This is a genomic window from Pseudomonas uvaldensis (genome assembly GCF_021271205.1).
Classification (GTDB): Bacteria; Pseudomonadota; Gammaproteobacteria; order Pseudomonadales; family Pseudomonadaceae; genus Aquipseudomonas; species Aquipseudomonas uvaldensis.
The window spans coordinates 286755-343403 of record NZ_JAIWKS010000002.1 but is presented as its reverse complement, the minus strand read 5'-3'; the positions used below and the strand labels follow the sequence as shown (position 1 = coordinate 343403).

The window sequence follows — 56649 nt, the reverse complement described above, 5'->3', positions numbered from 1 at the left end:
CTCGACGCCGACCGCCGCCAGCTCCGGCAGCAAATCCAGGGTGTCCAGGCTGGTGGGCTCTTCCAGTGCATGGAAACGCTTGCCACCCACCAGGAAACGGCCCTTGCACAAGGTCGGGTAGCCGGCCGGTTCTTCAGGGGTGTAACGGTCGATCAGCACTTCGCTCAAGCGTGCACTCAACCCTTGGGCGTCTTCGCTCCAGCGCACCGCCTTGGCAGGTGAGCAGACGCCGCACAGGTTCGGCGACTCCCCTGTGATGTAGGAAGACAAGTGACAGCGTCCCTCGGCCATGATGCACAGGCTGCCGAAACCGAAGACTTCGATGGGCACGGGGCTATTCGCCGCCACCTGGCGCACCTGGGCCAGGGACAGCACCCGAGGCAGCACGGCACGGCGAATGTCATAGCGCTGGGCGTAAAAGGACAGCGCCGCCGCGTGGGTCGCCGAGCCCTGAACCGACAGATGCAGCGCCAGGTGTGGATGGCGCTGACTGGCGTAGCCGAGCACGCCGGGGTCGGCGGCGATCAGAGCGTCCACGCCGAAATCGGCGGCGCGATCCACCGCCCTCTGCCAGCGCTCCCAGCCCTTGGGTTGCGGGTAGGTGTTGACCGCCACGTACAGCTTGCGTTGGTGCTGGCGGATATGCGCGACAGCGGCATCGAATTGCTTATCGTCCATGTTCAGCCCGGCGAAATGCCGGGCATTGGTGTCGTCGCGAAAGCCGACATAGACGGCATCGGCGCCTTGGCGCACGGCCGCTTTGAGGGCAGGCAGATTCCCTGCCGGGCAAACCAGTTGCATGGGGCATCCTCATGGAAGAACTAACAGCGCCGCCCAGTCTAGCCAGCCCCCGGGCGGGCACCTTGACGGCAATCAATTGCCGTCAATGCATCAATGCGGTGAACGGCACATACATCACCCGGTCGTGCTTGTGCACCAGGGTGTCCCGCTCCACCACCGCCAGCCCATCCGCCCAACACGCGGCACTCAACATCGCCGAACTCTGCTGGGGATGCACCTCCACGCACAAATGACCATTGGCATCCGGGACGAGTCTGGCGCGCAGGTATTGCCGACGCCTGTTGCGCCGCAGCCAATCGAAACCCGCCGGCAACGACAGCGGCACGGGCAGCACATCGACCATGCCCTGAGCCCGGAGCAGAAACGGCCGCACCACGACCAGCGCCGTCACCAGCGCCGCCGACGGATTGCCCGGCAAACCGATCCAGGGCTTGCCCATCACATCACCGAACGCCAGGGGTTTGCCCGGTTGGATCGCCAGGCGCCAGAGGTCGATATTGCCCAAGGCTTCGATGGCTTGCTTGAGGTGGTCTTCCTCGCCCACCGACACACCGCCCGAGGTCAGCAGCAGGTCACACTCGCCAGCGGCCAGGCCCAACGCTTGCCGGCTGGCCTGCAACCGATCGGGCATGACGCCGAAATCATGCACCTCGACACCCCAGCCACGCAGCAGCGCGGCGAGACTCTGGCGGTTGCTGTTGTAGATCTGCCCGGGTGCCAGCGGCTCACCCGGTTCGCGCAACTCATCGCCGCTGCTGAGCAGCCCCACCCGCAACGGACGATACGCCTCCACGCACGCTATCCCGGCACCGGCGAGCAACCCCAACTCCTGGGCACGCAGGCGCGTTCCGGCCCTCAGCAGGCGCGCGCCCTGGCGCAGTTCTTCACCTTCCTTGCGTACGTGGTCACCCGGCTGAATCGACGCTACCCACACGCGCTCGCCTTCTACCCGACAGCTTTCCTGGGGCACCACCGTGTCAGCGCCCGGCGGCAGTGGCGCGCCAGTGAAAATCCGCACCGCCTGCCCCTCTTGCAGCGAAGCACTGGGGCCGTCGCCCGCGGCGATTCGTCCACTCACCGTCAAGAAGCCGCCGACGCTCGGCACGTCGGCGGCGCGCAGGGCGTAACCATCCATGGCGCTGTTATCCCAGGCCGGCAGATTCATGGGGCAGATCACGTCGGCGGCCAACACCCGGCCCAGGGCCTTGCCCAGGGCAACCGACTGTACGAACGGTGGCGGCGGCGCCTGGTCGAGCAGATGACGAATCGCCTCGTCCACGGGCATCAGCACACCGCTGTCACAGGCCGAACCGCACCCACGGCTGCTCATGACCGCGTCTCGCAAGCAACCGGGACGACGCCCGCCTGCGGCTTGAGATGGGGAGTGAAGTTACAGGGGCCGGTACGACTGTCCAACTGCGAGGCCAGGATCTGCTCCCAACCGGTCCGGCACGCGCCGGGCGAACCCGGCAGGCAGCACACCAACACGCCATTGCTCATGCCGGCCAACGCTCGGGACTGCAGGCTGGACATGCCGATTTCCGCCAGTGAGACCTGGCGGAACAGCTCACCAAAACCGTCCACTTGCTTATCCAGCAAGGGCAGGACCGCTTGTGGCGTATTGTCCCGTGGCGTGAAGCCGGTACCGCCGGTCATCAGCACCACTTGCACGTCCGGCGCGGCGATCCACTGCGAAACCTGGGCGCGGATCTGATAGATGTCGTCCTTTACCAGCCCGCGGTCGACCAGCACATGACCGGCCGTTTGCAGTAAGTCGATGAGCGTCTGCCCGGAGCTGTCGGTGTCGAAACGGCGGGTATCGCTGATGGTCAGCACCGCAATGTTCAGCGGTTGGAAGAGGCGTTGCGTCAGATGGGCCATGGTCTCAGCCGTCCTGTCAGAAAAGATGGCCCAGCCTGAACTGCAATCCTCCCCCGGCCTATTCCTCCATGGAGGTACCTCCCCTGGCGCTCAGGGCGCCAGACGACTGCGCTGCCAGATACCCGCCCGCAAGCGGTAGTCGAGGCGATCATGCAGACGGTCGGCGCGGCCCTGCCAGAACTCCAGCCGCTCGGGGCACAGGCAGTAGCCACCCCAATGCTCGGGACGCGGCACCGGTTGGTCCGGGAAACGCTGTTGGACTTGCGCCAGCGACACCTCCAGCGCAGCCCGTCCTTCTACCGGAGAACTTTGCGGCGACGCCCAGGCACCGAGGCGACTGGCCACGGGACGGGAGTTGAAATAGGCGTCCGACAGCGCTGGGTCGAGTCGGTGGACCTGCCCTTCGATGCGCACCTGCCGCTCCAGTCCCGGCCAGAAAAACGTCATGGCCGCCCAGGAATTGACTGCCAGATCCCGCCCCTTGGCGCTGTCATAGTTGCCGAAAAATACAAAGCCGTCCTTGCCGAAGCCTTTGAGCAATAGCACCCGGGCATGGGGCCGGCCCTGTGGATCGACCGTCGCCAGAACCATGCTGTTGGCTTCCACCGGCGGGCTCTCGGTGTCGCGGGCCTGTTGCATCCAGCGTTCGAACAAGGCCAATGGCTCGTCCGGCGCCTGGGCTTCATCGAGGCCATCGCGGGTGTATTGGCGGCGCATATCGGCCAGGGATAGGGGCATGGCAATGAGCTCCACGTTGGATTTGGCCCAGTGTGGATTTTGTGGCGTGGAGAGGCCTTGATCGCTGTCAATGCCGGCTTATTTGATGAATGTGCCGGCCTCTTCGCGAGCAAGCCCGCTCCCACAGTAGTCGCTACCGATCCTGTGTGGGAGCGAGCTTGCTCGCGAAGGCCGCACCGCGGTTGCACAGGATTACTTGAGCCCCAACCGCCGCGCCAGTTTGTGCAGGTTGCTCGGATCGACCTCCAGCAACCGCGCCGCGCCGGCCCAGTTCTGCCCGCAACGCTCCAGGGCCTTGAGAATCGCCTGGCGCTGGCAGGCGTCGACGGTTTCATTCAGAGACAGCAACGGTGCATCTCCTGGCGCCACAGGCGTGTCCTGCAGCGCTTGCACCGCGTTGGCATTGACGTCCAGGTCAAGCACCTGGGGTTCAAGGGTCATGATCAGGCTGCGGCTGGCGCCCCGGCTCAATTGCTTCAACGCGGCGCGGCTGATGACATGCTCCAGCTCCCGCACATTCCCCGGCCAACGGTAGGCCAACAGGGCCTGCTCGGCCGCCGGCGACAGGCGCAGCCCGCGCAAGCCCAACCGGGTGCGGTTCAATTCGAGGAAATGCCCCGCCAGCATCAGCACATCATGGCCTCGCTCGCGCAGCGGTGGAATCGGCACCGGATAGACCGAGAGCCGGTGATACAGGTCGGCGCGAAACAACCCGTCGCGAATGCTGTCAGGCAGGTGCCGATTGGTCGCGGCAATGATGCGCACGTCCACGTGCAGCGGCTTGTCCGCCCCCAGGCGCTGGATTTCGCCATTTTGCAGGGTGCGCAGCAGTTTGGCCTGTACGCTCAACGGCAGCTCCCCCACTTCATCGAGGAACAGCGTGCCGCCATTGGCCGCGTCGAAGCGTCCGGCGCGATCCGTCGTCGCCCCGGAGAACGCCCCCTTGACGTGACCGAACAGCTCGCTTTCGGCCAGGGACTCCGGCAATGCAGCGCAGTTGACCTGGATCAGCGGCTTGTGGCCCCGCCGGGACAAGCGATGCAGACGCCGGGCGAACAGTTCCTTGCCCACGCCGGTTTCACCCAGCAACAACACCGGCAGTTCGGAGTCGGCCAGCACGTCCAGTTCGTTGAGCAGTTGTTGCAGGCCCTCGCTGCGTCCGAGGATCTCCCCCTCTTCGACCGGCACGCGCAAGTCCGACGGGTCGCTGCGCGACGCCCGCAGGCTGCGGTTCTCCTGTTCGAGCCGGGTCACCCGCACCGCGGCCTCGATCTGCAGCGTGCAGCGCTTGAGTTCCTCGCGGGCCCGACTGTCAAAGGTCCCTGCGTGCAACGCGTCCAAGGTAATCGCGCCCCAGAGGCGACCCTCCACGTACAGGCTCACGCCCATGCAGTCGTGCACCGGCAGCGGTTCACCGACATGGTGATCGAGCAGGCCGTCGTAGGGGTCCGGCAGGCGGCTGTCGGGCTCGAACCAGGTGGGTTCACGCGAGGCCATGATCGCCGCCAGACGAGGGTGTTGGGCGATCACGAAGCGCCTGCCCAACGCCTCATGGACCAACCCCACGGTCGCCACGGGCCTCAGGCTGTCGTCGTCCAGGCGCAGCAGGCCCACGGCGCCACTGTTGAAGTATTCGCGCAGGGTCTGCACCAGACGCTGCAACCGTACGGCATTGGGCAGCTCGACGATCAGGTCGGCGGCCAGGCTTTCACGCAGCATGGTAATGAGTACCCTCCAGGGTTCGTTTGACCCCTTCCGGCCGGGGTAGGAATCACCCCGACATAAAAATATTCGTTGTTTTTCAATCGGTTGACTTTGGCATGCCGGCTGCAGAGCCCGCTTATCCGTCCCACCCGGGATTCAACCCAAGGAACCACGATGAGCCTCGATCTGCTGGAACAAAGCCTCGGCCAGTTGGCCTGCGACATTCCCGGTGCCACCCGTACCTTCCATCATTACAACCTCGACTTCTGTTGCGGCGGGCAAAAGACCCTGCGCGAAGCGGCGCTGAACAAAGGGCTTAACCCACTGCTGATCGCCGAAGCCCTCGGTACGCTGCAAGCCACCGGGGAACCGGGCCATGACTGGCGCAACGAACCCCAGGGACGGTTGATCGCCCACATCCTGGAACGCTACCACGCACGCCACCGCGAACAACTGCCGGAACTGATCCGCCTGGCCCGTCGCGTCGAGTATGTACATGGCGCGCGAGCCAGTTGCCCCAACGGCCTGGCCAACCATCTGGAGGACATGTACCAGGAGCTCGAGGGCCACATGCTCAAGGAAGAACAAGTCCTGTTCCCGATGCTGCAACACGGCCTGGGTGAACGCGCCTCGGCGCCGATCCAGGTGCTGCGCTACGAACACGACCAGCACGGCGAAGCCCTGGAAATCATGCTCACCCTGACTAACCAGATCACCCCGCCGGCCGATGCCTGCAATACCTGGCGCGCCCTGTACCGCGGTCTTGCGGAGCTGCGTGACGACCTGATGGAGCATATTCACCTGGAAAACAATGTGCTGTTCGTCAATGCGATGAAGGCGGCTCACTGACCGACATCCCCACACAACACTTGTGGGAGCAAAGCTTGCTCGCGATGGCTGATCCACCGCTATCGCGAGCAAGCTATGCTCCCACAGTGTTTCATCCCCACAGTGCTATACCCCCACAGCGTTTTGCTCCCACAGGATCAGCGGTTAAAACTGCCAATAGAACATCCCCTTCGCCAACACCACGATCAGCACCATGTGCCCAAGAATGCTGCGCCGCAGCCAGCAGGCCCGCCCCGGACTCAACCGACCTTGGGTCAGCCAGTAAGCCAGCAACAGATAGTGCCCGATGATGCTCAACGCCAGCAGTATCTTCAGGCTCAGCAGCAGGCCGAAGCTGTTGCTCAACGGCTGGCTCAACGCACCGCGATGCTGCCAGGCCAGACCGATCCCGGCGCTGTACAGCACCAGCACCACGCCATGCAGCACATGCCGCGACCGCTTGGCGATGGCCTGGTCGGCAGCCTCCCGGGCGTCCTGAGCCAACGACCTGCGGGCGGCATGCCAGATAAACACTTCGAAAAACAGCGTACCGATGAAGGCAATCGCCGCCAACAGATGCGTGACCAGCACAATCCCGTACATCATCGATCACCTGCGCGCAGTCGGTTCATCCCGGATGTCCATCCACCCGTGACCTCACCAGCATCGGACCGTATCGCCAGGCATAGAGCCCGAACGCCAGCGTCCAGCACAACCCTGCCAGCCACAACGCGGCCAGCGGGAAGAACGTCACCAGCAATACGCGACTCAGGCAGGCCAGGTTGAGCAGGATGAACGCCAGGGTCATGCCCGCCGGCGGTTCCAGCGGTCGCCCGGTGTGGCCCAGGCTGACGCGGGCGATCATCGCCAGGATCAGGCCGGCCATGGCGCCGATGGTCAAGCTGTGCACGGCCAGGCTCGGGTTCAACGGCGCGCCGAAATGCCAGAGCGCCATGCCCAGACAAGCCAGCACCAACCATGCATAGGCCAGGTGCAGCGACCACAGCAAAGGCACCCGCCACAAGTCCCGGTCATGCCAACGCACCAGCCGGATCCCATGCCCAAGCGCCAGTGCAGCGAACAGCAGGCCGCATCCAAGGTTGGCGGTCAACGCCGGCCCGAACGCATACAGCAGCGCTACCGCCGCCGAACCCGCCAGCAACAGCCGGTCGAGCCATGGCCAAGGGGCAACGCCCTCTACCCGACCGAGTCCACGTTGGGTGAAGAACGGGATCACCCGGCCGCCGATCAGTCCCATCATCGCCGCCACCAGCCACAGGCCCGTCAACACGCTCTGGCGCTGCAAGCCTTCGTCGTGCTGCACCAGCCCGTAGACGGACAATCCATCCGCCGCGGCCAACAACAGCAAAACCAGCACAATCGGATAATTGCGCTTCTGCCGCACACGCCACAACGTGACACCCATCGCCACCGCGACCGCCACGGCGAAACCCAACTCCAACACCATCAGCAACGCCCACGGCGCATTGACCAACCAGGCCAGCCGCGCCCCCAGCCACAACAGCGCCAACGCCGCCAGGCGCCTGCCACTGAGCCCCGGCGTGCCGGTCCAGGTCTGCACGGCCGTCAACAGGAACCCGGCGATGATCGCCAGACCGAAGCCGAACAACAATTCATGACGGTGCCAGGCCAGCCAGCCTCCCGCCGGTTGCCAGGCAGACAGTTGACCACCGAACACCGCCAGCCACAGCGGTATGACCGACACGGCAAGCACACAGCCAGCCAGGAAAAACGGCCGGAACGCCAGGCGCCACAGCGGCGGAATGGCCATGGCCTTGCGACGATCGAGCACTTGCATACCTCACTCCTTTACCGCTTCGCGGTGCCGTCCTGTTGATGAAGATCAACAGGGTCCGAATGATCGGCTATCGACACGAACAGACCTTGTCTCAGATCAAACAAGCCCATCGGCGAATCGCCTTGCATCGGGCCTTGCAAGGGGCTTGCCGAAATGCGTCGCGGAACATCCGGCCCTTACCCCTGTAGGAGCAAAGCTTGCTCGCGATAGCGCCGGCACGCTCAGCATCGATGGAAATGTCCCACCGCCATCGCGAGCAAGCTTTGCTCCCACAGGCCCTACACACAGAGGCATTGGGGTATTTATCACCCTTTCAGGGTGATTATGACCCTGTCTTGCCAGGGTCATAATCACCCTGATCGGCCGCAGGCGCCCAAACATAAGGGCCACAGCCATGGCCCATCTCTTGCTCTGGCAGGAGAACACGATTCTTTCCCACGGGGTTGCCATGAAAGTTGCCATGAAACACGTCGTCTTGCCGCTTACCTGGTTCGTCCTGCTGTCCTGCGTTGTGGCGCTCGCCAGCGGCTTGTCCCTGAGCCTCGTCTGAACCCTTTTCCCTTTGCCCAAACAAGGATCCACGCCATGGTGCTCCACCGCGTCCATCACCAGATTCTGCGCAGCCATCACTTGTTCGAACCGCTCAACGAAGAACAGCTCGACGAACTGATGGGTACCAGCCAACTGCTGAACATCGACAAGGGCGACCCGCTGTTCCGCCAGGGCGAACCGGCCCAGGCGTTTTACTTCGTGATCGCCGGGGCGGTGAAGATCTACCGGCTGACGCCGGACGGCCAGGAGAAAGTGTTCGAAGTGATCGGCGAGCGCCAGACCTTCGCCGAAGCCATGATGCTGATGGACACGCCCAACTACGTGGCGTCGGCTGAAGCCGTCGGCCCGACCCAGTTATATCGCTTGTCCAATGCCACTTACCTGCGCCTCTTGCAGAGCAACAGCCGGCTGACCTTCGCCCTGCTCGGCAAGCTGTGCGTGCGCCTGCACCAGCGGGTCAACGAGATCGAAACCCTGTCGCTGAAGAACGCCACCCACCGCGTGGTACGCTACCTGCTGACGCAATTGGTGCGCCTGCACCCCGTGGAAAGCCAATTCGAACTGCCGATGGCCAAACAGTTGATCGCCGGGCACCTGTCCATCCAGCCGGAAACCTTTTCGCGGATCATCCGGCGCCTGATCGACGAGAAAATCATCACCCAGGACGGTCGCCACATCGCCATTCTCGATCGCCCGCGCCTGGAGCAGTTCGAATGAGTCCGCAGCCCACCTGCCTGTACTGCCAGCAGGCCAATCCCGTGAATGAAACCGAATGCCGCCAGTGCGGCATGCCCCTGCCGACCGAAGCGGCACTGGCGCAAGAACGCCGGTTGCGACGCTTCACCTGGTTCTGTGTGGGGCTGACGGTCTTTTGCGTTGCGATGTTTTTCTGGTTGCCGCGCAACATGGTCTGAACACCTCAGTCCTGGGTCAGTTGCCGGTACAACTGCGGCAACCGCAGCGGTAATTGCTCGGGCTGACGGATCAAGGTGTAACCGTTGGCCCCGAACATGTAAGGCAGATAATCCCCCGCTTCGCGGTCGATGGTGATGCAGAACGGCGTCAGCCCCTGGCGTCGGGCTTCCAACACCGCCTGGCGGGTGTCCTCCACGCCGTAGCGCCCTTCATAGCGATCCAGGTCGTTGGGCTTGCCGTCACTGAGCAGCAGCAACAACTTGCGCCGTCGCTTGCAGCTCGCCAACTGCTGCGTGGCCTGGCGGATTGCCGCGCCCATGCGCGTGTAGTAACCGGGCTTGAGCCCCTGGATGCGGCCGCGGGTGTGGTCGTCATAACGCTGCTTGAACGCCTTGAGTTCATGCAGGCGCACCTGCTGGCGCCGCAAGGACGAAAACCCGTACAAGGCGAAATCGTCCCCAAGTACCGACAGTGTTTCGGCGAACAGCAACAGGCTGTCGCGGATCACGTCGATCACTCGGTGTTCGTCGTTGAGGTGGGCGTCGGTGGACATCGACAGGTCCGCCAACAGCAGGCAGGCCAGGTCGCGACGGGTCTGGCGCTGCTCCATGAACAGGCCCCGCTCGCTGCAGGGGCCTTGCTGGCGTTCGACATGAAAGTCCAGCCAGGCTTGCAGATCCAGTTCCGAACCCTGGGTTTGCTGACGCAGCCACTGGCGATCGTTGCGCAGGTGCTCGAACTGGCGACGCAACCGCTGGGCTGGAGCACGCAGGCGTGGCGGCAGGGGCTGAGGTTCGCAGTCCCGGGGAATGAAGGCCTGCAAACTGACGAAATCCGCCTGGAGGCGTTGCTTTCGGTAGTCCCATTCCGGCAACAAGATGCCCTCGCCCAATGGGATGTCATCCACGTCGGCGGGCGGCAGGTCCAGGTGCAGTTTCAACCCGCCGCCCTTGCGCAACCGGGTGCGCGACAGGGTCAATTGGTCCAGGTCTTCAGCCACCCGGGCGGCGTCCGGATCTTCGCTATCGTCCGACCAGCGATCCAGATCCACGTGTTCGGTCCAACTGAACAGGTTCTCCAGGCGAACGATGAGCAACCCACCGTCACGGGTGGTTTCGTCGATACGCTCGGCGCGCTTGCGACCACCCTGCTGCTCGCCCGGTGGCGTCGCGAGGTATTGCTCGGAATCCTCCAGGCTGGCGGCCTGGGGGTTGCTCAAGTGACGAGGCGGATACAGCCATAGCGGCAACGGCCAGGCGGCTCGCTCGCTACGGGGAAAATGCTCGACACTGCCCGGCTCGCGCAGGGCCTGGCACAGCGCTCGCTCCAACGCGGCTTCGGCCGAACTCAATGAATCCGAGTCGGGACGAAGGGACAAATGCGCCTCCACCAGGCGCCGATAACGCGGGCGCAGCGCCGGGTAGCGCCGCAACAGCGCCAGGGTCCAACGCTGGTTATCACGGCCCCAGTGCTTCATGGGCCCCGATTGCGCCGCCAGCAAGGCGAGCCAGCGATAAAGCTCCTCGTTCAGCCCGACGTCGGGAAACGCCGCCAGGCTCGCCGGCAATCGCAGATTGTCGCCATCGCACCAGGCCAGCGGCATCTGCTTGCAGGTACCGGCGATCTGCTGCAACAGGTTACGGCGCAGCAAAAGCTCACGATCACTGACCGCTTCCACACCCAGGTGCCGGGCACCGCCGGTGGCGCGAAACAGCACTTGCAAGGCGCGTTGCCGGGGGATCAGCTCCACCCGCGCCTCAGGAAAATCCGCGCTGGCGCGCCGGGTGATGAAACGGTGCCAGACACTGCCGACCCATTCTTCCAGCTCCAGGGTGAATGCCATGCTTGTCCTCCTGTTCGAACGAAACCTGTGTGGCGAAGGGATTGCGCCCCTCGCCACTGTTCATTCAACGGCCAGTGCTCACGACGACACCACTGCCACCGGAACACGTTGTGTTGCGCGACCACGCTGCCTGAAGCTCAGGAGGTAGCAGAGCAACCCCAGCAGGAACCCGACACCGCTGAGCAAACGTGCCCAGAACAACGGTTTCAAGTGATCCATGGTCGCCATGAAGGGCATGGCACTGCCATCCGCCATCCAACGCTGCAGCCATACCTGGACCACACCGGCCGCGGTGAGGAACAACGTGATCATCACCATCGACAGGGTCATCAGCCAGAAGCCCCAGATCTCCAACCGCTGGGAACGCTCGTCCGCCGCCTCGCCCAGACCGCGCAAACGCGGCATGGCGTAGCTGATGAGCGTCATCACGATCATCGCGTAGGCGCCATAGAACGCCAGGTGGCCGTGGGCCGCCGTCAGTTGCGAGCCGTGGGTGTAGTAGTTGACCGGTGCCAGGGTATGCAGGAAACCCCAGACGCCCGCGCCGAAGAACGCAGTGACCGTGGTGCCCTTGGCCCACAGCGTGGCGGCACGGTTGGGGTGTTGCCGACGACGGTTCTTCACCATGCTGAAGGCGAATACCACCATCGCCAGGAACGGCAGCGGTTCCATCGCCGAGAAGATCGAGCCAACCCACAACCAGATCTCGGGCGCGCCGATCCAGAAGAAGTGGTGACCGGTACCGACGATCCCGGTAATCAGCGCCATGGCGATGATGACGTACAACCATTTCTCCACCACTTCACGGTCCACGCCGGTGACCTTGATCAGCACGAAGGCCAGCATCGCGCCCATGATCAACTCCCAGACGCCTTCGACCCAAAGATGCACCACCCACCACCAGTAGTACTTGTCGCGAGCGAGGTTTTCCGGGTTGTAGAAAGAGAACAGGAAGAACACCGCCAGGCCGATCAAGCCGGTCATCATGACCATGCTGACGGTGGTCTTGCGGCCCTTGAGCAGGGTCATGCCGATGTTGTAGAGAAAGCCCAGGCACACCACCACGATGCCCATTTTGGTAATCGTCGGCTGCTCCAGGAACTCGCGCCCCATGGTCGGCAGCAAATCGTTGCCGGTGACTTTCGCCAGCGTGGCATAGGGCACCGAGAGGTAGCCCAGGATGGTCATCACCCCGGCCGCCGCGAATACCCAGAACAACAGCAGCGCCAGTTTCGGGCTGTGCAGTTCGCGGTCCGCCTCCTCCGGCACCAAGTAGTACGCCGCGCCCATGAAGCCGAACAGCAGCCAGACGATCAACAGGTTGGTGTGGACCATGCGGGCCACGTTGAAGGGAATCAGCGGGAAGAGGAAATCGCCCACCACGTATTGCAGCCCCATGATCAAGCCGAACAACACCTGCCCCAGGAACAGCATCAGGGCGAATACGAAGTACGGTTTGGCGACGGCTTGCGAGGCGAATTTCAGATGCGGGTTAGCCATGCTCATCTCTCAGCCCTCCTTGTTTGGCGGCCAGCCATTGGTGTTGATTTTCGAGCTCCACTTGAGGAACTCGGCAATGTCGTCGACCTCTTGCTCGCTCAGGTTGAATTGCGGCATGGCCCGCCGTCCCGGAACGCCCAGGGGCTGCATTTTCATCCAGGCCTGGAGGAAAGGCTTGAAGGCTTCCTCGCCGCCGCGACGGTTGACCACGTTGCCCAGCTCCGGCGCAAAGTAAGCGCCCTCGCCCAGCAGCGTATGGCAGCCGATGCAGTTGTTGCGCTCCCAGACGCCCTTGCCGCGAATCACCGATTCGGTCAATTGCGCCTGGTTGCTACGGTCTGGAAAGGTCTGTTCCGTGTGGTAGGTCAGGGCCAGGAATATCAGGAAAAAGAACACGCTTCCCCCGAAATAAATATTCCTGGCCATGCCTTTGGTGAAGGTATCTGACATGGTCACTTCCTCATTGCTTGGCGTGTTCATTCTAGGAAGCGAGGGGTCTGGAACCGCTTGATGGCGATCAAGAATTTCCGATGGTTTTGGTGGGGTATCAGGGTGAATTTGCCTTATGGCAATGTTGCGCCGATCACGACTGCCAGCATCACTGCCCAACTCAGCACCAGCCACCGCCACAAGCGTGGCGCACGGCGAAGTTCCATGAAGCCGTCGGCGATCAGCCAGGCCTTGGCCACGGCGACCGTCAACAAGGCGAAGGTGGCCCATCCGGTGGCGTTGGCTTGCCCCAACGCCACGGTGCCGGCGCTGAGCATTGCCAGGGCCATCCAGCAAGCGATCAGGAGACGGGAAGTCGACATGTTGAACTCACTCAATCGAGGATATAGACCAGCGGAAACAGCACCACCCACACCAGGTCCACCATGTGCCAGTACAACACGCCGGACTCCAATCCACTGCAGCGCTGGGGCCTGTAGCGATGTCGACGGCAGCCTTCGGCCAGCCAGCCGAGGATCACCATGCCCAGCAGCACGTGCAAGAAATGGAACGCCGTGAGAATCCAGTACAAGGTGAAGAAGGTGCTGTGTTCCAGGCCCAGGCCGCTGGCCGAGAGGTGGGCATATTCCGTGAGTTTGATGGCGACATAGCCGCTGGCCGACAGCAGCGCCAGGCACAAGTACAACGCGCCCCGGCGGGGTCGGTCGAGACGGACCTGTTCCTGGGCCAGCGCCGCGAACAACCCGGCGGTCAGCAGGCTGAGGGTCATCGCCAGGCCAGTGGAGCGGTCCAGCCACTGCCGGCCTTCGCTGAAGGTCTGCGGATACAATGCCTGGGCAACCGTGAATGCCAGCATCAGCAAGGCGAACACCGACAGCTCGGCGAGGATGAAAAACCACATCGCCAGGTCACCCGGCAGATGTCGCCGGGTGTCGATCGTGGTGTCAGCCGAAGTGGACATCGACCACATCCATCAGCGCTGCAACCGTCTGCGGATCGTCGCTCAAGGGCTCGGCCAGGCATGCCAGGCAGGCCTGACGCGGATCCATGCCGGCACCGATCATGCGCGCCGCGAAGATCAGCAAGCGAGTGGAAGCGACTTCCTCCAGGTCATGCTGATCGAGCCGACGCAGCGCCTGTCCGAGCCGTACCACCTGGGCCGCCAGGACCATGTCCACGTTGGCTTCGCGAGCCACGATACGCTCTTCATCGGCCTGCGCCGGATAGTCGAAGCGCATCGCCACGAAACGTTGGCGGGTGCTGGGTTTCATGCCCTTGAGCAGGTTCTGATAACCGGGGTTATAGGACACCACCAACATGAAGGACGGCGGCGCCTGGAGCACTTCGCCGGTGCGCTCCAGATACAGCTGACGACGGTCGTCCGCCAGCGGGTGCAATACCACCGCTGTGTCCTGACGCGCTTCGACCACCTCATCCAGATAACAGATACCGCCCTCGCGCACCGCACGGGTCAGTGGCCCGTCCTGCCACCAGGTGCCCTGGGCACCGATCAGGTGCCGACCGACCAGATCGGCGGCGCTCAGGTCATCGTGGCACGCCACCGTGTACAGCGGCAGCTTCAGGCGGTGAGCCATGTGTTGGACGAAACGGGTTTTCCCACAGCCTGTCGGGCCTTTGATCAGCACCGGCATGCCGTGGCGCCAGGCCTGTTCGAACAACGCCGGCTCGTTGTCCCGGGACTGGTAGAAGGGTTCGTCCGGCTGCTGGAGAGAGAGACTTGGGTTCATTGAATGACCTTCGCGAGCAATACGATTGCCGCTCACGCTACGGTGCCCTGCGACAACCTGGCAAGGCGCTCGGCGGGCAAACTTGATCGACGTCAAGCGGGTTACCAGCGGCCAGGGAATAGCCTTGCATCGCACCCGGAACCTGCGCGCCGAACCTCCATTACAGCGCAGCGCGGGTCATGCCTGAGGAGAAATGGAATGCTGATCAGCCACAAAAAATCGTGGATCTTGAGTGTCACGGCGCTGTGTACCGCGCTGGCTGCACCCCACGCCTTCGCCGACCAACCCGCCGCCCCGGAACAGCCCCGCATGGTCAAGACCGAAGGCGCGCCGGACCTGAGCCAGGCCGATTTCGACGCGGCCAAGGAAATCTACTTCCAGCGCTGCGCCGGTTGCCACGGCGTGCTGCGCAAGGGCGCAACCGGCAAGCCATTGACGCCGGACATCACTCAGGCGCGCGGCCAGGCCTATCTGGAAGCGCTGATCACCTACGGCTCGGCCGCCGGCATGCCGAACTGGGGCACCTCCAATGCCCTGACCAAGGACCAGATCACGGTCATGGCCAAGTTCATCCAGCACACCCCGCCGACGCCGCCGGAATGGGGCATGGCCGAAACCCTCAAGACCTGGAAAGTGCTGGTCAAGCCGCAGGACCGGCCGAGCAAGCAACTCAACTCCCTGAACCTGCAAAACCTGTTCTCGGTGACGCTGCGCGACGACGGCAAGATTGCCCTGATCGACGGCGACAGCAAGAAGATCGTCAAGCTGATCGACACCGGTTATGCGGTGCACATTTCCCGTATTTCCGCCTCGGGACGCTACCTGCTGGTCATCGGTCGCGACGCCAAGATCGACATGATCGACCTGTGGCCGAAAGAACCGACCAAGGTCGCGGAGATCAAGGTGGGCATCGAAGCCCGCTCGGTGGAGACCTCCAAGTTCAAGGGCTATGAAGACAAGTACGCCATTGCCGGCTCCTACTGGCCGCCGCAGTTCACCATCATGGATGGCGAGACCCTGGAGCCCAAGCAGATCGTGTCCACCCGCGGCATGACCGTCGACACCCAGCAGTACCACCCCGAACCGCGGGTCGCCGCCATCATCGCGTCCCACGAATGGCCGGAGTTCATCGTCAACGTCAAGGAAACCGGCAAGGTAATGCTGGTCAATTACCAGGACATCAAGAACCTCACCATCACCAGTATCGACGCGGCGCCGTTCCTCCATGACGGCGGTTGGGACAGCAGCCACCGCTACTTCATGACGGCGGCCAACAACTCCAACAAGGTCGCGGTGATCGACTCCAAGGAGCGCAAGCTCACCGCCCTGGTGGATGTCGGCAAGACCCCGCATCCGGGACGCGGCGCCAACTTCAATCACCCACTCTACGGACCGGTCTGGGCCACCAGCCACTTGGGTGACGCCGGGGTTTCGCTGATTGGCACCGACCCGGTCAAGCACCCGCAATACGCCTGGAAACAGGTGGGTTCGCTCCAGGGCCAGGGCGGCGGTTCGCTGTTCATCAAGACCCATCCGCAGTCACGCCACCTGTACGTCGACACCACCCTCAGCCCCGATGCCAAGCTCAGCCAATCGGTGGCGGTGTTCAACATCGACAAGCTCGACGCCGGCTACACCGTGCTGCCGATTGCCGAGTATGCGGGCATCAAGAAAGGCGCGCTGCGCGTGGTGCAGCCGGAGTACAACAAGGCCGGCGATGAGGTCTGGTTCTCGGTCTGGAGCGGTCAGGAAGACGAGTCGGCGCTGGTGGTGATCGACGACAAGACCCTCAAGGTCAAGGACGTGATCAAGGACAAGCGCCTGATCACCCCGACCGGCAAATTCAACGTCTACAACACCCAACATGACATCTATTGAGCTCCATCAATAAGAGGAAAAACCATGAAGCCTATTCTGATCGCACTGGCCTTGAGCGCTGTCTCCAGCCTGCAACCGGCCCTGGCCGAAGACGGCCCGACGCTGTTCAAGAGCAAGCCCTGCGCGGCCTGCCACTCCATTGACACCAAGGTGGTGGGTCCGGCGCTCAAGGATGTCGCGGCAAAAAACGCCAACGTCCCCGGGGCACAGGACGTGCTTGCCAAGCACATCAAGGAGGGCACCCAAGGTAACTGGGGCCCGATGCCGATGCCGGCCAACCCGGTGACGGAAGAGGAAGCCAAGGTACTGGCGGCGTGGGTGTTGAGTCTCAAATAGCCCAGGCACGGAACCCGGTGGCGCGGGGATAAATTCCCTCGCCACTGATAACTCCATTTCACTGATAAAGCTTCTTTCTGGAGAGGCGCGAAAATTTCGATCAGGAGGCGTCATGGAACGACACAGCTCTGCACACCGGATGGGCGCCTTCCTCCTGCTCTTCTGCACCTCGGTACTGGCCGCGCCCGACAGCCAGCGCCAGGCTCAACTCCAGCATTTGCTGGACCAGGACTGCGGCGCCTGCCACGGTCTGTACCTGACCGGCGGCCTCGGCCCGTCGCTGACACCGCAGGCACTGGCCGGCAAATCCCGCGACAGTCTCATCGCCACCGTCACCCAGGGACGCCCCGGCAGCGCCATGCCCGGCTGGGCAGCCCTGTTGGGACCCGACGATATCCGCTGGCTGGTGGACCGGCTTCTGCAAGGAAAACCTGCCTCATGATCCGCATCCGCGCCTTACTGACCTCGACCGCCATCGCCCTGTTGCTCTACGGCTGCACCCAGACCCCGCTGCGCGGCACCGGCGACCTGGGCGTGGTGGTGGAGCGCGCCACCGGCAGCGTGCAAATCATCGAGAGCGACACCCGCACCGCCCTTGCCCGCGTCGACGGACTGGGGGATCTGTCCCACGCTTCGGTGGTGTTCTCCCGCGACCAACGCTACGCCTATGTGTTCGGCCGCGATGGCGGGTTGAGCAAGGTCGACCTGCTGACTGCGCGGATCGAGCGCCGGATCATCCAGGGTGGCAACAGCATCGGCGGCGCGATCAGCCAGGATGGCAAGCTGATCGCCGTTTCCAACTACGAACCCGGCGGCGTCAAGGTGTTCGATGCCCGGACCCTGGAGCCAATCGCCGATATTCCCGCCACCCCCTTGCCTGACGGTCACAAGCGTTCTCGGGTGGTGGGTCTGGTGGACGCGCCGGGACAACGCTTCGTGTTCAGCCTGTTCGACACCGGCGAAATCTGGATCGCCGATTTCAGCCAGGGCCCAGCACCGCGCATCGAGCGTTTCACCGCCATCGGCCAACAACCCTATGACGCACTGATCACCCCGGACGGCCGCTATTACATGGCCGGGCTGTTCGGTGAGGACGGCATGGCGCAACTCGATCTCTGGCATCCTGAACGGGGCGTGAAACGCGTGCTCGGGCATTACGGACGTGGCGAGGCCCGGCTGCCGGTGTACAAGATGCCTCACCTGGAAGGTTGGGCCCTGGCCGACCAGCAAGCATTCGTCCCCGCCGTCGGTCATCACCAGGTGTTGGTGATGAATGCCCGCAACTGGCAGCCGGTCGACGCCATTGCCGTCGCCGGCCAACCGGTGTTTGTCACGGCCAGGCCGGATGGCCGTCAGGTGTGGGTCAACTTCGCCTACCCGGACAATGACCGCGTCCAGGTTATCGACACCCAGACCCACGCCATCGTCGCCGACCTGAAACCAGGGCCCGCGGTGCTGCACATGGAGTTCACCGCACGGGGCGACCAGGTGTGGCTGTCGGTCCGGGATGGTGGCGAGGTACAGGTATGGGATCCGTACCGGGTCGAGCGCCTGGGCGCCCTGCCCGCCCTCAGCCCCAGCGGCATTTTCTTCAGCAGCCGTGCGCATAAACCGGGGTATTGATATGTCCAGTACCTCGCTCGCCCGCCGCCTGATCGATCGCTTCCAGCATGGCCTGTCATTGTGCGCCGAACCTTACCGGGCCATGGCCGACGCCCTGGGTTGCACCGAGGCTCAAGTGCTCGAATGCCTGCAACACCTGCAACTGGCCGGCAGCCTGTCGAGGGTGGGCCCGGTGTTCGAACACACCCGGGCCGGGGCCAGCACCCTGGCGGCCCTGGCGGTGCCCGTCGATCGTTTGCATCACGTGGCACACCGTGTCAGCCAGTACCCCGAGGTCAATCACAACTATGCACGGGAACATCGCTACAACCTGTGGTTCGTGCTGACCGGTCCCAACCGCGCGCACCTGGACAACATCCTACAAGAGCTGGAAAAAGACACCGGCCTCACGCCCCTGGACCTGCCCATGCTGAGCGCCTACCGCATTGATCTGGGTTTCCCACTGGAGGCTCCCCATGAATAACGCCTTGAATGAGCAACAAGCCCTGGCCCTGCGCCGCCTGCTGGAGACGGGCCTACCCCTGACGCCGCGCCCGTTCCACGACCTGGCCGGGCAAATCGATGCGAGCGAACAGCAGGTGCTCGACCAGGTGCAGCAATGGCATGAACAAGGTCTGTTCCGTCGCGTCGGCCTGGTGGTCAACCACCGGGCCCTGGGTTTCGCTGCCAACGCCATGCTGGTACTGGACGTGCCGGACGCCTTGGTCGATGAAGTGGGACGACGTCTGGGGCAAGCGCCGGGGATCAGCCTTTGCTACCAGCGACCACGACGCCTGCCCCAATGGCAGTACAACCTGTTCTGCATGATTCATGGCCGTCAGCGCGATCGCGTGGAAGCCCAGGTGCAGGCCCTGCTCGAACACCATCTACTGGACGACCTGCCCCACGAGCTGCTGTTCAGCTCCCATCTGTTCAAGCAATGCGGCGGACGCTTCGCCCCACCGGCTGGAGCCGTTCTCCATGGATGAGCTGGACCGCCAACTGATCAACCGCCTGCAACTGGGCCTGCCGCTGGTGCGTCATCCCTGGCGGGCATTGGCCCATGAGCTGGGTAGCAGCAGTACCGAGTTGCTCGACCGCCTGCACGAGCTGCTCAACGACGGCGTGCTCACCCGTTTCGGCCCGATGTTTGATATCGATCGCCTGGGCGGCGCGTTCACCCTGGCGGCGCTGGCAGTGCCCGAACCGCGCTTCGACACCATCGCCGAGCTGCTCGCGGGCATGCCCGAAGTGGCCCACAACTACCGTCGCGAACACACCTGGAACATGTGGTTCGTGCTCGCCTGCACCAGCGAACAGGCGATCACCGACACCCTGCTGCGCATCGAACGCCTCACCGGCCTGGTGCCGCTGAACCTGCCCAAGGAGGAGACCTACCATGTCGGCCTGTATTTTCCGGTCTGATGCTTCGCTGCAAACGTCCACACGGCTGGACGAAACACCCGCGGCGCGGCGACTGGTAGCGCTGACCCAGGCCGGCCTGCCCCTGGTGGAAGACCCCTGGGCCTGGCTCGCGGAGCAATTGGGGATGGACGTGGACGCGACCCTCGAGCTGCTCAAGCAGTTGCAGGCCGAAGGCGCCATTCGCCGCATCGCCGCCGTCCCCAACCATTACCGCCTGGGCTTTCGCCACAACGGCATGACGGTCTGGGATGTATCCGACGCTGACATGCCGCGCCTCGGCGCACTGCTGGGGGCGCAACCCTTTGTCAGCCACTGCTATCGCCGCCCGCGTCGGCCCGGCTGGCGCTACAACCTGTTCGCCATGGTGCACGGCCGCAGCCGCGAAGAAATCGACCGCTACCGCGACCATTTGCGTTACCTGCTGGGCGGCGCTTGCGAAGCCGACGACATGCTGGTGAGCAGTCGCATCCTGAAAAAGACCGGCCTGCGCCTGCCACCCGGCGTGCGCTAATCCCATGAGGACAAGGAGTGTTTATGTTGAGGATCAGCCACTACCTGCGTGCCCTGGCAGGTCATTGCCCCGCCCCGCGTGTCGCGTCCCCGGGCAGCCTGCGGGCACCGGTGGTGATCTGGAACCTGCTGCGACGTTGCAACCTCACCTGCAAACATTGCTACGCCACTTCGGCTGACAGCGTTTTCCGCGACGAGCTGGACACAGAAGCGGCGCTCAAGGTGATCGATGAATTGCATGACGCCGGCGTGCGGGTGCTGATCCTGTCCGGCGGCGAGCCCCTGCTGCGCGAGGACCTGTTCCAGCTCAGCGCCTATGCCCGCGACAAGGGGTTCTTCCTTGCCCTGTCCACCAACGGTACGCTGATCACCCCGGACAACATCGGGCAGATCCACGCCGCGCAGTTCGACTACGTCGGCATCAGCATCGATGGCCTTGAGGCGACCCATGATGCGTTCCGCCAGCTCAAGGGCAGTTTTGCCCGCTCCATGGCCGCCATCAAGCTGTGCCGCGAGCACGGGATCCGGGTCGGCCTGCGCACTACCCTCACCCAACAAAACCATGCCCAGCTGCCCCAGTTGCTGGCCTTGATGCGCGAGAACGACGTGCAGAAGTTCTACCTGTCGCACCTCAACTACAGCGGTCGGGGCAAACGCAGTCGCAAGCTCGATGCCCATCAGCAGATGAGCCGCGAGGCCATGACGCTGATTTTCCAGCGAGCCTGGGACGACATCGAGCAAGGGCGCGACAGCGACTTCGTCAGCGGCAACAACGACGCCGATGCGATCCTGCTGCTGCACTGGGTCGCCCGCCACCTGCCCCAACACGCCGGCACCCTGGAGCAGTTGCTGCGGGCCTGGGGCGGCAACGCCTCGGGGTGCGGCATCGCCAATATCGACAATACCGGCGAGGTCCATCCCGACACGTATTGGTGGCAGCACTCGGTGGGCAACGTACGGCGCACGCCGTTTCGCACCCTCTGGTTCGAACGCCCCGATGCCCTGCTGATGAAACTGCGCGAACACCCTCGAACCGTGGGGGGGCGCTGCGGACAGTGCCGTTGGCTGGCGATCTGCAACGGCAACACCCGCACCCGCGCCTGGGCCGAGGGAGACCTGTGGGGCCAGGACCCCGGCTGCCACCTGCTCGATGAAGAAATCGGCCTGCACGCGATCCCCAGCGTTGCGATGCCCTGTGCCCGATAACCGACGGCGAACCCGTTACCGAACCAAGGAAGTCCCAATGCCTGCCCCCATCGTTCTGCCCGCGGCCCTGCAATCACCCTTCAGACCCGGGGAAGTGGCCCTGGTCGGCGCCGGCCCCGGTGATCCCGGTCTGTTGACCCTGCGCGCCTGGAGCCTGTTGATGCAGGCCGACGCGGTGGTCTACGACCGCTTGATCAGCCCGCAACTGCTCGGCCTGGTTCCGCTGACCTGCGCCCGGCACTACGTGGGCAAGGCCGCCGGTTGCCACAGTCTCCCCCAGCCGCAGATCAACGAGCTGCTGGCCGACCTCGCCGACCAGGGGCAACGGGTCGTGCGGCTCAAGGGCGGCGACCCGTTCATCTTCGGACGCGGCGCCGAAGAGCTGGAATACCTGCTGGCCCGTGGCATCGATTGCCAGGTGGTGCCCGGCATCACCGCCGCGGCCGGGTGCAGTGCCTATGCCGGTATTCCGCTAACGCACCGCGACCTGGTCAACTCTTGCCGCTTCATCACCGGACACCTGCAACACGACGGCGAATTGGACCTGCCCTGGCAAAGCCTCGCGGACGACAGCCAGACGTTGGTGTTCTACATGGGGCTGTCGAACCTGGGCACTATTGCCACGCGGCTGATGGCCGCCGGGCTGGCGGCGGACACCCCCGCGGCACTGATCTGCAACGGCACCCGCCCCGACCAGCAGGTGCTGCGCGGGACCCTGGCGCGGTTACCGGATATGGCGCTGGAGGGCTGCGACGGCCTGCCCACGCTGACCGTGATCGGTCAGGTGGTCGGGTTGTTCGCTCACCAGCCGCTGCATCATCCGGCGTGCCTGCACCCGGTGCGAGCTCAATTGCTACTCTCGAAGGTGGCGCCATGATCCGCTGGTGGCTGGCCCCCTTGGTGTGGATTGGCACAGCCCATGGCAACGAAGCGAGCGTCCCGGACATGGCCTTGGCCGAACGCACTTATCAGCAACATTGCCAACAATGCCACGGGGTGAATCGCATCGGCGGCGCCGGACCGGCGCTATTGCCCCAGAGCCTGAGCCGGATCAAACCCGACGAGATCCGCCAGGTGATCGAAAAAGGCCGTCCGGCGAGCCAGATGGCGGCATTCGGCACCGTGCTGGACGCGGCGCAGATGGACAGCCTGACCCATTACCTCCAACGCCCGCCAGCCGTCGAGCCCACCTGGAACGAAGACGACATCCGCCACAGCCACCGCCTGCTGGCGGATTCAGCCAGCTTGCCGAACACGCCCCAGCACAAGGCCGACCCACTGAACCTGTTCGTCGTAGTGGAAGCCGGCGACCATCATGTCGATGTCGTCGATGGGGACCGTTTCGAAGTGCTGGCCCGCTTCGCCTCGCACTTCGCGGTGCATGGCGGGCCGAAGTTTTCTCCCGACGGGCGCTTCGTCTACCTGGCGTCCCGGGACGGCTGGGTCAGCCTGTATGACCTGCACAACCTCAAGCTGATCGCCGAGGTACGCACCGGACTCAACACCCGCAACCTGGCCGTCAGCAAGGACGGGCGCTGGGTGCTGGTGGGCAATTACCTGCCCGGCAACCTCGCCGTGTTGGACGCCCGCGACCTTTCGCTGGTCAAGACCATCGAGACCCTCGGCGACGATGGCCAAGCCTCCCGCGTCAGCGCGGTGTACACCGCCCCACCGCGCGACAGCTTCATCGTAGCCCTCAAGGACGTGAAGGAGGTCTGGGAGTTGTCCACCGGGCCGAACCCGGATTTCGTACCGAGGCGTATAAAAGTCCAGGACTACCTGGATGACTTCTCCTTCTCGCCCGATTATCGCCAGCTGCTCGCCACGTCACGCAAGGCCCTGGGTGGCCAGGTCATCGACCTCGATAGCGGCCACGTCGTCACCGACATCGCCCTGCCAGGCATGCCGCACCTGGGTTCGGGGACCTATTGGCGGCGCAACGGGCATTGGCTGTTCGCCACGCCCAACATCAGCAAGGGACTGGTGTCGGTGATCGATTTCGATACCTGGAAAGTCATCAAGCAGATCCCTACTCTCGGGCCGGGCTTTTTTCTGCGCAGCCACGCCAATTCCCGCTACGCCTGGACCGACGTGTTCTTCGCCCCTGGCAACGACGCCATTCACCTGATCGACAAACAGACCCTGGAAATCGCCCACACCCTGCGCCCCATGCCTGGCAAAACCGCCGCCCATGTCGAGTTCACCCGTGACGGCCGCTACCTGCTGCTGAGCATCTGGGACACCGACGGGGCGCTGATCGTCTACGACAGCCAGACACTGGAGGAAATCAAACGCCTGCCCATGAACAAACCATCGGGCAAGTACAACGTCGGCAACAAGATCGAATTCGCCGAAGGCACGTCCCACTGACACACACCGCAAGGAAAGGCTTGCCCACAATAGCGGTGGGCAAGCTTGCATTGATGCAGGGAGGGTCCGGTCAGTGGTTCATCGATGACATGGCCGAAGCCTGTCCAAGTACCTTCTGGTCAATCTCTTCCAGACGCAGCACGCGCCCGCCGGTATCGCCGGCAAGTTTCCGGGCTGCCTGAGCATCGGAGAACGAGGCCAGCACCACGCCCATGGCGCCCTTGAGGCCGGTGCCAACGACGAACCAGGCGGTTCGCGCATCGATCAAGTGGGCGTCATCCGGTGCGTTCCAGTGGCTTTGCCCCATGTCGTGGACATACAGCTTGACGTCGGCCCGATGGTTCTCCGGCTGCAGCCACCAGCCAAGCATTTCCGCTGGCGAGCAAAACTTCTTCACACCGCCCGCCCCCACCGCAGCCCCCTTGGGCCCGGGAAAATCAGTGATCACCATGCCGCACACGTGGCACTCATCATTGGGGTGAAACGCCAGGGCCGCTTCGGTCCCCTTGGATGAGGACACTTTTTCACATCCCACCATCGCCAGGCACACCCACATTGCGGCCAGGAACCGACTCGCCTTAAAGGACACCTTGTTCATTGTTGCATGCTCCCTTACCCATCAGAAATCACGGGCACCGGCGGTTGAACAATCGGTAGGCCAACCACAACGGCACCGCCATCCACAACCCGAGGCAAAGCCAGAGCACCAGCCCCGACACCGGCAAGTCGCCGCCCAGCGCCATGACCGAGGCACCGTTGGAGGCGGCGTCGAACCCCGACAGATTGATCAACCGGTACACATCGGCAGGGTTGAACAACAGCAGCCACGGCAACAGCTCCGGACTAAAGCGGCCCTCGCTCAGCACCAGCAATGCCAACAGCACCAAATCGAACACCAGCACAAAGAAGAACCACACGCCCAGCGCCAGGCCGGCGGCGGTGGATTTTTCCGCCGAAACACTGCTCAGCACATAGGCCAGTCCCAGGAAGACCCAGCCCAGCAGCGTGCTCGACAGCATGAAGCGACCGAAGGCCCAGAGCAGCAGGTTCAATTCGACATCATCGACCCACAGGGCGATGGCCAGCATCGCGCAGCCGAAGCCGATCAGCGTCGCCAGAGCCAGGATGAGGCCATGGCCGACGAACTTGCCCAGCAGCAACTGGCCGCGACTCAACGGATAGGTCAGCAACAGCAGCAATGTCCCGCTCTCGTCCTCGCCGACAATCGCGTCATACGCCAGCAGCAAGGCGATCAAGGGCATCAGGAAAGTTGCCAGGCTCGCCAGGCTCGCTACGGTCGCCGGCACCGAGGTGAACCCCAGTTGACCGGACGCCGCCGCGCCCAGCCACGCGATACCGATTGCCAGCGCGGCGAACAACAGACTGATCGCCAATAGCCAACGGTTGCGCAAGCCATCGCTGAGTTCCTTGCGGGCCATGTTCCAGATCGGGTTCATTGACAGGTCTCCCCGGTTGCCGCGCCGTTCATGTAGTGCCGGTACAAGTCCTCGAGGGACGGCGGCTTGACCTCGACGTCCGTCGGGTTGTGTTGCGCCAGTAACTGGCGCAGCAAGGCCAGTTTGCTGCCGTCCGGCGCGGACACCTGCAAGCCTTGGGCGCCCCAGCCCTGGGCCAGATGCCCTTCACTGCGCCAGTGCTCTTGCAGTTGGCTGGCCCGTGTGACACCCGATGCGCGGATCAGCGTCGGCAGCCCCGCCTCCCGACGCAACCGATCCAGGCTCCCCAGGGCCAACAGGCGCCCTCGGGTCAGGATCGCGGCACGGTTGATGTGAGCCTCGACGCCCGGCAGGACGTGGGAGCAGAGAATGATGCTGGTGCCCTGCCAGCGCAGGCGGTCGAGCATCCGGTAGAGATCCTGGGTGGCGATGGGGTCAAGGCCCACCGTGGGTTCGTCCAGCAATAACAGGCGCGGTTGGCCGAGCAACGCCTGGGCCAGCCCCAACCGTTGGCGCATGCCTTTGGAGTAGGTCCGCACCCTGCGTCGCGCCGCCTCCGCCAGCCCGACCTCTTCCAACAAGCGTTCGACCTGTGCCGGCGTCGCCCCTTTGAGCCGGGCGAAATGCTGCAAGGTTTCCAGGCCGCTCAACTGCGGGTAGAACATGACGTTCTCCGGCAGGTAACCGAGCATCCGGCGCACCGTCGAGTCGCTGGGCTCACGGCCGAACACCCGCACCCGGCCTTCACTGGCCCGCAGCAAACCGAGTATCAGCTTCATGGTGGTGGTCTTGCCCGCGCCGTTGTGGCCGAACAGGCCAAGCACCTCGCCCTGGGCCAGGTCCAGGTCCAATTCATGCAATACGGTGGCATCCCCGTAGTGCTGGCTCACGCCTTCGATCTCGACGACGTTCAAGATGCGTCCTCCGAAGCACTGTTGCGTTGTGGGGCGAGGACCGGTGGCTCCATCAACGGATGGCGGTCGGTTACCCCTGGGGATTTCATCACCGGGAACGCCCGCTGGACCCAACGCAGCAGCTCGATCCCCGGACTGTTCATCAACAGCCGTACCTGCGGGTAGCGCCACAGAAGGCGGTCGACGTTATCGTTGGGTTCATAGGGCACGTCGCCCAGGCCATCGCCATTGCGATCCCAGCCGAGGTAGTCGCTCCAATAATTGCCGCGCCCATCCGCCGACCATTCCTGCAAGCGCGTGGCTACGTACTTGACCTGGCGCTGGTTGCCGGCAAAGACATTGCCGACGATGCGGTTGTCCTCCGAACCGGCGGTCAGATGGATGCCCAGAGCACTGCGCTCGAAGCGATTGCCTTCGATGCGGTTGAACAAGGAGTTGTAGATGAACAGTCCCTTGCCCTCGGCGCCAGTGATCATGGTGTCGCCGGTGGACCCGTCGCGTACGTCGCTGACGACGTTGTCGCGCAAGGTCGAATAAGTGATGTAGTTCATCAGGATCCCGTAGTTCTGGTCCTGTTCGGAGCGGTTGCCGATCACCGTCAGTTGGCGGCTCTGCATCAAGGCGTACCCGGTACGGGTACGCCGGGTGGTATTGCCCAACAGGCGGTTATCGTTGGCAAACATGTAATGCACGCCGTAGCGCAAATCCTCCAGCGTATTGCCCTGGAGCAGGTTGCCACTGGATGTGTCGATGTAGATGCCGTCACGGGTTTCGCGTATCTGGTTGCCGATGACCCGGGCACCATGGACGGCATACAGATGAATGCCATTGCCACGATCCTGAGAACGTAGGCTCGGGTCACCCTGGATAACGTTGTCGATCAGGCTGACGTCTCGTGCGCCATCGACCCAGATGCCGAAGCCCTGCCCCTGCATACGGTTCCCCTTGATCACCGCGCCCTGTGCGGCAGGCTGAATGAATACGGCGGCATTCATGGCCGTCAGGTCATGGCCCCAATCCAGAAACGTGCAGCCCTGGACCTGAACATGCGCTGCCCGGATAGTCAGGCCATTACCCTCGCCCGGCCCCCGGAATACTGCTCCCGGTTCACAGATGAGGGTCATGGATTGATCGACACTGAAAGAGCCCTGGTAGTGGCCGGCAGGCAAGCGCCAATGCAGCTCGCCGTCGGCCTGCAGAGGCAGGTCAGTGATCGGCTGTGGCGCCGCGAGCACGCCACCGGACACCAGCCAGAGCACCAGCGCAATGACCGGTTGCCGAACGTCGCTCGTAAATCGTCGCTTGTTCCCGGCCATTTCAACCTCCCGGATCGGCCGACTCAGGCCTTTTCAACCAGCATGCGCCCGACCATTTCCATGTGCAGGGCGTGGCAGAACCAGCTGCAGTAGTACCAGTGCAGGCCAGGCTTGTCGGCGGTGAAGGTAATGGATGAGGTTTGCTGAGGGCTGATCTCCATGCTTACGCCGTGGTTGGTCATGACAAAACCGTGGGACACGTCCTCGATCTGGTCGATGTTGGTGATGGTCACCGTCACTTCGTTGCCCTGCTTGACGGTGAACTCCGTCAGGCCATAGGCCGGCGCCATGGACGTCATGTAGACCCGCACCTTGTTGCCGTCGCGGATGACCTTGTTGTCGGTTTCCAGGTTGATGCCATCCTTCTTGGCCCGCTCCACCGTGGGGGCGAAGAACGGGTCGTTGCGATTCCAGATTTTCTGGGTCTTGATCTGGTCCCGCCGGGCAAGGATGCAGTCGTGGGGCTCGGCGAAGGCCGGGCCGTCGTGCACCAGTTTCATTTCGTCGCCGGAGATGTCAATCAACTGGTCGTTCTCCGGGTGCAGCGGCCCGGTGGGCAGGAAACGGTCCTTGGAGAATTTGCACAGCACGACCAGCCATTTGCCGTCCGCCTCACTGGTCTCGGTCAGCGACGCGTGGTTGTGGCCGGGCTGGTACTGCACGTCGAGTTTCTGCTTGATGTAGTTGACCTTTTCGCCCTTGTAGGCGCGGATGGCCTCGTCCATGTTCCACTTCACCACCTGGCTGTCGATGAACAGCGTGGTGTACGCATTGCCGCGTCCATCGAAGGTGGTGTGCAGCGGCCCCAGGCCCAGTTCGGGCTCTGCGACGATCACCTCGCGCGGATCCTTGTAGCGGCCCTCGAACAGGCCATCCAGGCGGTCGATGGCGATCATCGAGACAGTGGGCGACAGCTTGCCGTTGGCGATGAAATATTTGCCGTCCGACGAGGTGTTGCACCCGTGGGGGTTCTTCGGCACCGGGATGTAGCGGGTGAACTCGGAGTCCTTGCCATCGGTCTTGCGACCATCGACCACCGGTACCTTGGAGCCGTCCAGGGTGATGAACTTGCCGGCTTTGATCGCTGCCTCGATCCGCGGAATGTTGAACACCACCACCCAGTCGCGTTCGTTGCGCATCATGCCGCCCAGATCGTAGGCTTTCTCCGAGTTGTAGCAGGTGCTGGCAGCGTATTTGCCGGTGTAGTCCGCGTCGGAGTTATCCAGGTTGCCATCGACGATCACCTGGAACGCCATCTCCATTTTCTCGGCATCGATGGCGTTGAACATCGTGTAGCTGTTCTTGTCTTGCAGGTCGAAAGTGCGGCCATCGTTGGGGTGCGGGATCACGAACTCGGCGTTGGCGAACACATACTTGGTATACGGCACCTTTTGCAGGCGCAGGCCGTGGATTGCCTGGACGTTGGGCACGGAGAGGATCTTGTCGCACTTCATGATGTCCAGCCGAATGCGCGCGACCCGGGAGTTGGCCTTGTCATTGATGAACAGGTATTTGCCGTCGTATTTGCCATCGGTCATGGAAATATGCGGGTGGTGGCAGTCGCCGTTCTGGTATTTGGCGCTGTCCCCCAGGATATGCTTGCTTTCGTTGGTCAGGCCCCAACCGGTGGCCGAATCGACGTTGAACACCGGGATGCGCATCAACTCGCGCATCGACGGAACCCCCAACACCCTCACCTCGCCCTGATGGCCTCCGCTCCAGAAACCGTAGTACTCGTCCAGCTCACCGGGCGCGACATGGATCTTGGACTTGGCTTCCTTGGCCGCCGCTGCCCATGACTCGCGGGTGAACGTTCCGGCCCCCAGCGCCGTGGCGCCGGCCAGCACCGCGCCCGTCACCGCGCCCGTGCCAAGGAAGCTGCGCCGGCTGACACCCCTGGGTTCTGGCGCCACCTCGGTGGTGTCGTTTGTCTTGTCGTTCATGCTAATGCTCCATCAAGAATGAATCGGTCGAAGGGAACAGGTCACCGGGTCATGCCGATCAGTGATGTCACACACCTGTGGGAGCAAAGCTTGCTCGCGATTGGGGCAAGGCAGTCGACACTGTATTGACTGGCTATCGCGAGCAAGCTTTGCTCCCACAGGTTGAACTTCACCGTTGCACCACGGGAATCAGTTGCGGATCGGTTGCAGTCGCTTTGCCGCGCTTCTTGCGCTTGTTGATCAGCGGCGGGCATTTGTTTTCGTTGTGCCAGGTCATCTGGCAGTCGAGGCAGTAGTGGCATTCGTTGGCGTTGATCCGGCCGTCGGGATGAATCGCCTGGATCTCGCATTCCCTGGCGCACAACTGACAAGGGTTACCGCACTCCTTGCGGCGCTTGAGCCAGTCGAACAGGCGCAAGCGCGTCGGCATCGCCAGGGCCGCCCCCAGCGGGCAGATGTAGCGGCAGTAGACTTTGCGGGTAAACAGATTGACCAGCAGCAGGCCCGCCGCATACGCGACGAACCACCACTGGCGATCGAACCGTAAGGTGATGGCGGTCTTGAACGGCTCGACTTCAGCCAGCCGCTCGGCGGTGGCCATGGACTCCAGCGAGACACCGAACAGCACCAGCAGAATGATGTACTTGATCGCCCACAACCGCTCGTGAACGGCAAACGGCAGTTCGTATTGAGGCACCTTGAACCGGCGCGCCAGTTCGTTGATCAGCTCCTGCAGAGCACCGAACGGGCACAGCCAACCGCAGAACACGCCCCGTCCCCACAGCAGAATGCTGGCGGCGGTGAACACCCACAGGATAAAGATCAGCGGATCGGTGAGGAAAAGCTCCCAACGAAACCCTTCGAACAATGCATGGACGAACGTCAGCACATTGACCACCGACAGTTGCGCCAGGGCATAGCCGCCGAGAAACACCACCGTGAACACCAAATAGCCCCGGCGGACCCAGTGCAGCAGCTTCGGCCTGCGGGCCAGCGCATCCTGGAAGAACAGGATGACGGTGAGCACCAGCAAGGCCACCCCCAGCACGACGATCTCGACGCTTTTCTGATACCAGAGCGTCAGCCACAGGGGGCGGCTGGCCTCCTCGGCCGCCGCCAGTTGCGCGGCCGTGGGCAACGGCCGCTCCAGATACGGCTCAGGCAGTTGGTAGCCAAGTTCGAAGCTGCTGAAGATACCGCTGACGGGGCCGGTCTGGCGGCGCACCAGCAGCTCCAGGCTCCAGGGCGAGCCGGGATCGAAACGGTGGGACGCACGGATGATGAAGATTGCCATTTCATCGAACGCCGGCATGTCGTCGAGGGCCACATCATCCAGGCGCTGGAAATCCAGATCGCGGAAGCTGATGGTGTCGCCGAACTGGCGCAACACCACCCGGTCGAAAATGCCCCCGCGTACGTAGCCCGAGCCCTTGAATGAATAACGCCCGCTGCCCATTACGGCGATGGCCTGCTCGCCCGGCTTGAGCTCGGCCATCAGCGTGCGATATTGCACCTCACCCAGCAGATTGCGACCGATGGTGGGTGGGTTCAGGTGCGTGACGTACAGGTCGATGAAGGTGTCATCCACCTGCCCGGCACTGGCCATTTCGACCTGCTCGGCCTCGGTGCCCTTGAAGGAAGCGTCCACTTGACCGCGGGTCAGCAGCAAACGCCGCACCGAGCCATCCCCGACCAGCGTGTTCCAGTCGGCGGTGTGATAGGTATCTTCACGCACCCGGGCCGGCGCCACGACCACCCCGGAATTGCCCTTGACCAGGCCCAGTGACACCGCGACGTCATGGGCGGCGCGCATGATCACTTCGTTGACCACCATCGCCGTCACGGTGGCACCGGCTATGGCGTCCACCGTCACCGCATCCGGGTCGCTGGAGTGCCCCACGACGACCCGCTGGTTGACCTTGATACCGCTGTAGCGCGCACTGAACCCATGGAGCTTTTCTTCGGCGATGCCGATCAGCAGGATCGGCTCATGGTGTTCGAGCACATAGGCATCCAGGATCATGCCGGCGGGATCGAGGATGACCTGGACGTTGATCGGCTTGCCCGAGTAGGCGGGAATGTTCACCACATCCAGGCTCTGGAACACATAACCCAGGACCTTGCCCGCGGCGGACAGCGTGCGCACCTTGAAGGGGCCTTCAGGCGCGGAGAGCGTATCGGTCTGGTTCAGGACATGGTGGATGCGCTGTTGCTGGATCTCGCCGTAATCCCTGGCCTGGGCGAGACTCATGAAGCTCAGCAGGAGCGCTAACAGTCCATGAAGCCAGCAGCGGGACGGGTGCAGCATCACAATGGGAAGGGTCATGGACGCCAGGGCTTGAATGCAGAATCGTGGCGATGATGCTAGGCGCCGTCCCCTCGCCGGCCCTTGATTGAAATCAACTTGGAAAAACTAAACCTGTGGGGAGGGAGGTGGATGTCCAGCCCTCATCGCGAGCAGGCTCGCTTCCACAGGGTTTTTCTATCGACCACAAAACCTGAGCCCACCACAGCCCCAACTGTGGGAGCAAGCCTGCTCGCGATGGCGTCAGCCCGAACACCTCCGATCAGCCCGATCCTCAACGCAACCCATAGGAATAAATACCCACATCCTTGTTATCATACCAATTGCCGTTCCCCCAGATCACCCGATCCTGCGCCGGCTGGAAACCGACGATGCCCAGATAGCCCGCAATGGCCAGGCGTTTCCACGACTGGCCCCAGTCCCTGGAATAAAACACCCCATCGGCCGAGATGCTCGCGTCCGACCACCAATAGAGCCAGCGCGGCGGGTAATGTTCGCTGGTGGTGTTGATCAACAGGCTGTTCTGCCCGACCCAGAAATTCGTCCCGCGCACCCGGCTTTCCGACGCCAGGGGGGCAAACACGCTGGGCAGTTCGCTCAGGGTGCGCCAGGTCAGCGCGGTGGTGTCCAGTTCGGCGACGACGTCGCGGCCTCGATTGCCCTGATCGATAAGGCCAATGACCTTGCCGGCATCGTTCTGGACCAGTTTGGAGACAAACAGGTTGTCGTCGCGCTGTACCTCGACGACTCGCCAGGGCCCTGTTTCGCGTTGCAGGCGGGCCCGCGTGGTCACGTTGAACGCAATGTTGTTGCCGACGCCGTCGGGGTTGCTTGCCCAGAATCGCTGGGACACCCAGATGAAGGCCTGCCGGGCATCCAGTTGCAGCACGTTGGTCTGCACGTCCCCCTGCTCGCCTGAGCCGGTGTGCCATTCATTGATCTCCGGATACTTTTCGTGCACTGACTCAGCAGCTACCAGCAACGGCTCGGAGGCGACAATCGCTGTGCTGCTGGCGCCGCGATCAGCCGAATAGAAAACGCCGGTGGAAACGCTGCCAGAAGCCGCTTCGCTGCTGTCATCGTCCGCAGCACTCGGCCGGCCCCACGCCCAGACTTCGTCCGTACCGTGGAAATAGGGGGTCAGGCTCCAGGCCAACCGATCGGCTTCGGCAAACCAGCCCTCGCTCAACCAGGTCCAGTGTTTACCTTGATCGTCGCTACGAAAGACCACGGTCTGGTTGATGTCGTCGGCGTTCGCGGTATCAGGGCGGTCAAGCCCCGTCAGCAGGAATACGCTGGCGCCGTCCGGACTGGCGACCAGGCAAGCCGCGCCGCTGACGTGGGCCACCAACTGGAATTGCCCCTGGGCGTCCAGGCGAGAAATAAAGGAAGTTTCCTTGTCACGTCCAAGCAAGCCCGGGAAAGGTGCTTGCGGCTCATCTTCGCTCGCTTCAGCCGGTTTGCCATAAACCACTGTGTCCAGGTCCACGACATCCGCAGTGGGCTCCAACCGACTCGCGTCCCCCTCCAGGCGGCCGACCAGCCAGGTGCTTTGCCCGGTCACGACAACACCCGTGCAGTATTGGGTCATCGCACGCTGTTGGATATCCTTCACCACACCTATGCGTTGCTGGTCCGGACTGGCTCCGCCCCACTCCAATTTGGCGCTGGTGATCATCCACATGTACCACAGCGCGGCGGCACCCACTAATGCGGCAAACAGGGTAGAGAACAGCTTTGATCGAGGCATGGGAGGTCCGTATCCTGGGAAATTCCGGGAAGCTTTTCGCATCTCTCTGGCCCGGAGTAAATTTTTTTTTTGCACGAGAACGAATGAAGCCGGTCGCATACTGGTCAACGCCTTGAACCAGGTTCAACTCTCCAGGAGGCGCCGTGCCCCCGAAGCCTCAACGCGCCAAAGCAGACGCCCACAAGGAATGCTCCATGCCCTCACGCTCCGGCCCCGCTTCCTCCACATCACAGACCGAAAACACCGGGTTCGTCCGGGTCCGTGGTGCCCGCGAACACAACCTCAAGAACATCGATGTCGATATTCCTCGCGATGCCCTGGTGGTGTTTACCGGCGTGTCGGGGTCTGGCAAGTCATCGCTGGCGTTCTCCACCCTCTACGCCGAAGCCCAGCGTCGTTACTTCGAGTCCGTCGCGCCTTACGCCCGGCGCCTGATCGATCAGGTCGGCGTACCCGATGTGGACAGCATCGAGGGCTTGCCGCCAGCGGTGGCCTTGCAGCAGCAGCGCGGTACGCCCAGCGCCCGCTCCTCGGTGGGCAGTGTCACGACCTTGTCCAGCCTGATCCGCATGCTTTACTCCCGCGCCGGCAGCTATCCGGCCGACCAGCCCATGCTCTACGCCGAAGACTTTTCGCCCAACACGCCACAAGGCGCCTGCCAGGAATGCCATGGCCTGGGCCGGGTCTATGAGGTGACCGAAGACTCCATGGTGCCGGACCCGTCGCTGACCATCCGCGAACGTGCCGTGGCGGCCTGGCCCATGGCCTGGCAAGGCCAGAACCTGCGGGACATCCTGGTCACCCTGGGCTACGACGTCGACATCCCCTGGCGCGACCTGCCGCAAGCACAGCGTGACTGGATTCTCTTTACCGAAGAAACGCCCACCGTCCCGGTATACGCCGGGATGACGCCGGCGCAGACCCGCTCCGCCCTCAAGCGCAAACTCGAACCCAGCTACCAGGGCACGTTCAGCGGCGCCCGGCGTTACCTGTTGCACACGTTCATGCATTCCCAGAGCGCCCAGATGCGCAAGCGCGTGGCGCAATACATGCGCGCCAGTGCTTGCCCGGTGTGCGAAGGAAAACGCCTCAGGCGCGAAGCGCTGACCGTCACGTTCGCGGGGCTGGATATCGCCGAGCTGTCGCACCTGCCCTTGCTGGAGCTGGCCGAGGTGCTCAAGGGTGTCACGGCACCCGCTTATCTGGAACAGGCCGAAGAGCCCGGCGCGGTCTTAAGCCATCGGCAAACCCGAGAGGCCCGCGAACAGCGTGCCGCCAGAGGCGAAAACCCTCACGCCGGAGGGCCGGATGCGCGCCATACGCCCAACCTGTCCCTGGAAAAACGCCTGGCTGCCCAACGCATCGCCGCTGAATTGCTGGAGCGGATCGTCACCTTGATCGATCTTGGCCTGGGCTACCTGTCCCTGGAGCGCAGCACCCCGACCCTGTCCTCCGGCGAGCTGCAACGCCTGCGCCTGGCCACCCAGCTCAATTCCCAGCTGTTCGGTGTGATCTATGTACTGGACGAACCGTCCGCCGGCTTGCACCCGGCCGACAGCGAAGCCCTGTTCGATGCCCTGCAACGACTCAAGGCCGCGGGCAATTCGGTATTCGTCGTCGAGCACGACCTGGATACCATGCGCCGCGCCGACTGGCTCGTCGATGTCGGCCCGGACGCGGGTGAACAGGGCGGCACGATTCTTTACAGCGGCCCACCGGCCGGCCTCGGAAAAGTACCTGAGTCACGAACGCGGGCCTACCTCTTTGCCGAACGCACCCTCGCTACGCACAGCCCTCGAACACCCAGTGACTGGCTACGCCTGGAAGGCATTACCCGCAACAACCTCGACAACTTGAGCGCGGCCTTCCCCCTCGGCTGCTTTACGGCCGTGACCGGTATCTCCGGTTCTGGCAAATCCAGTCTCGTCAGCCAGGCGCTGCTGGACCTGGTGGGCGCCCACCTGGGCCAGGCCAGCCAGCGCGCCGAACCTGAAGAACAGAGTCTGGAAGACGAACCCCGGCAAACCAGCGGCGGGTACGTCAGCGCCGGACTCGATGCGATCAAGCGACTGGTCCAGGTGGACCAGAAACCCATCGGCCGCACCCCACGCTCCAACCTCGCCACCTACACCGGCCTGTTCGACCATGTGCGCAAGCTGTTCGCCGATACGGAGCAGGCTCGCACGCTGGGATTCGATGCCGGGCGATTTTCCTTCAACGTTGCCAAGGGACGCTGCGAAACCTGCGAAGGTGAAGGCTTCGTCAGTGTCGAACTGTTGTTCATGCCCAGCGTGTATGCCCCCTGCCCGGCCTGCCACGGCGCTCGCTACAATCCGCAGACGCTCACGGTGAACTGGCAAGGGCTGAACATCGCCCAAGTCCTGCAACTGACCGTGGACCAGGCACTCGAAGTCTTCCGCGAACAACCCGCGGCAAAGCGCTCACTACAGGTGTTGCAGGACATCGGACTGGGTTATCTGCGCCTGGGCCAACCGGCTACGGAGCTGTCCGGCGGCGAAGCCCAGCGCATCAAACTGGCGACGGAACTGCAACGCAAGGCCCGCGGGGCTACGTTGTATGTGCTGGACGAACCGACCAACGGATTGCATCCCCAGGACGTGGACCGACTGCTGGTGCAGCTCAATCGCCTGGTGGATGAAGGCCATACCGTGGTTGTGGTGGAGCATGATATGCGGGTGGTTGTGCAAAGTGACTGGGTGATCGATATCGGCCCGGGAGCCGGGTCCCAGGGTGGGAAAGTCGTAGTATGCGGATCGCCGGGCGCAGTGGCCCAATGCCAGGAAAGTCGGACGGCGGGGTTCCTGAAAAACGTCTTGAGGACTGAACATTAAAGCTTTTTTAACGAGACTGGCCGTACGGGAAAAGGTGACTATACTGTGCGTCAGTTAATCGTTTCAGTCCGCGTAATTCGACGAAAGCCTCTTCCTCCATGGATGCAGGCGCTCATGCCAGGAGGCGCAATGATATCAACCACACCAACAGAACAGGCCTCCCTCCGGGAGGCGAAACATCATCAAGGCCCTCCCAGGCAATCTGTGACGAACTGCTCTCGCGATCCGATCTTCTCTTGTGCATCGCCGAAGGCCGAGGTCTATCGTTGTTGTTGAAACCTGCACAGCGAACATTGTTCAACACTATTTGGCGCCCCCTGAAGGTAAGAGCCTGGCCGCGTCAAGTCTTTAGTTTAGATATTTCGGCTCGCTTATTATGTTCAAACCCATTTCCAGTCATTTGTTCAATCTGGTCCAAGAGGTAGAAAACAACATCTCGGGCGTGAGCGAAGAGGAGTACACCGAAATATTGGGTTGGATATTTTCAAAACTGGGCATCGAGAAATTCGCTTACGTCCATCTGGAACCGACGCCCTTCAATAACTCGAAAATTTCCATCTATAGCAATTACCCTTCCGAATGGGTTGAGACCTACCGCAAACAGTCGCTCTACAAGACGGATCCCGTCATGGCAAACACTGCCGTCACGGCAACGCCTTTTTTCTGGGATGAAATTCCCGAAGAGATGGACACCCATTCCGACATATTCGAGCAATCAGCCTCGTACGGCATCAAACAGGGGTATACCGTTCCTATCCATGAACCCGGTCGGGCATTCGGTTCCCTTCACCTGTCCTCCGAAGAAAACGATCCTGATTTCCCCACCATTGTCCGTTCGAACCTGTTCATCATCAAAGCCCTCAGCATCATTGCCAATCAATATCGCCCCGTGGAAACCACGGTCGAGAGCAACTTGAGATTATCCCCCAGGGAAATAGAATTCCTGCGCTGGTTAGCCTTGGGGAAAAACTATAAAGAAATAGGTTTGATCATGAACATTACCGAACGAACGGTAAAATTTCATGCCAAGCAAATGACCGAGAAAATGGACTGTATCAACGTCAAGCAGGCGATGATCAAGGCCGTTCAGCTTAACCTCGTCTGATATTTATCTTTTATCGATCTACAACCACCTGGCGTGGTTCAGTGACTCGATGCCGGCGAACTCTTATAAAACACACTCAAGCGAACGCCACTTGTGATGCAATATTGAACAGCATCCCACAAGCGAACAAGCCGATGACCAGGGATATGGCTCGACTCAAGAACCGCCCAGACACAATGGCATGAAGTTTACGCCCACAGAATGCGCCGATCGCGATCCAGACCAATCCGACCGGGAATATGATAGCCGTGAATAACGACATGAAAGACACATAGTTACCCAAGGACAAAAACGTGCCGGCCGGAGCAACGAAGGAAACAAAAAACAACCCCTTGGGATTGGTCAATGTTGCCACGAACAAATCCGGCACACTGATACCGGTGGTTTTGCCTGGCAGGTGATCCTTGACCGAAAACCACAACTTCAACGAGATATAGAACAGAAAACATACCGCAAAAATCTTGGTGGCAATGACCACCCACGAGTGGTCGGTGATCAGCAGATCGATAAACACGCCCCACATCGTCATCTGAATGATATAAGCCAACCACTCCGCAACGACGAATCTCATGGATCGGGCATTCAGCCCTCGGTTTATCCCTGTCTGCAAAAGTAGCGAATTGGTTGGGCCCGGAACCAACAGGACCGTCATCAGTGAAAGCGCGATATAAGACATAAGGTCATCCATGCCAGGAGCCACGATGGCTCATTTCTTCAGTTCGGCTCAGGTCTATCGATACTAATCAAATTTTTAGTTGTATGACAACAGACCAATTTCTGCCAATAGAGTAACAACACTAAAGCAACGTTAACGCTGCTTACCGTCTATCCGGTTCCGCCATTAATTAATCCACTCCCCTACCATCCATGTTTCCAAAACAACCTTTCATAAGCTTGTGACCCTTTCATTGCAGGCTCTAACGCGTCTTCTCGCGAGCGTCAATTTTCCGGCCTACAGGATATCAGGGACTTAGCCATACCAGTAGTCAGCGTCAAAAAATCCACCTTGGAAAACTATATCGATCCCGCCCTCTTGGCTCTTGAATCAACACTTTCACATCCTACTGTCTGCCGGTACTTTTTTGGACTCGGCACAATACTAAATTGTCAACTCGGATATTTTGTCCCGGAATACAACCGCATCGCCCTGCCGACAACTAATTAGACTATACACTCTACAAATCCTCGCACTGTACTTTAGGACAGTTGAAATGCCTTAGTGCAAAGTTAACAGTAGCTCCACCGACAGCCACGAAACGTCATTCATGAACTACTCCTCATGCACCTATCGTTTTTTCGGCGTATCTACCCGCATTGCAAGCTACTCGACAATTCCGACTAAAACGCTCGAACAAATACTGGCCATTCGCAAAGCCGCATTTATCGATAGAAAGAAGTGGGACATAGGAAGTTATCAGGGCACGGACTACGAATGGGATGAATACGATGATGCTGACGCGATCTATATATATTCCCATCTAAACGATTGCGTGACCGGATGTGTTCGGTTACGCCCTTGCAGCAAACCGACGCTCTTGAGCGGCGCCTTGAGTTTCATTCTTCCCAGCGACAAAAACAGACCCCACCCCCGCACTTGCTGGGAAGCCACACGCTTCGCACTTTCCTCCGACAGATCAGCTTCTGGAGAATTGACCCATGCCTATGTAGACGCACGTACCGCAGCACTTTTTCTCTCAATGATGAAGTTCGCCCACCGGCAAAACATTGCTCTTTATGAGGTGGTCGTGGATACCCTGATGGAAAAAATCCTGAAGCGTTCCGGCTGGCCCGTGGAAAGGCATAACACAGCAGTGGGCTCGAAAGGCGAAAATATCATCTATGGAACACTGTCCTGCACACTTTCCACTTACGAGGGCGTCCTCAGGAAGAACGCAACCCACACCACACTATATGAACCATTCCTTATGACGAACCGTTCGTCAGACACACTCCAACCATCCATCGATATCGGTCAAATGCGCCCCGACCGAAACATTCCAGCAAAAATACATATGCACACTGAGCTGCATCTATAAAACAAACTTCTGGTATGAAATTGGAGAAAGGATGAACCTGCAAAGACTATTCCCGCACGTTGGCAAAGTCATTGCCAGTACCGGCAGTCGCCACTTTCCGCGCATGTTGCACGATCTGATACTTACGGAAATTCCCGTCGATGCAACGCATATCACTGAACAAAGGATAGGGACTGCACATATTGCAGAACCGAGCACTTCCAGTATCGGCTTTGTCGGCATGGACAACACTTGCGTCGATGCCGTCATGGATACGCATACCGCAAAACCGTTTTTCCTGGCCGAAGATATTCTCTTTGAAGACGCCACCCCGCAAAAAGTACCGAATTTCTCCCGATGCCTCTTGAAACCTGGACAAGCAAGCAGCCCATCCAGCCACAACACAACCACCCAACTGCATCTGACCACTCGAAAAAATGGCCGTCGTTATGTGTTGTCCGTCTACCGATCCCCCTTTTCCAAGGGTTTCACTGCACAAGAGCACGCCCTGCTGAAGGATTTTTCCTACCTCTTGTTGCCTATGGTGGAAGAACACGTCGCCGCCCTGGTTCCGCCGGAACCCCATCGTCATGACCCGAGCCTCCCCCTCGAAGGACCGGAAAATGGCGGAATGGAAGCATTGCGTCAGAGATTCGCCGACCGACTACAGCTGTCCGGGCTTACTCTCTCTACCCGCGAGACTGAAGTATGCGTGGGTTTACTCGCCGGGCGCACGGCACCTGAACTTGCGGAGCAACTCAACCTTAAAGTCAACACAGTCGAAAGCTATCTGAAACGCGCAGCCATAAAAATGGGTATTGGCGGACGCCGTTCACTCATCCGCTGGATGCACTCGATGGATGCCACGCCACCGGGCATTGAATGGAACGCTACCCCTCCTATTCGCCAGGCCGTCTGAAAACGTTCCCCAATCTTAGGCGCTGTACGAAAACTCGCCGCTCGGCGATTTTTCGTACAACCCCTAACTCGATCAATCCAATCGAGCAGTATTGGGGATCATGACTCCCTCAGTCCCCCAGCCCCTCAGCCGCCGAACCTTCTTTGTTCGTTACCCCCGCAAGACGCTTGAACCATTCCAGAACATCGTCCACGTAAGTGAAGATCACCGGCACCACCAACAGACTCAGCAGCGTCGACGTCAGCAGCCCCCCCATAACGACCACGGCCATCGGCTGCCTGAAACTCGGGTCCTCGCCCATACCCATTGCGGTCGGCAACATACCGGCACCCATCGCAATAGTGGTCATCAGGATGGGCCGGGCGCGCTTGTGGCAGGCATCGACCAGCGCGTCGTACCGCCCCAGGCCATAATCGCGGCGAGCCATGATCGCGTATTCCACCAACAGGATGGAGTTCTTGGTCACGATACCCATCAACATCAGCAAGCCAATGACTGACGGCAAGGAGAAGCTGAAGTTGCACACCAGCAACGCGATCAATGCCCCGCCCAACGAGAGGGGCAGCGCCGAAAGAATCGTGGCCGGTTGCAGGAAGTCGTGGAACAGCAGCACCAGCACCGCATAGATGCAAAACACACCGATGGCCATGGCCACGCTGAAACTTCCGAACAACTCCGTCATGAGCTGCAACTCACCCTGCTCCACCGGCTTGACCTCAGGCGGTAGATTGCGCATCGCCGGCAGCTGGCTCGCCTCGGCCATGACCTCCCCCAGGTTGCGGCCATTGAGTTCGATGGAAAGGGTGACATTGCGCAGGCGATCGAGCCGACTGATCTGCGCCGGACCACTACCCAGACTGATCTCTCCCAGCGACGCTAGCGCGACCTGGCCGTCCCGCCCGGTCACCCGTAGCTGGTTGATGCTCTGCAAGTCATCGCGCAACAGGGTATCCATCCGCACCCGCACATCCACCTGACGCTGGGACAGGTTGATCTTGCCCAATTGCGAGGAATACTCGCCGTAAGTCGCCATGCGCAAGGTATCGGCGATCTCCTGGCTGGTGACACCCAGTTCCGCCGCGCGGGCGAAGTCGGGGCGCATCTGGATTTCCGGCCGCTGCAGGGCGCTGCTGGACGTGACATTCCCGATTCCACGCAGCCCGCGCAACTGCGGCTCAAGGGCATTTGCGGTGCGCTCCAACAGCTTGCCGTCGTCACTGGCCAATACGATGTTGAGCTTCTCGCCGCTGCCATCCCCTCCGACATTGACCCGCACTCCCGGCAGCGTACGCAACGCCTCACGCATCTGCGCCTCGACTTCCACTTGTCTACGCTCTCTCTGGTCGCGCGGCACCAGGTCGACCGTCAACGCCGCATCGCCAGCACCGGTGATATCGGCGGAGCCGCCTCCCGAACTGCTGGCAGTGCCTACCGCGACGAACACGTGTTGGACGTCCGGGATGGCACGCAGCCTGTCGCTGGCCTGCAACGCCATTTCGGTGGTTTGTTCCAGCGTCGTGCCGGGTGGCAATTCCAGCGTAATGTTGCTGTGACCCGCGTCCTGTGGCGGCAGGAAGCTGGTGGGCAGCAACGGAACCAACGCCAGGGCACCGATGAAGAACAGGCTGGCCAGGAACATCGTGGTCTTGCGTCGAGTGAGGCTGGCATGGATCCAGCCCAGGTACCGGGTCATCAACGGGCCGTCGTGGGTTGCGTCCGTTTTCGCCTTGAGGAAATACGCGGCCATCATGGGCGTCAGTACCCGAGCCACCAGCAACGAAAACAACAGGGCCACCGAGGCGGTCACGCCGAACTGGCGAAACAGTTTGCCAGCCACACCGCCCATGAACGCCGTGGGCAGAAAGACCGCTACCAGGGTCGCCGTCGTCGCGAGCACAGCCAGGCCGATTTCGTCTGCCGCCTCGGTGGCGGCTTGAAGCGGCGTCTTGCCCATGCGCAGGTGCCGCGCGATGTTCTCGATCTCGACGATGGCATCATCCACCAGTACGCCGATAACCAGCGCCAGCGCCAACAGCGACACGGCATTGAGCGTGAATCCGGCCAGGTACATGACCCCGAAAGTGGGAATGATCGACAGTGGCAGCGCCGTCGCGACGATAAGGGTGGCGCGCCAATCGCGCAAAAACCACCCCACCACCAACACCGCCAGCAGCATGCCCTCATACAGCAGGTTCATCGAGTCGTGGTAATTGGCGAGAACGGCTCTGACCGTATCACTGGCTTCGGTGATTCGCACATTGGGGTGTTGCTCCACGAACGTGGCCATGGCCGTGCGCACATCCTTCGCCACACCGACGTCGGAAAAGCCCAGTGACCGGGTGACCTGGAAACCGATGACCGGTTTACCATCGCGAAAAGCCCGGCTGCTGCGCTCGGCATGGGTATCGCGAATATCCGCCAGTTGATTCAACGCCAGCAGGCGACCGTCTCCGCTGGGAATATCGATGGCGCCCAAGGCCGCCGGATCATCAATGGCACCCAGGGTCCGCATGGCCTGTTGACCGCTGCCCAGGTTGCCCTGACCGCCGGAGTTGTCCTTCTGCATTGCCCTCAATTGAGCCGCGACATCGGCAACGCGGATACCCAGCCCGGCCATCAGGGCCGGATCGAGGTTGACCTGGATTTCTCGGTCGACGCCGCCGACTCGTGAAACCAGCGCAACCCCCGGCACCGACAACAGCTTCTTGCTCAGCTCGTTGTCGACGAACCAGGACAAGGCTTCTTCGTCCAGGGTGTCGGAGTCGATGACGTAGGTCAGCAGCGGCGAAGCGCTGGTGGTCAGGCGGGAAACAGAGGGTGTGTCCAGGCTGGCGGGAAGTTGCGGCATGGCACTGTCGACCGCATTGCGGACTTCGTTGAGGGCCTCGTTGCCATCCTTGTCGATGTCGAACGTGATACTGATGTTGACTGCCCCGTCGGTGATCACCGTGGTCACATGCTTGAGCAGGCGCAAAGATGTGAGCTTGTCCTCGATCTTGCGTGCCACCTCCGTTTCCAACTGTTCGGGAGCCGCCCCTTCCAGCGAGGCATTGATCACCACCACCGGCAGGTCCATGTCGGGAAAATCCTGGATGGCGAGTTTTCCGAACCCCAGCAAGCCGAAGAGCGTCAGCAGGATGAACAGCATGACGGCCGGGACCGGATAACGGATCGACAGGGCTGAAATATTCATGGCTGCGCAACCTGGGATTGAACGACGGTGACGCTGGCCCCGTCATTGAGAAAGGCCCCGCCGGCGCGCACGATACGGGCCGGTTCCTCCAGGCCGCCGAGAATTTCCACGGCCTGATACAGGCGCCTGCCCACCGTCACGGGCCTCTGGACGACGTGCATGTCGTCGTTGAGCGTGAACACGTAGGAACGGCCGTCGCGCAGGATGACGGCGGTGTCCGGCACCGTGAGGGCTTCGCGGGCGGGCAACTCGATCTGGCCACTGGCGTACATGCCAGCCTGGGCGGGACTGTCGCTTGGCAGGGAGATATAGACCAGTGCCCGACTGGTCTTGGTGTTCAGCGTTGGAGAGACCAGCCGCACCCGCCCTTCCACGCTTTGCCCGCCCGGCAAGGTCAGGCGCGCCACTTGTCCGGCCTGTACCTGTGCGAGCTGGCGGGCGTCGAGCTCGGCTTGCCATTCGATGCGGCCGTCGCGCACCAGGCGAAACAGCTCATCGCCGGCCGCCACCACTTTTCCGAGCAATGCGGTACGCGCGGAAACGACGCCATCGTCCACCGCCACGATACGCGTCTGCCGCAACCTGATCCGGGTACTTTGCAGCTCCGCCCTGGCGCCGGCCAGATCGGCCTCGGCGAGGGCCACTTTGATTCGGTAATCTTCGCGCTGCTGTTCCGACAATGCTCCGCCCTGGCCGACCACCTTGGCACGCCGGTCGTTGGAGCGGGCCTGCTCCAGATTAGCCACCGCCTGGGCGACGAGCGCCACCTGCTTGCGCTCCTCGGCCAGCACCGAATCAGAGGCCAGAGTGGCCAGCAATTGGCCCTTGCTGACCCGGCTACCCACGTCGGCTTCAAGGCTGGCGATGCGCAGGTTGCCGGTCTCGGCATTGATGACCGCCTCCTGCCAGGGGGCCAGCGCCCCGCTGGTGAACAGCAATTGCGGCCACAGCTGACGCCGTGTCTGGACCACCTCCACACTCAGGCTGCTGGCCGTGGGAGCAGCCACGGCCGGTTCGGCGCCACGGCGAATTGAAATGAAGATCACCACAACCGCCAACACGACGGACGCCAACAGGATGTTACGCAACGTCGACCTCACGCTCCTTCTCCATTCGATGCCGGGTGTCGAGCCAACGGTTGGTCCGCTTGCCACCCGCCACCCAGGGCCTTGTACAGGGCGATCCAGTAGCGAACCTGGTCCTGCTGCAAGGTGATCAATTCGATTTCCGCCGTCAGTGCCTGGCGGCGAGCGGTTTCCCGGTCCAGCAGACTGACGCTGCCGGCCTGCCAGTTACGGTCGATGGCCTCGAACGACTCACGGAAACCGGCGGTGGAGCGCTCGACGTCGGACTCCCGCCGCCGCGCCGCATCGAGGCGCACCAGCGCCTGTTCGACTTCCATGACGCTGGTGCGCAACGTTTGGCGATACACCGCCAGGGCCGCGTCGTAAGAAGCCCTTGCCCCCTCCACCGCCGCGCGGCGCTTGCCACCGTCGAACAGCGGAATCGACAACACCGGGCCCAGCGACCAGGAGCGGTTGCGCTGCCCCACTGTATCGCCGACCGAAAAGCTGCCAGAGAGGCTCAGGCTGGGCAGGCGATCGGCCTGGGCCACGCCGATCTCGGCGTTTGCCGCCGCCAGTTCCCGCTCGCTGGAGGCGACATCCGGACGCTGGCGCAACAAGTCCGCGGGAATCTGCCGCACGTCGAGCCTGGCCGGCCTTGGTAGTCGGGCCGGCGTCTTGCCGAGCACCGCCAACAGCCGCTCCTCATCGCCACCGGTCAACGCGACCAGGCTTTTCAGCAATACCTGACACTCACTCTGCTGCTGGACCAGGGCTGCCTCGCTACTGGCGGCACTGGCATCGGCCAGCGCCGCATCGGCGGACGACGTGAAGCCGGCCCCGAACGACTGACGGGTGATGCGCGCCGTGTCCTGTTGCGACTGGGCCTGGTCCCGGTAGGCCAATACCAGTTTCTGGCAGCCGCGGTACTGCACGTAGTAGTCGCCTACCTGGGCGGCCAGCGACACCCGCGCGTCATGCCAGTCATCCACGCGCGCTTCGACACGGGAACGGGCCGCTTCGTTGTTGCGTCGCAACTTGCCGAACAGATCGATCTCCCACGCAGCGTCCAGCGCGGCGGAAGAACCCGATCCCCCCAGGCGCTGCGAGCCGGTCTGCTGCCCGCCACGACCGCCGGACAAGCGACCGTCGACGGTGGGCAAGGCATCGGCCGCATCGCTGTCGGCTGTCGCCCGGGCCAATGCGATATTGGCCCAGGCCTGGTCCATGGACGGGCTATCGGTTTCGGCCAGACGTAACAGCTGCGCCAGGGCCGGGTCGTCGAATTGCTGCCACCAGTCGGCCAAGGCGGCCACCGACGCGCCGTGTGGGAGCGGCGCCTGCCACTTCGCGGCAACCGGAACGGTCGGCACCCGATAGTCAGGCCCCAATACACAACCGCCCAGCAACACCGCACACAGTGTCACCAGCAGCATGTTTCCTGGGGGCTTCAAGGCAGGCATAGGGTTCTCTTGGACCTGGCGCGGATGAACCAATGGCCAGGTGCGGCTCGGGATATGGCAGATCAACAACGGTGGTTATTTAACCTTGGGCCCGCTGGTGTGTCTGGCGTGGGAAACGGGGACAGGTCCCGGCAAGAAAACTCGCGATATATCCGGGGGGCTGCTGAAATGCCTCGACCTGAAAACAAGGGCCGCATGTTCCCTGTCCGGCTCCCTTTCCATAGCCAATGGATGATCGAATATGGAAGCACTCACTTACCTCAAAAGCGTCGAGTCCAATGCGCGAACCTATGCGCAGACTTTCCAGCGGCTATTTGTCAGCGGCAACGGGATGCGTATCCGGGATGCCAGCGGGCAGGAATTCCTCGACTGTCTGTCGAACGCCGGCACCCTGGCCCTCGGGCATAACCCTCCCGAGGTGCGGGATGCCGTGATGGCGTTTCTCGGCAGCGATCACCTCCAGCAGGCGCTCGACCTGGCCACACCAGCCAAGCATGCATTTGTGCAGCAACTTTTCTCGATGCTGCCGGCCAGGATGCGCGACACCAGCAAGATCCTGTTCTGTGGTCCCAGCGGTTCGGATGCAGTGGAAGCCGCCATCAAGCTGGCGCGCCATTACACCCGGCGCTCGCCGTTGATGGCTTTCCACGGGGGGTACCACGGGATGACCGCCGGGGCGTTATCCGCGATGGGCAAGCTGACGCCGAAGACCGGGGACGGCCTGATTGCCCAGGGCACGCACTTCCTGCCGTTTCCCTATCGGTTCCGCTGCCCGTTCGGCACCGATGGCGAACACACCGAGCAATTGTCCATCGACTACATCCGCACGGTCCTGTCGGATCCCGAAGGCGGTGTCGCCAAACCGGCCGCGGTCATCGTGGAAGTGGTGCAAGGCGAAGGGGGCTGCATCCCCGCCTCGGCCAACTGGCTGAGAGCGTTGAGAGAAATTACCCTGGAGCAGGACATCCTGCTGATCGTCGACGAAGTCCAGACCGGACTGGGACGAACCGGCAGCACCTTCGCCATCGAACATGCCGGGGTCGTACCCGACATCCTGGTGCTGTCCAAGGCCATTGGCGGTGGCTATCCCCTGGCGGTCGTGGTGTATGCCGAACACCTGGATACCTGGGGCCCTGGCATGCATGCGGGCACCTTCCGCGGCAATCAGGTGGCCATGGTCGCGGGCGCCGCGACCATGCGCCAGATCAGCAGGGACAACCTGGTCGCCAATGCCGCCCGGATGGGTGAGCGGTTGCAGGGCGGCCTCCGGGAGATCGCCCAGCGTTATCCCTTCATCGGCGACATTCGCGGTCGTGGCTTGATGATCGGCGTCGAAATTACCAAACCGCCAGTCCAGCAACGCGCCGGCCAGGCCGACGGAACCCTGGCCCACGCCATCAAGCTCAACTGCTTCGACAATGGCTTGATGATGGAGACCGGAGGGCGCCACGGCGCGGTGCTCAGGTTCCTGCCGCCGCTGACCATCACCGAGGGTGAAGTCGACATGGTCCTGGACCGGTTTGACCAGTCACTCGCAAAGGTCGTCGATAAACGCCCCCAGGTGGCACGCGAAACAGTCTGAAAGACAACCCCCTTGTGGGACTCCCACAAGGGGTGGGTGTCCCGCGTGAAGCCATAGGGGGTTACGCGAGCAACTGACTCAGCACTGCACGCAACTTGCCAGGCTTGACCGGTTTATTGAGCAACGGCGCGTTCAGCTTGCGCAAGGCGCGACGGCATTGGTCGCTGCGGTCGGCGGTGATGATGACCGCCGGTATCGGCTGCTGGAAATGCTCGCGCAAGTGCCTGACCACTTCGCATCCGACCACGCCATGATCCAGATGAAAGTCCGCCAGCACCAGTTCCGGTGCCCGGCCCTGCAACACATCCAGCGCGGCCGCTTCATCAGTGGCCGTCAGCACTTCACAGCCCCACTGCTCCAGCAGCGCGGCCATGCTTTGCAGAATACTCAGCTCATTGTCGATCACCAGCAGCCGGCGTCCCGGCAATGGGTTACCGGCCACCGCCTGGACAGGCACATGCGACACGGGCAATGGCTTGTCATCGGACAATGGCACCTCGATGCTGAACACCGAGCCACGCCCGGGTCGGGAACGTACCTGGACGCGATAACCGAGGATATGGGCGATACGCTCGACAATGGCCAGCCCGAGCCCTACCCCTTTGCGGTCAGCCGCCCTGCCCACATCGAGTTGGTTGAATTCGAGGAAGATCGATTCCAGGCAATCGGCCGCAATCCCGCGTCCCGTATCCCAGACCTCCACGCTCACCCGACCGCCTCTGCGGCGGACGGCCAGGAGAATGCCACCTTGATGGGTATAACGGCAGGCATTGCTGAGCAGGTTGCGCAGGATGCGCGTCATCAGCCGCAGGTCGGTCAACACCGCTTCGTCGACAAAGCGCACCCTCAATTCCAATCCGGCTGCGCCGGCCACCGACTGAAACTCCGAAACCAGCGGCGCCAACAGCTCGTCCAGGCGATACGACGCCAGGTCCGGGCGAACCGCCGCCTGGTCCAACCGGGAAATATCCAGCAGGTCGGTGAGCAGGTCTTCGGCGCCTTCCAGCGCCTGGTGGGTTCGCTCCACCAGCACGTGCTCGGGCGCAGGCAAGGGGCGCTCGCGCAACGTGGCGATCAACAGGCGTGCGGCGTTCAGCGGTTGCAGCAGGTCATGGCTGGCGGCGGCGAGGTATTTGTCCTTGCTGCGATTGGCGGCCTGGGCGGCGTCCCGGGCATCGCGCAACTGTTGCTCCACGCGCTTGCGCTGGGCGATCTGCTGCTGCAGGTTGTGGTTGGCCTCCAGCAGTTCATCGGTGCGCTCGGCCACCCGTTGTTCCAGCTGGTCGTTGAGCTGCTGCAGGCGATGCTTGGCCTGCTCCAGCTCCTCGAGGCGTGCCGCCAGTTCAGGGTAATGGCTCTTGCGCGTCGAATGGTTGCCCAGTCCCAGCAGCCCCGCCAGGGCTTCCTGTCGCTCATCAGAGGGCTTCGCCATAGACGACCTCGACATCCCGCTGGCTCGACTCCCGAGGATTGGTGAGGATGCACGGGTCATCCATTGCGTGTTGGGACAGGAACGGAATGTCCGAGGTGCTCACCCCATGCAGTCCCAGGGTCTCATGGAAGCCTATGGTGTGCTTGAGCGCGATCAGGTGCTCCACCAGCCGCGTGCGGATCTGCCGGTGGTTGAGCCCGCGGCAGTCGATGCCCAGCGTCTCGGCAATCACCTTGAAGCGCTCCGGCGCCGAGCTGTAGTTGAACGCCACCACGTGCTCCACCAGCACGGCGTTGCACAGGCCGTGGGGCAGGTCCAGGAAACCACCCAGGCTGTGGGACATGGCATGTACCGCGCCGAGGATAGCGTTGGAGAATGCGAGGCCGGCCTGCATGCTGCCGAGCATGATCTTTTCCCGCAACGCGACATCCGCCGGATTGGCGATCATCTGTACCAGGTTGTTGTTGATCAGGCGCATCGCCTCCAGCGCATGGGGATCGGTCAGCGGCCCGTGCCCGGTGGATACGAATGCCTCGATGGCGTGCACCAGCGCGTCGATGCCGGTACAGGCCGACAGAAACGGGTCCATGCTCAGGGTGGTTTCAGGGTCGATCAGCGACACATCCGGCACGGCCGCCTTGCTGACGATGGAGAACTTCATGCGCTCCTGCTGGTTGGAAATGATCACGAACTGCGACACATCGGCGGAGGTGCCGGCCGTGGTGGGGATCAGGATCAGCGGTGGACTGGGGATGTGCAGGGTGTCGACGCCTTCGAATTCAAGGATGTTGCGACCGTGGGCGACGACGATGCCGATGCCCTTGCCGCAATCCATGGGGCTGCCGCCACCGACCGCGACGATGACATCGCAGTGGTTTTCCCGGTACAGCTCGGCACCGAGCATCACTTCCTCGACCCGGGGATTGGGCGAGACGGCGCTGTAGATACAGTAATCGATCCCAAGGGCCTGGAGACTGGCTTCGACATCGCCCACCCAACCGGCGGCGATAACCCCGGGATCGGTGACGATCAGCACCTTGCGTGCACCGAACGTCTTGGCGTAATTGCCGACATTGTGCCGGCAACCGGCGCCGAACATGATTTCAGGAGATACGAACTTGCGCAGTGGACTGAGGCTCATCTTTTCCGATGCATGGCTCATGGGTAAGCCTGTTCTTATTGTGGGGTACCCTGAGCCTAAAGCATCCCACCGTGATTGCAATCAGACCAATGGGTAGCCCGGCCTGAGAGGGTCAGGCCGGGCCGGTACTCACCGGTTGGCGAAGTACATGGTCACTTCGAAGCCGATACGCAGGTCGGTGTAGGCAGGTTTAGTCCACATGGGTCTTTCCTCTTCTTGTGCCGGGCCATTCCGGCAAGGTCATTAATGCATGGGGAGCACCGGGTTCGAATGCTACTTTCGAAGCGGTGGGTGGGGTGCGTTGGTAGTGATTTCAGGTGTTACCCAAACCCTATGTGGGAGCGGGCTTGCTCGCGAAAGCGGTCGGTCAGTCACTGAATGAGTGGATGCACTGCCGCCTTCGCGAGCAAGCCCGCTCCCACAAGAGTCTGGGGTGGCTTCAGTTTAGAAGAACCCCAACGGATTGATGTCGTAGCTCACCAGCAGGTTCTTGGTCTGCTGGTAGTGGTCGAGCATCATTTTGTGGGTTTCGCGGCCGACCCCGGATTTCTTGTAGCCACCGAACGCGGCGTGGGCCGGGTACAGGTGGTAGCAGTTGGTCCACACACGGCCGGCCTTGATCGCCCGGCCCATGCGGTAGGCGCGGTTGATGTCGCGGGTCCAGAGGCCGGCGCCGAGGCCGAACTCGCTGTCGTTGGCAATCGCCAAGGCTTCGGCTTCGTCCTTGAAGGTGGTCACGCCCACTACCGGGCCGAAGATTTCTTCCTGGAACACGCGCATCTTGTTGTGGCCCTTGAGCAGCGTCGGCTGGATGTAATAACCGCTCGACAGGTCACCTTCCAGGCGCTCGGCCGCGCCGCCGGTGAGCAGTTCGGCGCCCTCTTCCCTGGCGATGTCCAGGTACGAAAGGATCTTGTCGTATTGCTGCTCGGACGCTTGGGCGCCGACCATGGTCTCGGTGTCCAGCGGGTTACCGCGTTTGATCTGCTCGATTTTCTTCATCACCACTTGCATGAATTCGTCGTAGATCGACTCCTGCACCAGGGCGCGGGATGGGCAGGTGCAGACTTCGCCCTGATTGAAGAACGCCAGCACCAGGCCCTCGGCTGCCTTCTCGATGAAAGCCGGCTCGGCCTGCATGATGTCTTCGAAGAAGATGTTCGGCGACTTGCCGCCCAGTTCCACAGTGGACGGAATGATGTTCTCGGCCGCGCATTTCATGATGTGCGAGCCCACCGGGGTGGAGCCGGTGAAGGCAATCTTGGCGATGCGCTTGCTGGTGGCGAGGGCTTCGCCTGCTTCGCGACCGAAACCATGGACAATGTTCAACACACCGGCCGGCAGCAGGTCGGCGATCAATTCGACAAAGACCATGATCGACAGCGGCGTCTGCTCCGCCGGCTTGAGCACGATACAATTGCCTGCCGCCAGGGCCGGTGCGAGTTTCCAGGCGGCCATCAACAGCGGGAAGTTCCACGGGATGATCTGCCCGACCACGCCCAGCGGCTCGTGGAAGTGATAAGCCGTGGTCAACTCGTTGATCTCGGCCGCCCCGCCCTCCTGCGCCCGGATGCAACCGGCGAAATAACGGAAGTGATCAGCCGCCAGCGGCACGTCGGCATTGAGGGTTTCCCGTACGGCCTTGCCGTTGTCCCAGGTTTCGCTGACCGCGAGCACTTCCAGGTTCTGCTCGATGCGGTCGGCAATCTTGAGCAGCACCAGGGCACGGTCCTGGACCGAGGTCTTGCCCCACGCATCGGCGGCGGCATGAGCCGCGTCCAGTGCCTTGTCGATGTCGGCGGCGCTGGAGCGCGGGAATTCGGCGATCACTTCGCCGTTGACCGGCGATGTGTTGGTGAAATATTCCCCGTGGACCGGCGCGACGAATTCGCCGCCGATGAAGTTGCCATAGCGCGGCTTGAAGGAAACGACGGCGCCTGGGGTTCCGGGTTGTGCGTAGATCATGATTGGGCCTCTGCCTGGTCGATGCCTGTCACGGGACAGGCGATAGGCCGATGGTAGAGAGCCCCAGGCGGCGGACGAATGCGTCGTTGGCAGTGGGGCTCTCGTTATTTGGTCGTAGGTTTTTGGGTGGGAATGCTGAAAGCTGGTGCTGGTGCTGTTGTTTTGTGGGAGCAAGGCTTGCCGCCTCACCACAGAGACAGCGCCCTGCTCTGCTTCAACTCAGCGCTTGGCGACCAGGTCCTTCGGCAACTTGAACGTCCAGAGCATCCCGCCCTGGTTGAAATCCTTCACACGCTTGGCCACTTCGCCGCCCCACAGCGGCACCGCGCCGCCCCAACCGGACACCACGGAGACATACTGCTCGCCGTCCATTTCCCAGGTGACGGGCGAACCGAGCACGCCGGAGCCGGTCTGGAACTCCCAGACCTTTTCCCCGGTCTTGGCGTTGAAGGCCTGCAGGAAGCCCTCAGGCGTACCGGTGAACACCAGGTTGCCCTTGGTGGTCAGCACCCCACCCCACAGCGGCGCGAAGTTCTTGTGACGCCACACTTCCTTGCCAGTCTTGGGATCGATGGCCCGCAGCACGCCGATGTAATCTTCGTTCAGCGGCTTGATGGTGAACCCGGCACCGAGGAACGCCGCGCCTTTCTTGTAGGCGATGCCCTCGTTCCAGATATCCATGCCCCATTCGTTGGACGGTACGTAGAACAACCCGGTGTCCTGGTTGTAGGCCATGGGCATCCAGTTCTTCGCGCCCAGGAAGGCCGGCGCCACGAACACCGAGCTGCCCTTCGCTTCGCTGCCCGGCGCGCCCGGACGGCTGGCTTCGTTGTAGATCGGCCGCCCGTCCTTGTCCAGGCCGCTGGCCCAGGTGATCTTGTCCACAAACGGGAAGCCACGGATGAACTTGCCGTTGGTGCGATCGAGCACGTAGAAGAAACCGTTGCGGTCAGCGGTTGCCGCGGCCTTGATGTCCTTGCCGCCGTCCTTGTAGTTAAACGAGATCAGCTCGTTGACACCGTCATAGTCCCAGCCGTCGTGAGGCGTGCTCTGGAAGTGCCATTTAATGCTGCCATCGTCCGGGTTCAGGGCCAGGCGCGACGAGGAATAGAGGTTGTCGCCAGGGCGCAGGTGGGAGTTCCACGGAGCCGGGTTGCCGGTGCCGAACAGCAGCAGGTTGGTTTCCGGATCATAGTAGCCGCCCAACCAGGGCGCAGCGCCGCCGGTTTTCCAGAGGTCGCCCGGCCAGGTCTTGCCGGCCTCACCACCGGAGATGCCGTTCTCGACGGCCTTGCCGTTCTTGTAGACGTAGCCCATGTGGCCTTCCACGGTCGGACGGGTCCACAGCAGTTCGCCGTTCTTCGGGTCGAAGGCGCTGATCTGGCCCACCACGCCGAACTCGCCACCGGCCACACCGGTGATCAGTTTGCCGTTAACGACGATGGGGGCGGCACTGATGGAATAGCCTTCCTTGTGGTCGGCCACTTTCTTGCTCCACACCACCTTGCCGGTGTCTTTGTTCAAAGCCACCAGCTTGGCGTCGAGGGTGCCGAAGTACACCAGGTCGCCATACAGTGCCACGCCACGGTTGATCACGTCGCAGCAAGGACGGATGTCATCGGGCAGGCGCGCATCGTACTGCCAGAGTTTCTTGCCGGTGCGCGCATCCACCGCGAACACCCGCGAATAGGACCCGGTCAGGTACATCACCCCGTCCTTGATCATCGGCTGTGCTTGCTGGCCGCGCTGCTTCTCGCCGCCGAAGGAAAACGCCCAGACCGGACGCAGGTCCTTGACGTTATTGACGTTAAGTGTATCGAGCGGGCTGTAGCGCTGCCCCTGGACGCCCAGGCCGTTGGTCACGACCTGCTGCGGGTTCTTCGGGTCCTGGAGAATTTCCTGATCGGTCACGGCGGCAAGCGCCGAACCGGACAGCAGCATGGCACTGAGCAGCAGGCTCACGGCGAAGGGTTGGCGACGTGCGGGATGAGTCATGACGGCTACCTCTGCAATTATTGTTATACCCGGGAAATTTTCCCGGTCTGCCGCAGATTCTTGAACGCAGGGCCGCTACCAACAATTGCCCGCTGTATTGAGTTTTCTAGTTCCTTGGTACAGGTGAGGGTCGCCGCAAGACCTGTGGCTACTGGGCATCCACCCGCTTCATCCCCGCCCGCTCATAGCGCGGATAAAGATGACTGACACTGCGAATCAGCTCATAACGACTCAGGCTGATCCCGGCAAATCGCTCGGGGATGGGGCTGCGAATCATCTCGGCCATGTCGTCGCCACGGGCCGCGCCGTCGCGCATCAGTTGATCGAGCCAGCCCAGATAATCGCGCATTTGCACGAAGGGCGAGGTATCGCTCGCCAACGGGCCATGGCCGGGCACGATGAGTTTCCAGGGCAAGGCTTGCAAGGAGTCCAGATCCCGGAGCCAAACATCGAGTCCCGGACTGTTGGGGGTGGTCAGGGCCCGCTCGTAGAACACCAGGTCGCCAGCGAACAGCACGCCGGTGGTTTCGTCCAGGACCGCCAGGTCGGCGCCGGTGTGCCCGGCCAGTTGCAGCAGGCGCAGCGAATGATTGCCCACCGTCAACGTGCCAGGCTCCACCACCTGGGTGGGCAACACCACCTCGGTACCGCGCATCCAGTCGCCGACCAGTCGGTACATGTTCTCGGCCATGGCCTCGCCTTGCTGTTTCAGCAGGTCCGTGGTGTCCGCCAAGGCACCGATGGGCACATCGTTGAATGCCTGGTTACCCAGGACATGGTCGGGGTGATGATGCGTCAGCAGGACGCGAATCACCGGTTTGTCCGTGGTCGCCGCGATGGCTTGGCGAAAAGCCTCGCCATAGCGTTTCGAGGGTCCGGTATCGATCACCACGACGCCAGCCTCGGTGACGATGAAGCCGGTGTTGACGATATTACCGCCGTTGGCCTTGGCGAAGTTCTCGGTGCTGCCCTCCAGCAGCCAGGTACCCTCGGCGATCTGCCGGGGCTTGAGGGCATAGTCTGTCCCGGCCCAGGCCGCCCCATTCAGGCTAATGAAGATCAGCAGCAACCAGCGCATGGGACGCTCCTTATGGTCAGGGAATGGCCGCCTCGAACGCGTTGCCACTGTTATCGCGCAGCAACAGGCGAGTTTGGCCGGGGCCCTGGATGTCAAAGCCCAGGTTGGGGTTTTCGCTGACCGCCGGAAATAGCTCCAGCCGCGCCAACACCCCGCCGTCGGCGTCCAACAGCCGGGCCTCGTTGAGGAAAAACTCCGGGATGCCGCTCACCAGGCCGTTGTCCATTGGATGGGCTACCTGCAGCCGCAGTCGACTGGTGTCGCCCCGGGGATAGCGCGCACCGAGCACTTCGCCCAGATGCTCCTCCCAGCCCGGCTGGGTGCGCACCACACTGGGCGCGGTACAACCACCTCCGGCCGCGTCGATCACAGTCGAACCGACATGCCAAAGCCCGTCGCGGGTTTGTACGGCGGCACGCAACGGGGTGGCCTGTTCGATGCGGATGCGGATCGACAGCCAGGGCAGTACACGATCCCCCGGTTGAAAATCGACGATTTTCGGCAAGGGGTTCAACTCGGCCCAGGCCAGTACCCGCACCACATCACCGGCGAAGGCACGGGCATCGATTTCCAACGGCACCTGGCGCGCATCTTCGGCGAAGGGCGGCGCCACCACTCGGACCCGGTCATCGAACACGAACGGTGCGTCAGCCAGCAGTTGCTTGTGATAGAACGCCCACATCACCGAAGGCACCGGGTCCGTTCCCGGCTCCACCGCAGCCGTCGCCATCGTCGATAAGCCGCACGCCAGCAGCCAACACGCGAGCCCTTTCATCCCTGCGCTCCTATTGATACATCTCGGGCACTTCGTAGCGCAGGCCGTAATGAGCGTAGAGGTTCTTGACGCTGCCGTCGCGGATCAAGCCTTCCAGCGCCTCCTCCACCGCATAGGCCAGTTGCCGGTTGCTCTCATGCACCGCCATGCCGATTTCCCAGCGTTGCTTGCCCATGTTCGGGTAGGCGTTTTCCGCCAGGGCCAGTTGCGGGTCGCCTGCTTCGTGCACCTGCCAGTCGACCTCCCCGCGCATGGCCATGACCGCGTCGACGTTCCCGG

52 protein-coding genes (2 of these 52 running past the window's edge) are annotated in these 56649 nt (G+C 62.3%); 20 read left to right on the top strand and 32 right to left on the bottom strand.

Annotated features, from left to right (window positions below; all coding sequences use genetic code 11):
• The 5 genes from ubiU to norR form a co-directional block, all read right to left on the bottom strand.
• A protein-coding gene (gene ubiU / locus LCU97_RS04930; protein ID WP_232775725.1) for a ubiquinone anaerobic biosynthesis protein UbiU crosses the window boundary here: on the bottom strand, nt 1-801 show its 5' portion. 195 nt of this gene lie to the left of the window's left edge; 801 of the gene's 996 nt are visible here — the first part of the coding sequence; its start codon is at nt 799-801; its stop codon lies off the left edge, out of view.
• An 82-nt stretch (nt 802-883) separates the two neighbouring features.
• Nucleotides 884-2131 carry a molybdopterin molybdotransferase MoeA gene (locus tag LCU97_RS04925; RefSeq protein ID WP_232775724.1) on the bottom strand — a complete coding sequence of 416 codons (1248 nt, stop codon included), beginning with the start codon at nt 2129-2131 and terminating at the stop codon, nt 884-886.
• Nucleotides 2128-2682, bottom strand: a complete 555-nt coding sequence (gene moaB / locus LCU97_RS04920; protein WP_232775723.1) for a molybdenum cofactor biosynthesis protein B — start codon at nt 2680-2682, stop codon at nt 2128-2130. The genes LCU97_RS04925 and moaB overlap by 4 nt, the downstream gene beginning before the upstream one ends.
• Nucleotides 2683-2772: 90 nt before the next feature.
• Nucleotides 2773-3420 carry a pyridoxamine 5'-phosphate oxidase gene (pdxH, locus tag LCU97_RS04915; protein ID WP_053150876.1) on the bottom strand — a complete coding sequence of 216 codons (648 nt, stop codon included), beginning with the start codon at nt 3418-3420 and terminating at the stop codon, nt 2773-2775.
• Nucleotides 3421-3612: 192 nt separating this feature from the next.
• The gene (norR, locus tag LCU97_RS04910; RefSeq protein WP_053150874.1) at nt 3613-5139 is read right to left on the bottom strand and encodes a nitric oxide reductase transcriptional regulator NorR; all 1527 of its coding nucleotides are present in this window, start codon (nt 5137-5139) and stop codon (nt 3613-3615) included.
• Between the two features lie 159 nt (nt 5140-5298).
• Between norR and ytfE the strand changes: the two genes are divergently transcribed.
• Nucleotides 5299-5973, top strand: a complete 675-nt coding sequence (ytfE, locus tag LCU97_RS04905) for an iron-sulfur cluster repair protein YtfE (protein ID WP_232775722.1) — start codon at nt 5299-5301, stop codon at nt 5971-5973.
• A gap of 144 nt (nt 5974-6117) precedes the next feature.
• Here ytfE and LCU97_RS04900 read toward each other — a convergent pair whose 3' ends face one another.
• Together LCU97_RS04900 and LCU97_RS04895 are read right to left on the bottom strand one after the other, a co-directional pair.
• Nucleotides 6118-6555 (bottom strand): hypothetical protein, encoded by a 438-nt coding sequence (locus LCU97_RS04900; protein ID WP_371259576.1) that lies wholly within the window; start codon nt 6553-6555, stop codon nt 6118-6120.
• Nucleotides 6556-6580: 25 nt separating this feature from the next.
• Nucleotides 6581-7771, bottom strand: a complete 1191-nt coding sequence (locus tag LCU97_RS04895) for an NnrS family protein (RefSeq protein WP_232775721.1) — start codon at nt 7769-7771, stop codon at nt 6581-6583.
• A 394-nt stretch (nt 7772-8165) separates the two neighbouring features.
• Between LCU97_RS04895 and LCU97_RS04890 the strand changes: the two genes are divergently transcribed.
• From LCU97_RS04890 to LCU97_RS04880, 3 genes are read left to right on the top strand one after another with little or no spacing between them, the layout of a single operon-like run.
• Entirely contained in the window at nt 8166-8321 is a 156-nt protein-coding gene (locus LCU97_RS04890) for a hypothetical protein (protein ID WP_156315928.1), read from the top strand.
• Nucleotides 8322-8356: 35 nt separating this feature from the next.
• Nucleotides 8357-9040 (top strand): Crp/Fnr family transcriptional regulator, encoded by a 684-nt coding sequence (locus LCU97_RS04885; RefSeq protein WP_232775720.1) that lies wholly within the window; start codon nt 8357-8359, stop codon nt 9038-9040.
• Nucleotides 9037-9237 (top strand): hypothetical protein, encoded by a 201-nt coding sequence (locus LCU97_RS04880; protein ID WP_053150858.1) that lies wholly within the window; start codon nt 9037-9039, stop codon nt 9235-9237. Before LCU97_RS04885 ends, LCU97_RS04880 begins: the two co-directional genes overlap by 4 nt.
• 5 nt (nt 9238-9242) lie before the next feature.
• Here the strand turns inward: LCU97_RS04880 and LCU97_RS04875 are convergent, their stop codons facing one another.
• The 6 genes from LCU97_RS04875 to LCU97_RS04850 form a co-directional block, all read right to left on the bottom strand.
• Complete coding sequence (locus LCU97_RS04875; RefSeq protein ID WP_232775719.1) at nt 9243-11081, bottom strand: nitric oxide reductase activation protein NorD; 1839 nt, start codon at nt 11079-11081, stop codon at nt 9243-9245.
• 78 nt (nt 11082-11159) lie between these two features.
• Entirely contained in the window at nt 11160-12587 is a 1428-nt protein-coding gene (locus tag LCU97_RS04870; protein ID WP_232775718.1) for a cbb3-type cytochrome c oxidase subunit I, read from the bottom strand.
• 3 nt (nt 12588-12590) lie between these two features.
• On the bottom strand, nt 12591-13031 hold the full coding sequence (locus LCU97_RS04865) for a c-type cytochrome (protein ID WP_053150849.1): 441 nt from the start codon (nt 13029-13031) through the stop codon (nt 12591-12593).
• 113 nt (nt 13032-13144) lie between these two features.
• Nucleotides 13145-13393, bottom strand: a complete 249-nt coding sequence (locus tag LCU97_RS04860; RefSeq protein ID WP_232775717.1) for a cytochrome C oxidase subunit IV family protein — start codon at nt 13391-13393, stop codon at nt 13145-13147.
• An 11-nt stretch (nt 13394-13404) separates the two neighbouring features.
• Nucleotides 13405-13992, bottom strand: coding sequence for a cytochrome c oxidase subunit 3 family protein (locus LCU97_RS04855; protein WP_232775716.1), 588 nt, complete (start codon nt 13990-13992; stop codon nt 13405-13407).
• The gene (locus tag LCU97_RS04850; protein WP_232775715.1) at nt 13976-14779 is read right to left on the bottom strand and encodes a CbbQ/NirQ/NorQ/GpvN family protein; all 804 of its coding nucleotides are present in this window, start codon (nt 14777-14779) and stop codon (nt 13976-13978) included. Before LCU97_RS04850 ends, LCU97_RS04855 begins: the two co-directional genes overlap by 17 nt.
• A 198-nt stretch (nt 14780-14977) precedes the next feature.
• Between LCU97_RS04850 and LCU97_RS04845 the strand changes: the two genes are divergently transcribed.
• The 11 genes from LCU97_RS04845 to LCU97_RS04795 all read left to right on the top strand — a co-directional run bounded on the left by LCU97_RS04845 (nt 14978) and on the right by LCU97_RS04795 (nt 24106).
• On the top strand, nt 14978-16657 hold the full coding sequence (locus tag LCU97_RS04845; protein WP_456300294.1) for a cytochrome D1 domain-containing protein: 1680 nt from the start codon (nt 14978-14980) through the stop codon (nt 16655-16657).
• Nucleotides 16658-16681: 24 nt separating this feature from the next.
• Nucleotides 16682-16993 (top strand): c-type cytochrome, encoded by a 312-nt coding sequence (locus LCU97_RS04840; protein ID WP_232775714.1) that lies wholly within the window; start codon nt 16682-16684, stop codon nt 16991-16993.
• Between the two features lie 112 nt (nt 16994-17105).
• Nucleotides 17106-17435, top strand: a complete 330-nt coding sequence (locus LCU97_RS04835) for a c-type cytochrome (protein WP_053150831.1) — start codon at nt 17106-17108, stop codon at nt 17433-17435.
• Entirely contained in the window at nt 17432-18616 is a 1185-nt protein-coding gene (locus tag LCU97_RS04830) for a cytochrome D1 domain-containing protein (protein ID WP_053150830.1), read from the top strand. The genes LCU97_RS04835 and LCU97_RS04830 overlap by 4 nt, the downstream gene beginning before the upstream one ends.
• A gap of 1 nt (nt 18617) precedes the next feature.
• Entirely contained in the window at nt 18618-19079 is a 462-nt protein-coding gene (locus LCU97_RS04825; protein WP_232775713.1) for an Lrp/AsnC family transcriptional regulator, read from the top strand.
• Nucleotides 19072-19584, top strand: coding sequence for a siroheme decarboxylase subunit beta (gene ahbB / locus LCU97_RS04820; RefSeq protein WP_232775712.1), 513 nt, complete (start codon nt 19072-19074; stop codon nt 19582-19584). Before LCU97_RS04825 ends, ahbB (LCU97_RS04820) begins: the two co-directional genes overlap by 8 nt.
• A complete protein-coding gene (locus LCU97_RS04815; RefSeq protein ID WP_053150827.1) occupies nt 19577-20020 on the top strand; it encodes an Lrp/AsnC family transcriptional regulator in 444 nt (147 codons plus the stop codon). Before ahbB (LCU97_RS04820) ends, LCU97_RS04815 begins: the two co-directional genes overlap by 8 nt.
• Nucleotides 19995-20531, top strand: a complete 537-nt coding sequence (gene ahbB / locus LCU97_RS04810; RefSeq protein ID WP_232775711.1) for a siroheme decarboxylase subunit beta — start codon at nt 19995-19997, stop codon at nt 20529-20531. Before LCU97_RS04815 ends, ahbB (LCU97_RS04810) begins: the two co-directional genes overlap by 26 nt.
• Before the next feature lie 23 nt (nt 20532-20554).
• Nucleotides 20555-21736, top strand: coding sequence for a heme d1 biosynthesis radical SAM protein NirJ (gene nirJ / locus LCU97_RS04805; RefSeq protein ID WP_232775710.1), 1182 nt, complete (start codon nt 20555-20557; stop codon nt 21734-21736).
• A 37-nt stretch (nt 21737-21773) separates the two neighbouring features.
• Nucleotides 21774-22613, top strand: coding sequence for a uroporphyrinogen-III C-methyltransferase (gene cobA / locus LCU97_RS04800; protein ID WP_053150820.1), 840 nt, complete (start codon nt 21774-21776; stop codon nt 22611-22613).
• Nucleotides 22610-24106, top strand: coding sequence for a nitrite reductase (locus LCU97_RS04795; RefSeq protein ID WP_232775709.1), 1497 nt, complete (start codon nt 22610-22612; stop codon nt 24104-24106). Before cobA ends, LCU97_RS04795 begins: the two co-directional genes overlap by 4 nt.
• A gap of 70 nt (nt 24107-24176) precedes the next feature.
• Here the strand turns inward: LCU97_RS04795 and LCU97_RS04790 are convergent, their stop codons facing one another.
• From LCU97_RS04790 to LCU97_RS04760, 7 genes are all read right to left on the bottom strand, one after another.
• A complete protein-coding gene (locus tag LCU97_RS04790; RefSeq protein WP_053150813.1) occupies nt 24177-24704 on the bottom strand; it encodes a nitrous oxide reductase accessory protein NosL in 528 nt (175 codons plus the stop codon).
• Between the two features lie 28 nt (nt 24705-24732).
• Nucleotides 24733-25563 (bottom strand): ABC transporter permease, encoded by an 831-nt coding sequence (locus LCU97_RS04785; RefSeq protein WP_232775708.1) that lies wholly within the window; start codon nt 25561-25563, stop codon nt 24733-24735.
• Nucleotides 25560-26477 carry an ABC transporter ATP-binding protein gene (locus LCU97_RS04780; protein ID WP_053150807.1) on the bottom strand — a complete coding sequence of 306 codons (918 nt, stop codon included), beginning with the start codon at nt 26475-26477 and terminating at the stop codon, nt 25560-25562. Before LCU97_RS04780 ends, LCU97_RS04785 begins: the two co-directional genes overlap by 4 nt.
• Nucleotides 26474-27793, bottom strand: coding sequence for a nitrous oxide reductase family maturation protein NosD (locus LCU97_RS04775; RefSeq protein ID WP_232775707.1), 1320 nt, complete (start codon nt 27791-27793; stop codon nt 26474-26476). Before LCU97_RS04775 ends, LCU97_RS04780 begins: the two co-directional genes overlap by 4 nt.
• A gap of 23 nt (nt 27794-27816) precedes the next feature.
• Nucleotides 27817-29736, bottom strand: a complete 1920-nt coding sequence (gene nosZ / locus LCU97_RS04770) for a TAT-dependent nitrous-oxide reductase (RefSeq protein ID WP_232775706.1) — start codon at nt 29734-29736, stop codon at nt 27817-27819.
• Between the two features lie 169 nt (nt 29737-29905).
• Entirely contained in the window at nt 29906-32044 is a 2139-nt protein-coding gene (gene nosR, locus LCU97_RS04765; RefSeq protein ID WP_408636353.1) for a transcriptional regulator NosR, read from the bottom strand.
• 271 nt (nt 32045-32315) lie between these two features.
• Complete coding sequence (locus LCU97_RS04760; RefSeq protein WP_232775704.1) at nt 32316-33791, bottom strand: hypothetical protein; 1476 nt, start codon at nt 33789-33791, stop codon at nt 32316-32318.
• A 194-nt stretch (nt 33792-33985) separates the two neighbouring features.
• Here LCU97_RS04760 and LCU97_RS04755 point away from each other — a divergent pair, with 194 nt between their 5' ends.
• Nucleotides 33986-36643, top strand: coding sequence for an excinuclease ABC subunit UvrA (locus LCU97_RS04755; protein WP_232775703.1), 2658 nt, complete (start codon nt 33986-33988; stop codon nt 36641-36643).
• A 376-nt stretch (nt 36644-37019) separates the two neighbouring features.
• Nucleotides 37020-37748: a helix-turn-helix transcriptional regulator gene (locus tag LCU97_RS04750; RefSeq protein ID WP_053150795.1), complete on the top strand. Its 729-nt coding sequence runs from the start codon at nt 37020-37022 to the stop codon at nt 37746-37748.
• Between the two features lie 76 nt (nt 37749-37824).
• On the opposite strand, the gene LCU97_RS04745 is transcribed toward LCU97_RS04750, so the two are convergent.
• Entirely contained in the window at nt 37825-38424 is a 600-nt protein-coding gene (locus LCU97_RS04745; protein WP_053150790.1) for a LysE family translocator, read from the bottom strand.
• Nucleotides 38425-39013: 589 nt separating this feature from the next.
• Between LCU97_RS04745 and LCU97_RS04740 the strand changes: the two genes are divergently transcribed.
• Together LCU97_RS04740 and LCU97_RS04735 are read left to right on the top strand one after the other, a co-directional pair.
• Nucleotides 39014-39784 (top strand): acyl-homoserine-lactone synthase, encoded by a 771-nt coding sequence (locus LCU97_RS04740; RefSeq protein WP_232775702.1) that lies wholly within the window; start codon nt 39014-39016, stop codon nt 39782-39784.
• A gap of 31 nt (nt 39785-39815) precedes the next feature.
• Entirely contained in the window at nt 39816-40682 is an 867-nt protein-coding gene (locus LCU97_RS04735; protein ID WP_232775701.1) for a helix-turn-helix transcriptional regulator, read from the top strand.
• Between the two features lie 109 nt (nt 40683-40791).
• On the opposite strand, the gene LCU97_RS04730 is transcribed toward LCU97_RS04735, so the two are convergent.
• The 3 genes from LCU97_RS04730 to LCU97_RS04720 are packed head-to-tail and all read right to left on the bottom strand — an operon-like array spanning nt 40792 to nt 46402.
• Nucleotides 40792-43875 carry an efflux RND transporter permease subunit gene (locus LCU97_RS04730; protein ID WP_232775700.1) on the bottom strand — a complete coding sequence of 1028 codons (3084 nt, stop codon included), beginning with the start codon at nt 43873-43875 and terminating at the stop codon, nt 40792-40794.
• The gene (locus LCU97_RS04725; protein ID WP_371259575.1) at nt 43872-44954 is read right to left on the bottom strand and encodes an efflux RND transporter periplasmic adaptor subunit; all 1083 of its coding nucleotides are present in this window, start codon (nt 44952-44954) and stop codon (nt 43872-43874) included. Before LCU97_RS04725 ends, LCU97_RS04730 begins: the two co-directional genes overlap by 4 nt.
• A gap of 17 nt (nt 44955-44971) precedes the next feature.
• Nucleotides 44972-46402: an efflux transporter outer membrane subunit gene (locus tag LCU97_RS04720; RefSeq protein WP_232775699.1), complete on the bottom strand. Its 1431-nt coding sequence runs from the start codon at nt 46400-46402 to the stop codon at nt 44972-44974.
• 241 nt (nt 46403-46643) lie between these two features.
• Here LCU97_RS04720 and LCU97_RS04715 point away from each other — a divergent pair, with 241 nt between their 5' ends.
• On the top strand, nt 46644-47984 hold the full coding sequence (locus LCU97_RS04715; protein ID WP_053150775.1) for a diaminobutyrate--2-oxoglutarate transaminase family protein: 1341 nt from the start codon (nt 46644-46646) through the stop codon (nt 47982-47984).
• A gap of 61 nt (nt 47985-48045) precedes the next feature.
• Here LCU97_RS04715 and LCU97_RS04710 read toward each other — a convergent pair whose 3' ends face one another.
• From LCU97_RS04710 to LCU97_RS04675, 8 genes are all read right to left on the bottom strand, one after another.
• Nucleotides 48046-49416 carry a hybrid sensor histidine kinase/response regulator gene (locus LCU97_RS04710; protein WP_053150772.1) on the bottom strand — a complete coding sequence of 457 codons (1371 nt, stop codon included), beginning with the start codon at nt 49414-49416 and terminating at the stop codon, nt 48046-48048.
• Entirely contained in the window at nt 49400-50557 is a 1158-nt protein-coding gene (gene ercA, locus LCU97_RS04705) for an alcohol dehydrogenase-like regulatory protein ErcA (RefSeq protein ID WP_156315933.1), read from the bottom strand. Before ercA ends, LCU97_RS04710 begins: the two co-directional genes overlap by 17 nt.
• A 129-nt stretch (nt 50558-50686) precedes the next feature.
• A complete protein-coding gene (gene pqqA, locus LCU97_RS04700) occupies nt 50687-50758 on the bottom strand; it encodes a pyrroloquinoline quinone precursor peptide PqqA (RefSeq protein ID WP_003243383.1) in 72 nt (23 codons plus the stop codon).
• Nucleotides 50759-51001: 243 nt separating this feature from the next.
• On the bottom strand, nt 51002-52522 hold the full coding sequence (exaC, locus tag LCU97_RS04695; RefSeq protein ID WP_232775698.1) for an acetaldehyde dehydrogenase ExaC: 1521 nt from the start codon (nt 52520-52522) through the stop codon (nt 51002-51004).
• A gap of 219 nt (nt 52523-52741) precedes the next feature.
• Nucleotides 52742-54517: a PQQ-dependent methanol/ethanol family dehydrogenase gene (locus LCU97_RS04690; protein WP_053150764.1), complete on the bottom strand. Its 1776-nt coding sequence runs from the start codon at nt 54515-54517 to the stop codon at nt 52742-52744.
• Between the two features lie 148 nt (nt 54518-54665).
• Entirely contained in the window at nt 54666-55595 is a 930-nt protein-coding gene (locus LCU97_RS04685; protein WP_232775697.1) for a quinoprotein relay system zinc metallohydrolase 1, read from the bottom strand.
• Between the two features lie 16 nt (nt 55596-55611).
• Nucleotides 55612-56370: a quinoprotein dehydrogenase-associated SoxYZ-like carrier gene (locus LCU97_RS04680; protein WP_053150758.1), complete on the bottom strand. Its 759-nt coding sequence runs from the start codon at nt 56368-56370 to the stop codon at nt 55612-55614.
• A 10-nt stretch (nt 56371-56380) separates the two neighbouring features.
• Nucleotides 56381-56649 carry the end of a substrate-binding periplasmic protein gene (locus LCU97_RS04675; protein ID WP_232775696.1) on the bottom strand. The gene runs 607 nt beyond the window's last position, so 269 of the gene's 876 nt are visible here — the last part of the coding sequence; its start codon lies off the right edge, out of view — the gene reads right to left on this strand; its stop codon occupies nt 56381-56383.

Bases quoted from the DNA above. Each gene is read 5' to 3' on its own strand.
- LCU97_RS04790 (WP_053150813.1), bottom strand. From the start codon at position 24,704: ATGAACAAGGTGTCCTTTAAGGCGAGTCGGTTCCTGGCCGCAATGTGG.
- LCU97_RS04690 (WP_053150764.1), bottom strand. From the start codon at position 54,517: ATGACTCATCCCGCACGTCGCCAACCCTTCGCCGTGAGCCTGCTGCTC.
- LCU97_RS04710 (WP_053150772.1), bottom strand. From the start codon at position 49,416: ATGGCGAAGCCCTCTGATGAGCGACAGGAAGCCCTGGCGGGGCTGCTG.
- LCU97_RS04825 (WP_232775713.1), top strand. From the start codon at position 18,618: ATGTCCAGTACCTCGCTCGCCCGCCGCCTGATCGATCGCTTCCAGCAT.
- LCU97_RS04865 (WP_053150849.1), bottom strand. From the start codon at position 13,031: ATGTCAGATACCTTCACCAAAGGCATGGCCAGGAATATTTATTTCGGG.
- nosR (WP_408636353.1), bottom strand. From the start codon at position 32,044: ATGCTGCACCCGTCCCGCTGCTGGCTTCATGGACTGTTAGCGCTCCTG.
- LCU97_RS04795 (WP_232775709.1), top strand. From the start codon at position 22,610: ATGATCCGCTGGTGGCTGGCCCCCTTGGTGTGGATTGGCACAGCCCAT.
- ercA (WP_156315933.1), bottom strand. From the start codon at position 50,557: ATGAGCCTCAGTCCACTGCGCAAGTTCGTATCTCCTGAAATCATGTTC.
- LCU97_RS04740 (WP_232775702.1), top strand. From the start codon at position 39,014: ATGAACTACTCCTCATGCACCTATCGTTTTTTCGGCGTATCTACCCGC.
- LCU97_RS04850 (WP_232775715.1), bottom strand. From the start codon at position 14,779: ATGAACCCAAGTCTCTCTCTCCAGCAGCCGGACGAACCCTTCTACCAG.
- LCU97_RS04785 (WP_232775708.1), bottom strand. From the start codon at position 25,563: ATGAACCCGATCTGGAACATGGCCCGCAAGGAACTCAGCGATGGCTTG.
- LCU97_RS04745 (WP_053150790.1), bottom strand. From the start codon at position 38,424: ATGTCTTATATCGCGCTTTCACTGATGACGGTCCTGTTGGTTCCGGGC.
- LCU97_RS04855 (WP_232775716.1), bottom strand. From the start codon at position 13,992: ATGTCCACTTCGGCTGACACCACGATCGACACCCGGCGACATCTGCCG.
- cobA (WP_053150820.1), top strand. From the start codon at position 21,774: ATGCCTGCCCCCATCGTTCTGCCCGCGGCCCTGCAATCACCCTTCAGA.
- pdxH (WP_053150876.1), bottom strand. From the start codon at position 3,420: ATGCCCCTATCCCTGGCCGATATGCGCCGCCAATACACCCGCGATGGC.
- LCU97_RS04900 (WP_371259576.1), bottom strand. From the start codon at position 6,555: ATGTACGGGATTGTGCTGGTCACGCATCTGTTGGCGGCGATTGCCTTC.
- ahbB (WP_232775711.1), top strand. From the start codon at position 19,995: ATGTCGGCCTGTATTTTCCGGTCTGATGCTTCGCTGCAAACGTCCACA.
- LCU97_RS04835 (WP_053150831.1), top strand. From the start codon at position 17,106: ATGGAACGACACAGCTCTGCACACCGGATGGGCGCCTTCCTCCTGCTC.
- LCU97_RS04870 (WP_232775718.1), bottom strand. From the start codon at position 12,587: ATGAGCATGGCTAACCCGCATCTGAAATTCGCCTCGCAAGCCGTCGCC.
- LCU97_RS04895 (WP_232775721.1), bottom strand. From the start codon at position 7,771: ATGCAAGTGCTCGATCGTCGCAAGGCCATGGCCATTCCGCCGCTGTGG.
- LCU97_RS04720 (WP_232775699.1), bottom strand. From the start codon at position 46,402: ATGCCTGCCTTGAAGCCCCCAGGAAACATGCTGCTGGTGACACTGTGT.
- LCU97_RS04880 (WP_053150858.1), top strand. From the start codon at position 9,037: ATGAGTCCGCAGCCCACCTGCCTGTACTGCCAGCAGGCCAATCCCGTG.
- LCU97_RS04750 (WP_053150795.1), top strand. From the start codon at position 37,020: ATGTTCAAACCCATTTCCAGTCATTTGTTCAATCTGGTCCAAGAGGTA.
- ahbB (WP_232775712.1), top strand. From the start codon at position 19,072: ATGAATAACGCCTTGAATGAGCAACAAGCCCTGGCCCTGCGCCGCCTG.
- LCU97_RS04925 (WP_232775724.1), bottom strand. From the start codon at position 2,131: ATGAGCAGCCGTGGGTGCGGTTCGGCCTGTGACAGCGGTGTGCTGATG.
- LCU97_RS04680 (WP_053150758.1), bottom strand. From the start codon at position 56,370: ATGAAAGGGCTCGCGTGTTGGCTGCTGGCGTGCGGCTTATCGACGATG.
- LCU97_RS04875 (WP_232775719.1), bottom strand. From the start codon at position 11,081: ATGGCATTCACCCTGGAGCTGGAAGAATGGGTCGGCAGTGTCTGGCAC.
- LCU97_RS04845 (WP_456300294.1), top strand. From the start codon at position 14,978: ATGCTGATCAGCCACAAAAAATCGTGGATCTTGAGTGTCACGGCGCTG.
- LCU97_RS04715 (WP_053150775.1), top strand. From the start codon at position 46,644: ATGGAAGCACTCACTTACCTCAAAAGCGTCGAGTCCAATGCGCGAACC.
- LCU97_RS04885 (WP_232775720.1), top strand. From the start codon at position 8,357: ATGGTGCTCCACCGCGTCCATCACCAGATTCTGCGCAGCCATCACTTG.
- norR (WP_053150874.1), bottom strand. From the start codon at position 5,139: ATGCTGCGTGAAAGCCTGGCCGCCGACCTGATCGTCGAGCTGCCCAAT.
- ytfE (WP_232775722.1), top strand. From the start codon at position 5,299: ATGAGCCTCGATCTGCTGGAACAAAGCCTCGGCCAGTTGGCCTGCGAC.
- LCU97_RS04775 (WP_232775707.1), bottom strand. From the start codon at position 27,793: ATGGCCGGGAACAAGCGACGATTTACGAGCGACGTTCGGCAACCGGTC.
- LCU97_RS04815 (WP_053150827.1), top strand. From the start codon at position 19,577: ATGGATGAGCTGGACCGCCAACTGATCAACCGCCTGCAACTGGGCCTG.
- LCU97_RS04755 (WP_232775703.1), top strand. From the start codon at position 33,986: ATGCCCTCACGCTCCGGCCCCGCTTCCTCCACATCACAGACCGAAAAC.
- moaB (WP_232775723.1), bottom strand. From the start codon at position 2,682: ATGGCCCATCTGACGCAACGCCTCTTCCAACCGCTGAACATTGCGGTG.
- LCU97_RS04735 (WP_232775701.1), top strand. From the start codon at position 39,816: ATGAACCTGCAAAGACTATTCCCGCACGTTGGCAAAGTCATTGCCAGT.
- LCU97_RS04685 (WP_232775697.1), bottom strand. From the start codon at position 55,595: ATGCGCTGGTTGCTGCTGATCTTCATTAGCCTGAATGGGGCGGCCTGG.
- LCU97_RS04760 (WP_232775704.1), bottom strand. From the start codon at position 33,791: ATGCCTCGATCAAAGCTGTTCTCTACCCTGTTTGCCGCATTAGTGGGT.
- nirJ (WP_232775710.1), top strand. From the start codon at position 20,555: ATGTTGAGGATCAGCCACTACCTGCGTGCCCTGGCAGGTCATTGCCCC.
- LCU97_RS04890 (WP_156315928.1), top strand. From the start codon at position 8,166: ATGGCCCATCTCTTGCTCTGGCAGGAGAACACGATTCTTTCCCACGGG.
- nosZ (WP_232775706.1), bottom strand. From the start codon at position 29,736: ATGAACGACAAGACAAACGACACCACCGAGGTGGCGCCAGAACCCAGG.
- LCU97_RS04730 (WP_232775700.1), bottom strand. From the start codon at position 43,875: ATGAATATTTCAGCCCTGTCGATCCGTTATCCGGTCCCGGCCGTCATG.
- LCU97_RS04840 (WP_232775714.1), top strand. From the start codon at position 16,682: ATGAAGCCTATTCTGATCGCACTGGCCTTGAGCGCTGTCTCCAGCCTG.
- exaC (WP_232775698.1), bottom strand. From the start codon at position 52,522: ATGATCTACGCACAACCCGGAACCCCAGGCGCCGTCGTTTCCTTCAAG.
- LCU97_RS04860 (WP_232775717.1), bottom strand. From the start codon at position 13,393: ATGTCGACTTCCCGTCTCCTGATCGCTTGCTGGATGGCCCTGGCAATG.
- LCU97_RS04830 (WP_053150830.1), top strand. From the start codon at position 17,432: ATGATCCGCATCCGCGCCTTACTGACCTCGACCGCCATCGCCCTGTTG.